The organism is Pseudomonas sp. SH10-3B, from assembly GCF_019891415.1.
GTDB lineage: Bacteria > Pseudomonadota > Gammaproteobacteria > Pseudomonadales > Pseudomonadaceae > Aquipseudomonas.
The window spans coordinates 1-57101 of record NZ_JAFLXD010000034.1; the positions used below are offsets into that span (position 1 = coordinate 1).

General features: G+C 62.1%; 49 protein-coding genes and 1 pseudogene (1 of these 50 running past the window's edge). 19 read left to right on the forward strand and 31 right to left on the reverse strand.

The window, feature by feature from the left end; genetic code table 11:
• Positions 1 to 208 precede the first annotated feature (208 nt).
• The 10 genes from purH to J1G35_RS22135 all read right to left on the reverse strand — a co-directional run bounded on the left by purH (position 209) and on the right by J1G35_RS22135 (position 12050).
• Positions 209 to 1816 carry a bifunctional phosphoribosylaminoimidazolecarboxamide formyltransferase/IMP cyclohydrolase gene (gene purH, locus J1G35_RS22090; protein ID WP_053134609.1) on the reverse strand — a complete coding sequence of 536 codons (1608 nt, stop codon included), beginning with the start codon at positions 1814 to 1816 and terminating at the stop codon, positions 209 to 211.
• Positions 1817 to 1897: 81 nt separating this feature from the next.
• Positions 1898 to 2218: a DNA-binding transcriptional regulator Fis gene (gene fis / locus J1G35_RS22095; RefSeq protein ID WP_002555375.1), complete on the reverse strand. Its 321-nt coding sequence runs from the start codon at positions 2216 to 2218 to the stop codon at positions 1898 to 1900.
• A complete protein-coding gene (dusB, locus tag J1G35_RS22100; protein WP_053134612.1) occupies positions 2215 to 3228 on the reverse strand; it encodes a tRNA dihydrouridine synthase DusB in 1014 nt (337 codons plus the stop codon). Before dusB ends, fis begins: the two co-directional genes overlap by 4 nt.
• Positions 3229 to 3413: 185 nt before the next feature.
• Positions 3414 to 4667, reverse strand: a complete 1254-nt coding sequence (locus tag J1G35_RS22105; RefSeq protein ID WP_223016006.1) for a DUF3426 domain-containing protein — start codon at positions 4665 to 4667, stop codon at positions 3414 to 3416.
• A gap of 30 nt (positions 4668 to 4697) precedes the next feature.
• Positions 4698 to 5576: a 50S ribosomal protein L11 methyltransferase gene (prmA, locus tag J1G35_RS22110; protein WP_053134617.1), complete on the reverse strand. Its 879-nt coding sequence runs from the start codon at positions 5574 to 5576 to the stop codon at positions 4698 to 4700.
• A 278-nt stretch (positions 5577 to 5854) separates the two neighbouring features.
• Positions 5855 to 7216, reverse strand: coding sequence for an acetyl-CoA carboxylase biotin carboxylase subunit (gene accC, locus J1G35_RS22115; RefSeq protein WP_027607998.1), 1362 nt, complete (start codon positions 7214 to 7216; stop codon positions 5855 to 5857).
• A gap of 17 nt (positions 7217 to 7233) precedes the next feature.
• The gene (gene accB, locus J1G35_RS22120; RefSeq protein WP_027607997.1) at positions 7234 to 7695 is read right to left on the reverse strand and encodes an acetyl-CoA carboxylase biotin carboxyl carrier protein; all 462 of its coding nucleotides are present in this window, start codon (positions 7693 to 7695) and stop codon (positions 7234 to 7236) included.
• Positions 7696 to 7719: 24 nt separating this feature from the next.
• Positions 7720 to 8175: a type II 3-dehydroquinate dehydratase gene (gene aroQ, locus J1G35_RS22125; RefSeq protein WP_012721999.1), complete on the reverse strand. Its 456-nt coding sequence runs from the start codon at positions 8173 to 8175 to the stop codon at positions 7720 to 7722.
• 189 nt (positions 8176 to 8364) lie between these two features.
• Positions 8365 to 10326, reverse strand: coding sequence for a methyl-accepting chemotaxis protein (locus J1G35_RS22130; RefSeq protein ID WP_223016007.1), 1962 nt, complete (start codon positions 10324 to 10326; stop codon positions 8365 to 8367).
• Between the two features lie 53 nt (positions 10327 to 10379).
• On the reverse strand, positions 10380 to 12050 hold the full coding sequence (locus J1G35_RS22135; protein WP_223016008.1) for a PleD family two-component system response regulator: 1671 nt from the start codon (positions 12048 to 12050) through the stop codon (positions 10380 to 10382).
• A 299-nt stretch (positions 12051 to 12349) separates the two neighbouring features.
• Here J1G35_RS22135 and J1G35_RS22140 point away from each other — a divergent pair, with 299 nt between their 5' ends.
• Together J1G35_RS22140 and J1G35_RS22145 are read left to right on the forward strand one after the other, a co-directional pair.
• Positions 12350 to 13417 (forward strand): DUF2333 family protein, encoded by a 1068-nt coding sequence (locus J1G35_RS22140; RefSeq protein WP_053134622.1) that lies wholly within the window; start codon positions 12350 to 12352, stop codon positions 13415 to 13417.
• Positions 13418 to 13419: 2 nt separating this feature from the next.
• On the forward strand, positions 13420 to 13956 hold the full coding sequence (locus J1G35_RS22145; protein ID WP_053134624.1) for an NUDIX hydrolase: 537 nt from the start codon (positions 13420 to 13422) through the stop codon (positions 13954 to 13956).
• A gap of 99 nt (positions 13957 to 14055) precedes the next feature.
• Here the strand turns inward: J1G35_RS22145 and J1G35_RS31025 are convergent.
• Positions 14056 to 14145 (reverse strand): annotated as a pseudogene (locus J1G35_RS31025) (outer membrane lipoprotein carrier protein LolA); the annotation flags it as partial.
• A 119-nt stretch (positions 14146 to 14264) separates the two neighbouring features.
• Here J1G35_RS31025 and J1G35_RS22150 point away from each other — a divergent pair.
• Both J1G35_RS22150 and speA read left to right on the forward strand, forming a co-directional pair.
• Positions 14265 to 14636: a translation initiation factor Sui1 gene (locus J1G35_RS22150; protein ID WP_223016009.1), complete on the forward strand. Its 372-nt coding sequence runs from the start codon at positions 14265 to 14267 to the stop codon at positions 14634 to 14636.
• A 143-nt stretch (positions 14637 to 14779) separates the two neighbouring features.
• Complete coding sequence (speA, locus tag J1G35_RS22155; RefSeq protein WP_053134630.1) at positions 14780 to 16693, forward strand: arginine decarboxylase; 1914 nt, start codon at positions 14780 to 14782, stop codon at positions 16691 to 16693.
• A 101-nt stretch (positions 16694 to 16794) separates the two neighbouring features.
• Here the strand turns inward: speA and J1G35_RS22160 are convergent, their stop codons facing one another.
• Both J1G35_RS22160 and J1G35_RS22165 read right to left on the reverse strand, forming a co-directional pair.
• Complete coding sequence (locus J1G35_RS22160) at positions 16795 to 17115, reverse strand: hypothetical protein (RefSeq protein ID WP_223016010.1); 321 nt, start codon at positions 17113 to 17115, stop codon at positions 16795 to 16797.
• Positions 17116 to 17218: 103 nt separating this feature from the next.
• Complete coding sequence (locus tag J1G35_RS22165; protein ID WP_223016011.1) at positions 17219 to 18565, reverse strand: MATE family efflux transporter; 1347 nt, start codon at positions 18563 to 18565, stop codon at positions 17219 to 17221.
• 213 nt (positions 18566 to 18778) lie between these two features.
• Between J1G35_RS22165 and J1G35_RS22170 the strand changes: the two genes are divergently transcribed.
• The gene (locus J1G35_RS22170) at positions 18779 to 23674 is read left to right on the forward strand and encodes an alpha-2-macroglobulin (protein ID WP_223016012.1); all 4896 of its coding nucleotides are present in this window, start codon (positions 18779 to 18781) and stop codon (positions 23672 to 23674) included.
• Between the two features lie 137 nt (positions 23675 to 23811).
• Here the strand turns inward: J1G35_RS22170 and J1G35_RS22175 are convergent, their stop codons facing one another.
• On the reverse strand, positions 23812 to 24102 hold the full coding sequence (locus J1G35_RS22175; RefSeq protein WP_053134642.1) for a hypothetical protein: 291 nt from the start codon (positions 24100 to 24102) through the stop codon (positions 23812 to 23814).
• A gap of 99 nt (positions 24103 to 24201) precedes the next feature.
• Between J1G35_RS22175 and pbpC the strand changes: the two genes are divergently transcribed.
• From pbpC to J1G35_RS22205, 6 genes are all read left to right on the forward strand, one after another.
• Positions 24202 to 26532, forward strand: coding sequence for a peptidoglycan glycosyltransferase PbpC (pbpC, locus tag J1G35_RS22180; protein ID WP_223016013.1), 2331 nt, complete (start codon positions 24202 to 24204; stop codon positions 26530 to 26532).
• Between the two features lie 90 nt (positions 26533 to 26622).
• Positions 26623 to 26931 carry a MazG-like family protein gene (locus J1G35_RS22185; RefSeq protein ID WP_027607985.1) on the forward strand — a complete coding sequence of 103 codons (309 nt, stop codon included), beginning with the start codon at positions 26623 to 26625 and terminating at the stop codon, positions 26929 to 26931.
• Positions 26924 to 27673, forward strand: coding sequence for a methyltransferase domain-containing protein (locus J1G35_RS22190; RefSeq protein ID WP_223016014.1), 750 nt, complete (start codon positions 26924 to 26926; stop codon positions 27671 to 27673). Before J1G35_RS22185 ends, J1G35_RS22190 begins: the two co-directional genes overlap by 8 nt.
• A 24-nt stretch (positions 27674 to 27697) precedes the next feature.
• Positions 27698 to 28300 carry a DUF4136 domain-containing protein gene (locus J1G35_RS22195; RefSeq protein WP_223016015.1) on the forward strand — a complete coding sequence of 201 codons (603 nt, stop codon included), beginning with the start codon at positions 27698 to 27700 and terminating at the stop codon, positions 28298 to 28300.
• 45 nt (positions 28301 to 28345) lie between these two features.
• Positions 28346 to 28903 carry a DUF4136 domain-containing protein gene (locus tag J1G35_RS22200; RefSeq protein WP_053134651.1) on the forward strand — a complete coding sequence of 186 codons (558 nt, stop codon included), beginning with the start codon at positions 28346 to 28348 and terminating at the stop codon, positions 28901 to 28903.
• Positions 28904 to 29041: 138 nt separating this feature from the next.
• The gene (locus tag J1G35_RS22205; RefSeq protein WP_223016016.1) at positions 29042 to 31054 is read left to right on the forward strand and encodes a pilus assembly protein TadG-related protein; all 2013 of its coding nucleotides are present in this window, start codon (positions 29042 to 29044) and stop codon (positions 31052 to 31054) included.
• On the opposite strand, the gene J1G35_RS22210 is transcribed toward J1G35_RS22205, so the two are convergent.
• Positions 31051 to 33792, reverse strand: coding sequence for a PAS domain-containing sensor histidine kinase (locus tag J1G35_RS22210; RefSeq protein ID WP_223016017.1), 2742 nt, complete (start codon positions 33790 to 33792; stop codon positions 31051 to 31053). The genes J1G35_RS22205 and J1G35_RS22210 overlap by 4 nt on opposite strands.
• Positions 33789 to 34226, reverse strand: a complete 438-nt coding sequence (locus J1G35_RS22215) for a TadE/TadG family type IV pilus assembly protein (RefSeq protein ID WP_053134659.1) — start codon at positions 34224 to 34226, stop codon at positions 33789 to 33791. Before J1G35_RS22215 ends, J1G35_RS22210 begins: the two co-directional genes overlap by 4 nt.
• A gap of 72 nt (positions 34227 to 34298) precedes the next feature.
• Between J1G35_RS22215 and J1G35_RS22220 the strand changes: the two genes are divergently transcribed.
• Both J1G35_RS22220 and J1G35_RS22225 read left to right on the forward strand, forming a co-directional pair.
• The gene (locus J1G35_RS22220) at positions 34299 to 34772 is read left to right on the forward strand and encodes a prepilin peptidase (RefSeq protein WP_053134662.1); all 474 of its coding nucleotides are present in this window, start codon (positions 34299 to 34301) and stop codon (positions 34770 to 34772) included.
• A gap of 126 nt (positions 34773 to 34898) precedes the next feature.
• Complete coding sequence (locus tag J1G35_RS22225) at positions 34899 to 35681, forward strand: response regulator transcription factor (RefSeq protein ID WP_053134779.1); 783 nt, start codon at positions 34899 to 34901, stop codon at positions 35679 to 35681.
• Here the strand turns inward: J1G35_RS22225 and J1G35_RS22230 are convergent.
• Genes J1G35_RS22230 through cpaB form a run of 8 tightly spaced genes read right to left on the reverse strand, consistent with a single transcriptional unit; the run spans position 35678 to position 43105 of the window.
• Positions 35678 to 35950 (reverse strand): DUF3613 domain-containing protein, encoded by a 273-nt coding sequence (locus tag J1G35_RS22230; RefSeq protein ID WP_223016018.1) that lies wholly within the window; start codon positions 35948 to 35950, stop codon positions 35678 to 35680. The two genes, J1G35_RS22225 and J1G35_RS22230, sit on opposite strands and share 4 nt — an antisense overlap.
• A gap of 20 nt (positions 35951 to 35970) precedes the next feature.
• The gene (locus tag J1G35_RS22235) at positions 35971 to 36687 is read right to left on the reverse strand and encodes a tetratricopeptide repeat protein (protein ID WP_223016019.1); all 717 of its coding nucleotides are present in this window, start codon (positions 36685 to 36687) and stop codon (positions 35971 to 35973) included.
• An 11-nt stretch (positions 36688 to 36698) separates the two neighbouring features.
• Positions 36699 to 37583 carry a type II secretion system F family protein gene (locus J1G35_RS22240; RefSeq protein WP_053134671.1) on the reverse strand — a complete coding sequence of 295 codons (885 nt, stop codon included), beginning with the start codon at positions 37581 to 37583 and terminating at the stop codon, positions 36699 to 36701.
• A gap of 1 nt (position 37584) precedes the next feature.
• Complete coding sequence (locus tag J1G35_RS22245; RefSeq protein ID WP_223016020.1) at positions 37585 to 38469, reverse strand: type II secretion system F family protein; 885 nt, start codon at positions 38467 to 38469, stop codon at positions 37585 to 37587.
• A 10-nt stretch (positions 38470 to 38479) separates the two neighbouring features.
• A complete protein-coding gene (locus J1G35_RS22250) occupies positions 38480 to 39751 on the reverse strand; it encodes a CpaF family protein (protein ID WP_053134679.1) in 1272 nt (423 codons plus the stop codon).
• Complete coding sequence (locus J1G35_RS22255) at positions 39748 to 40935, reverse strand: pilus assembly protein (RefSeq protein ID WP_053134682.1); 1188 nt, start codon at positions 40933 to 40935, stop codon at positions 39748 to 39750. Before J1G35_RS22255 ends, J1G35_RS22250 begins: the two co-directional genes overlap by 4 nt.
• The gene (locus tag J1G35_RS22260) at positions 40932 to 42146 is read right to left on the reverse strand and encodes a type II and III secretion system protein family protein (RefSeq protein ID WP_053134685.1); all 1215 of its coding nucleotides are present in this window, start codon (positions 42144 to 42146) and stop codon (positions 40932 to 40934) included. Before J1G35_RS22260 ends, J1G35_RS22255 begins: the two co-directional genes overlap by 4 nt.
• A gap of 20 nt (positions 42147 to 42166) precedes the next feature.
• Positions 42167 to 43105 carry a Flp pilus assembly protein CpaB gene (gene cpaB, locus J1G35_RS22265; RefSeq protein ID WP_223016021.1) on the reverse strand — a complete coding sequence of 313 codons (939 nt, stop codon included), beginning with the start codon at positions 43103 to 43105 and terminating at the stop codon, positions 42167 to 42169.
• A 316-nt stretch (positions 43106 to 43421) separates the two neighbouring features.
• Here cpaB and J1G35_RS22270 point away from each other — a divergent pair, with 316 nt between their 5' ends.
• Positions 43422 to 43613, forward strand: coding sequence for a Flp family type IVb pilin (locus tag J1G35_RS22270; protein ID WP_053134691.1), 192 nt, complete (start codon positions 43422 to 43424; stop codon positions 43611 to 43613).
• A gap of 54 nt (positions 43614 to 43667) precedes the next feature.
• Positions 43668 to 44072 (forward strand): response regulator, encoded by a 405-nt coding sequence (locus J1G35_RS22275; protein ID WP_223016022.1) that lies wholly within the window; start codon positions 43668 to 43670, stop codon positions 44070 to 44072.
• Positions 44073 to 44104: 32 nt separating this feature from the next.
• Here the strand turns inward: J1G35_RS22275 and J1G35_RS22280 are convergent, their stop codons facing one another.
• The 4 genes from J1G35_RS22280 to J1G35_RS22295 form a co-directional block, all read right to left on the reverse strand.
• Positions 44105 to 45787, reverse strand: a complete 1683-nt coding sequence (locus J1G35_RS22280) for a POTRA domain-containing protein (RefSeq protein ID WP_053134698.1) — start codon at positions 45785 to 45787, stop codon at positions 44105 to 44107.
• 185 nt (positions 45788 to 45972) lie between these two features.
• Positions 45973 to 47589, reverse strand: coding sequence for a collagen-like triple helix repeat-containing protein (locus J1G35_RS22285; protein ID WP_223016023.1), 1617 nt, complete (start codon positions 47587 to 47589; stop codon positions 45973 to 45975).
• 300 nt (positions 47590 to 47889) lie between these two features.
• A complete protein-coding gene (locus J1G35_RS22290) occupies positions 47890 to 48738 on the reverse strand; it encodes a MaoC family dehydratase (RefSeq protein WP_223016024.1) in 849 nt (282 codons plus the stop codon).
• A gap of 2 nt (positions 48739 to 48740) precedes the next feature.
• Positions 48741 to 50084, reverse strand: a complete 1344-nt coding sequence (locus J1G35_RS22295) for a 3-oxoacyl-ACP reductase (protein ID WP_053134705.1) — start codon at positions 50082 to 50084, stop codon at positions 48741 to 48743.
• A 103-nt stretch (positions 50085 to 50187) separates the two neighbouring features.
• Here J1G35_RS22295 and J1G35_RS22300 point away from each other — a divergent pair, with 103 nt between their 5' ends.
• Together J1G35_RS22300 and J1G35_RS22305 are read left to right on the forward strand one after the other, a co-directional pair.
• Positions 50188 to 51465: an acetyl-CoA C-acetyltransferase gene (locus J1G35_RS22300; RefSeq protein ID WP_053134708.1), complete on the forward strand. Its 1278-nt coding sequence runs from the start codon at positions 50188 to 50190 to the stop codon at positions 51463 to 51465.
• Positions 51466 to 51598: 133 nt separating this feature from the next.
• Complete coding sequence (locus J1G35_RS22305) at positions 51599 to 52498, forward strand: PA4780 family RIO1-like protein kinase (RefSeq protein WP_027607961.1); 900 nt, start codon at positions 51599 to 51601, stop codon at positions 52496 to 52498.
• Positions 52499 to 52654: 156 nt separating this feature from the next.
• Here J1G35_RS22305 and cueR read toward each other — a convergent pair whose 3' ends face one another.
• From cueR to J1G35_RS22320, 3 genes are all read right to left on the reverse strand, one after another.
• Positions 52655 to 53056 carry a Cu(I)-responsive transcriptional regulator gene (cueR, locus tag J1G35_RS22310; RefSeq protein ID WP_053134715.1) on the reverse strand — a complete coding sequence of 134 codons (402 nt, stop codon included), beginning with the start codon at positions 53054 to 53056 and terminating at the stop codon, positions 52655 to 52657.
• Complete coding sequence (locus J1G35_RS22315; protein WP_223016025.1) at positions 53053 to 55269, reverse strand: heavy metal translocating P-type ATPase; 2217 nt, start codon at positions 55267 to 55269, stop codon at positions 53053 to 53055. Before J1G35_RS22315 ends, cueR begins: the two co-directional genes overlap by 4 nt.
• 65 nt (positions 55270 to 55334) lie before the next feature.
• Positions 55335 to 55715: a hypothetical protein gene (locus tag J1G35_RS22320; protein WP_223016026.1), complete on the reverse strand. Its 381-nt coding sequence runs from the start codon at positions 55713 to 55715 to the stop codon at positions 55335 to 55337.
• A gap of 147 nt (positions 55716 to 55862) precedes the next feature.
• Between J1G35_RS22320 and J1G35_RS22325 the strand changes: the two genes are divergently transcribed.
• A complete protein-coding gene (locus J1G35_RS22325; RefSeq protein WP_223016027.1) occupies positions 55863 to 56060 on the forward strand; it encodes a cation transporter in 198 nt (65 codons plus the stop codon).
• A gap of 85 nt (positions 56061 to 56145) precedes the next feature.
• Positions 56146 to 57101, forward strand: partial view of a Bcr/CflA family multidrug efflux MFS transporter gene (locus J1G35_RS22330; RefSeq protein WP_053134727.1) — the 5' portion only. The gene runs 238 nt beyond the window's last position; 956 of the gene's 1194 nt are visible here — the first part of the coding sequence; it begins with the start codon at positions 56146 to 56148; its stop codon lies off the right edge, out of view.

Below are 57101 nucleotides of genomic sequence, written 5' to 3' on the forward strand. Positions count from 1 at the left end.
CGGCCACCGCTGCCAATGATCAAAACATTCATTTCAAAAACCTCTGTGAAACGCTGTGCTTTCTGTAGGAGCGAGGGGGACGCCTAGTTCTCGCTCGCGAAGATCGTCAACGATAGCGGGGGGCATCTGACTCCCCGTGGCGTTCTCGGGCTTTTCGCGAGCAAGAACTAGGCGTCCCCTCGCTCCTACAGTAGGAAAGCAGTGGTGTTTAGTGACGGAAGTGGCGCATGCCGGTGAAGACCATGGCAATGCCGGCTTCATCAGCAGCGGCGATCACCTCGGCATCACGCATCGAGCCACCCGGTTGGATCACGGCCGTCACGCCCGCTTTCGCGGCGTTGTCCAGGCCATCACGGAACGGGAAGAATGCATCGGACGCCATCACCGAACCGGCCACCTGCAGACCGGCGTGCTCAGCCTTGATCGCAGCGATACGCGCCGAGTTCACGCGGCTCATCTGGCCAGCGCCGACACCGATGGTCTGGCGGTTCTTGGCGTAGACGATGGCGTTGGATTTAACGTACTTGGCCACTTTCCAGGCGAAGATCAGGTCGTTGATCTCTTGCTCGGTCGGGGCGCGCTTGGTCACGACTTTCAGGTCTGCGCTGCCGATCATGCCGATGTCGCGGCTCTGTACCAGCAAGCCGCCATTGACGCGCTTGTAGTCCCAGGCAGCGGCACGTTCAGCCGACCACTCGCCGCAGGCCAGCAGGCGCACGTTGGCTTTGGCGGCCACGATGGCGCGGGCTTCTTCGCTCACGGAAGGGGCGATGATCACTTCGACGAACTGACGCTCGACGATGGCCTTGGCGGTTTCGGCGTCGAGCTCACGGTTGAACGCGATGATGCCGCCGAAGGCCGATTCGGTGTCGGTGGCGTAGGCCAGTTCGTACGCCTGGCGGATACCGCCTTCAGCGTCCGGGCTCACGGCCACGCCGCACGGGTTGGCGTGCTTGACGATCACGCAGGCCGGCTTGACGAAGCTCTTCACGCATTCCAGCGCGGCGTCGGTGTCGGCCACGTTGTTGTAGGACAGCTCTTTGCCTTGCAGTTGGGTCGCGGTGGCGATGCCCACTTCGGCAGGCTTGGCTTCCACGTAGAACGCCGCGCTCTGGTGCGGGTTCTCGCCGTAGCGCATTTCCTGGGCCTTGATGAACTGGCTGTTGAAGGTGCGCGGGAACTGGCTGCGGCCTTCTGTGCTCAGGGTTTCGGCGGCCTGGTTCACGGTGCCCATGTAGTTGGCGATCATGCCGTCGTAGGCGGCGGTGTGTTCGAACGCCTTGAGCATCAGGTCAAAACGCTGGGCGTAGGTCAGGCCACCGGCTTTCAGGCTTTCCAGCACCTGGGCGTAGTCGCTGGCGTTGACCACGATGGCCACGTCTTTATGGTTCTTGGCCGCCGAGCGAACCATGGTCGGGCCGCCGATATCGATGTTTTCGATAGCGGTCGGCAGGTCGCAGCCTGGCTTGTTGATGGTGGCTTCGAACGGGTAGAGGTTAACGGCCACCAGGTCGATCGGCTTGATGCCGTGCTCGGTCATGATGGCGTCGTCGATGCCGCGGCGGCCGAGGATGCCGCCGTGGATTTTCGGGTGCAGGGTCTTGACGCGACCGTCCATCATTTCTGCGAAACCGGTGTAGTCCGCCACTTCCACTGCGGCCACGCCGTTGTCCTGCAGCAGTTTGAAGGTCCCGCCGGTGGAGAGGATTTCCACGCCCAGGGCTTCCAGCTCCCGGGCAAATTCGAGGATCCCGGTCTTGTCGGAGACACTGATCAAGGCGCGGCGGATCGGCAGGCGGGTAGTCTGGTCGGTCATTTCAATTTCCATCAAAAGCAAAGGAGTCAGCAAAAAAGGCGACCGGTTTTACGCGGGCGCCTTTCTGGTTTGATTGAATGCTTACAGCAAATCGTATTGCTTGAGCTTTTTGCGCAAGGTGCCACGGTTGAGGCCCAGCAGCTCACTGGCTTTGGTCTGGTTGCCCTTGACGTAGTTCATCACGCTTTCGAGCAGGGGCGCCTCGACTTCGGAGAGCACCAGGTTGTACACGTCCGTGACGGAAGCGCCCTCAAGGTGGGCGAAATAATTATGCAGCGCCTTCTCGACACTCCCGCGAAGGGTCTGGCCTTCTTCGCTCGGCGTATTGAGGTGCTGTTTTAAATTGACGTTGTCGCTCACGGGTGTTGTTCCACTCACTAAAGTCTCGGTCATCATCGTCATGCGGCCACCCATTCTCCGTCCCCTGCTCTCAGGCTCTTGTCTCGTTCGGCAAAAAACTCACGAACGGCGGTGACCTGTGCTTGCGTTTCATCCAAACGATTGAAGCCGGCGCGAAACTCCCTGGCGCCCGGCAGGGTTGCGAGATACCAACCCACATGCTTGCGAGCAATACGCACGCCCATCACGTCCCCATAGAAGGTGTGAAGTGCAGCCAGATGCTCTAGCAGAATACGTTCCACCTCGACCAGCTCCGGCGCCGGCAGGACTTCACCCGTACGCAGAAAATGCTCGATCTCACGAAAAATCCACGGCCGCCCCTGTGCGGCACGGCCAATCAACACACCATCGGCACCGGTGGCGTGCAGCACGCGCCGGGCTTTTTCGGCTGAGTCGATGTCGCCATTGGCAAAGACCGGCATCGACACCGCCTGCTTGATCGCGGCGATGGTGTCGTACTCGGCTTCACCGGTATAAAGGTCGGCGCGGGTGCGGCCATGCACCGCCAGCGCTGTAATGCCTGCCTGTTCGGCGATTTTCGCCACTGTCAGGCCGTTCTTGTTGTCCCGGTCCCAGCCGGTCCGAATCTTCAGGGTCACCGGCACATCCACTGCGGCGACAACGGCCTGCAGGATCTCGGCAACCAATTGCTCATCTTTCAACAATGCGGAACCGGCGGCCTTGTTGCAGACCTTCTTGGCCGGGCAGCCCATGTTGATATCGATGATCTGTGCGCCCAACTCCACGTTGGCTCGGGCCGCATCCGCCAGCATTTGCGCATCGCCACCGGCGATCTGTACCGAGCGGGGCTCGGGATCACCTTCGTGGATCATGCGCATCCGCGATTTGCGGGTGTTCCACAAGCTCATGTCGCTGGTGACCATTTCCGAGACTACAAGACCCGCGCCCAAACGTTTACACAGCTGACGAAAGGGCTGGTCGGTGACGCCCGCCATTGGGGCGAGAATCAAGCCGTTCTGCAATGTATATGGGCCGATGCGTACCGCCGACATAGGACTTCCCTGTTGTGGGGCCGGATCATTAGAGTTCGAAAAAGGGTTGGCATGATACCCGCTCTCGATGACTGGATAAAGGCTGAATTGGATAAAATCTGAACAGTTATTTCTTTATCGCCGCCGGTTTGGATGCCCGGCGCCCAGTCAATAATCCACCGTCAAGCTTCGGTGCGTGAGCCGATTCACTCGGGCGAGTGGAAGCTCAAGCTGTAATTCACGGCTTTATTGCCCGGATCGAGGATGTCCAGGGAGATATGGATCGGGGTCTGTGATGGCATTTCGATCGCCCCGGCCAGCTCGCCTCCTAGATATTCGGCCGGCTTGAAGCGACGACTGGCAATAAGGCCGCCATTGAGGTCGGCAAAACGCAGCTCCAGCAGCGGAAAGGGCTGGGAGAACGTCGCGCGGTTATAGATGATTGCATCCACCACCAGCGCCCCGGCGAACTCCGGATGGCTGCGCACCACCAGGTTGCTGCTCTTGATATGGGCGATATCGACCCGCGACGGCACCGTGCAGCCCAGGGTTGGGCACAGTTGCTGGAACCACGGGCGGTATGCGTCCTGGCGGGCCAGATCGTCGAATTGATAGGCAATGTACTGGATTGCCAGGCCGGCTGCGGCGATCAGTACCAGCAGCATCCAGATCAGGCGGCGACCCAGGCCCTGCGGACGTTTTTGCGCGTAAAGGTGCAGCGGGTCGTCTTCCAGGTCCAGGAGCAGGTCGTCGTGGGCGGTGGCTTCGGGGCGCTGGCGCTTACGACGCAGTGCGGGGCGCTCTTCGGGTTCCGGTGCGTCTGCGGTTACGGCTACGGGGGTGAAGGGCGGGTCGCGATCATCATCGTCCGCAGTGGGGTGCTGCGGCGATTCAGCGTCCAGATCGTCGGTGTGCAGCGACATGGATGGTTCGGTGCGCTGCCGGGTCGCAGGGGGCAAGGTCGGTTGGTCTGCGTCAGGCGTGTATTCAACGGCCGGGACGCGTTCTTCAGGCGGCTCGCTGAACAGGCTGGCGGCCCATTTTTCTTCTTCGGCCTTGAGGGTTTCGCGGCTGGCGCTGAGGGTGTCTTCCTTCTGCCGACGGTCCGTCCCCAGCTGGCGACGTTCGCTGCCCACGGGCTGGGTGTGCTGAATCTCGCGGCGTTCCAGTTTGGCCAGTTCTTCGTCGAGGTCCAGGGCGTCCAGGTCCAACTCTTCGGCGGTCCACTGCTTCTGGCTGATTGCCCTCGGGGCCTGGGGCATCAACTCAGTGGCGTGCTCAGCGACCACGCTTTGCGGCGCAGGCGCCTGGGCGCGCTGCTCCAGCAACTGGCGCGCAGCGTTGAAGACTTGCAGGCACGAGCCGCAGCGAACCACGCCGCGAGCCACGCTCAATTGAGCGTGGTTGACGCGAAAGCGTGTCTGGCAATGCGGGCACTGGGTGACGAAACTGTCGGTCATGCGGCCATCCGATTCAGGCAAGCGCTCATTCTAGCGCCGACGCCCGCTGATGCGTACCCAGCCATCACGGTTAGCGATCGGATCCAGCTCGAAATCCTTGGCGTAGGCGGCGGCGACGTCTTCGCCTTGCTCGGCGAGGATGCCCGACAGCGCCAGGCGCCCACCTGGCTTGACCAGGCTCGACAGTTGCGGCGCCAGGGAAACCAGGGGGCCGGCGAGGATATTGGCGACCAGCACATCAGCCTGCACCTGGGGCAAATCCTGCGGCAGGTAGAGCGGGAATTTGCCTTCAGGAATGTTGTTGCGCCCGGCGTTGTCGCGGGATGCTTCCAGGGCCTGGACGTCGATGTCGGTGCCCACGGCTTCCTTGGCGCCCAGCAACAGGGCGGCAATCGCCAGTATCCCCGAGCCGCAGCCGAAATCCAGCACGTGGCTGTCGGTCAGGTCCTGGCCGTCCAGCCATTCCAGGCACAGTGCGGTGGTGGGGTGGGTACCGGTGCCGAACGCCAGGCCCGGGTCGAGCAGCAGGTTAACGGCGTCCGGCTCTGGGGCGGCATGCCAGCTCGGCACGATCCACAGGCGCTGGCCGAAACGCATCGGCTGGAAGTTGTCCATCCAGCTGCGTTCCCAGTCCTGGTCTTCAATGATTTCGCTGTGATGCTCAGGCAGTGGGCTGCCGGTGAGCAATTCCATATGGGCCAGCACGGCGGCGGCATCGGTGCCGTCTTCGAACAGGGCCAGCAGATGGGTGTGGGACCACAGCGGAGTGGTATTCAGCTCGGGTTCGAAGATCGGCTGGTCTTCGGCGTCCATGAAGGTGACCGAGACGGCGCCCACTTCGAGGAACGCGTCTTCGTAGGTTTCGGCTTGTTCTGGGCTGATGGCGAGACGGACTTGCAGCCAAGGCATGGCGGGCACCTTTGAAAAAATGAGTGTGCAGCGGGGTGGGGCTGCGAAAGCGCGCAAGTTTACGCGAGCGAACAGCAGAAGACGACATTACTGAGTGAATGCGGACCAAATGTGGGAGGGGGCTTGCTCCCGATTGCAGTGTGCCAGCCTCAGTATCTGTAACTGATCCACCGCTATCGGGAGCAAGCCCCCTCCCACATTTGGACTGTGTGCATCCTGGAAAACAGGTGTACAGAAACAACAAAGCCGCCCGAAGGCGGCTTTGTTGGGTGGAGCGCTTACTGGTTAGCCAGCTTGTGTTCCAGGTAGTGAATGTTCACACCACCTTCGCAGAAGCCTTCATCACGAACCAGGTCCCGATGCAGCGGGATGTTGGTCTTGATGCCGTCGACCACGATTTCGTCCAGGGCATTGCGCATACGGGCCATGGCCTCGTCGCGGGTTGCGCCCCAGGTGATCAGCTTACCGATCAGTGAGTCGTAGTTGGACGGAACCTTGTAGCCGCTGTACAGGTGCGAATCCACACGTACGCCATTGCCGCCGGGCGCGTGGAAATGCTTGACCAGGCCAGGGCTTGGGATAAAGGTCTTCGGGTCTTCGGCGTTGATCCGGCACTCCAGGGAGTGGCCGTGGATCTTCACGTCGTCCTGGGTGAAGGACAGCACGTTGCCAGCGGCGATGCTGAGCATCTCCTTGACGATGTCGATACCGGTGACCATCTCCGAAACCGGGTGCTCTACCTGGACACGAGTGTTCATCTCGATGAAGTAGAAGCGGCCGTTCTCGTAGAGGAACTCGAAGGTACCGGCGCCACGGTAGTTGATGTCGATGCACGCCTTGACGCAGCGAGCCAGGACTTCCTGACGCGCTTTTTCATCCAGGCCCGGTGCCGGTGCTTCTTCCAACACTTTCTGGTGACGACGTTGCAGCGAGCAATCGCGGTCGCCCAGGTGGATGGCGTGACCCTGGCCGTCGGACAAAACCTGCACTTCCACGTGACGTGGGTTGGTCAGGTACTTCTCCAGGTAGACCATCGGGTTGCCGAACCAGGCAGCCGCTTCGGAGCGAGTCTGCTTGGCCGCTTCGATCAGCTCTTCTTCCTTGTGCACCACGCGCATGCCGCGACCACCACCGCCACCGGCGGCCTTGATGATCACCGGGTAACCGACTTCGCGACCAATGCGCAGAGCGGTTTCCTCGTCTTCAGGCAGTGGGCCGTCGGAGCCAGGAACGGTTGGCACGCCGGCTGCGATCATGGCGTCCTTGGCCGAGACCTTGTCGCCCATCAGGCGAATGGTTTCGGCTTTCGGGCCGATGAAGGCAAACCCGGATTTTTCCACCTGTTCGGCGAAATCGGCGTTTTCCGCGAGGAAGCCGTAGCCCGGGTGGATGCCATCAGCGCCGGTCACTTCTGCCGCAGCGATGATGTTCGAGACTTTCAGGTACGAGTTCGTGGCCAGTGGCGGGCCGATGCAGATGCTTTCGTCCGCCAGTTTCACGTGCATCAATTCGGTATCGGCCGTCGAGTAAACAGCGACGGTCTTGATGCCCTCTTCCTTACAGGCGCGCAGGATACGCAGCGCGATCTCGCCGCGGTTGGCGATCAGGACTTTTTGCAGTTTCTTCGCAGGTTTCAACATCGAAGGCGCTCCGCGGTTCAAACGATGGTGAACAGCGGCTGGTCGTACTCAACCGGCTGACCGTTTTCTACCAGGATGGATTCGATGACGCCGGCTTTTTCGGCCGTGATGTGGTTCATCATCTTCATCGCTTCAACGATGCAGATGGTGTCGCCCACTTTCACGGTCTTGCCCACTTCAACGAAGGCTGGCGAGGTAGGTGCCGGGGTGCGGTAGAAAGTACCGACCATTGGCGACTTGACCACGAAACCGTTCAGCGCTGGGGCAGCCGGTGCAGCAGGTGCAGCGGCAGCAGCAGGAGCGGCGGCCGGAGCAGCAGCTGGAGCCGGTGCTTGCATCTGTGGTGCGTAGAACTGTTGGGCCGGGGTCTTACTGTGGCGGCTGATCCGTACGGACTCTTCGCCTTCCTTGATTTCCAGCTCGTCGATACCGGATTCTTCCAGCAGTTCGATCAGTTTCTTAACTTTACGGATATCCATGAATCATCAACTCCCAAGGGTCGGTCAGGGGCGCTTGGCCGGTTGTTCAAGCTGTTCCAGGGCGGCCTCCAGGGCCAGTCGGTAACCGCTGGCGCCAAGGCCGCAGATCACTCCTACCGCAACGTCGGAGAAGTAAGAGTGATGGCGGAAAGGTTCACGTTTGTGCACGTTCGATAAATGCACTTCGATGAATGGGATGCTCACCGCCAGCAGCGCGTCACGTAATGCAACGCTTGTGTGCGTAAAAGCGGCGGGATTGATCAGGATAAAGTCCACACCTTCGCCGCGCGCGGCATGGATGCGATCAATCAATTCGTACTCGGCATTGCTTTGCAGGTAGAGCAGATGGTGGCCGGCTTCACGCGCCCGTCGCTCCAGATCCAGGTTGATCTGATCGAGGGTCACTGCCCCGTAGACGCCCGGTTCACGGGTGCCGAGCAGGTTCAGGTTGGGTCCGTGAAGAACCAGTAAGGTCGCCATCGGCTGTTCCTTGTTATTGATGTGGGCAAGGCAGAACCCGGCGACTATGCCGCAAAGCCTTTGTGACTGTCCAGTTCTATGCAGTAGGCAGCACGATTAGCGAGGATTGCGCAAAATTTATGACTGCGGCCTGGGATCCGGTCATTGGTAATACGCCCTTGGATCCCATGAAGATCTTCATGGGGCAGGTCAGACGCGGAACGCCTGCACCGCCGTATTGAGCTGCCCACCCAGCACCAGCAGATGCTCGCCCTGGCTGCGGCCCTGGCCGATGCGCAGCAGGTTGTCTTCACCCAACTGATGAATCCGCTCGCTGTTATCGCGAATCTCACTCACGGCGCCACTTTGCTGCGCCGTCACATCGGCAATACGCACGGCGGTGTCGGAAATGGTCTGGATCGCGCCGACGATTTCATCCAGCGCACCATCTGCCGCCTGGGCTTGCTGGGCGGTGGCCTCGGCGTGTTCGACCTGGGCGCGCATGCCCTGCACCGATTGGTGCGCCGCGGTTTGCAGGCCGGTGATCAAGCCCTGGATTTCGGCGGTGGCGCCAGCAGTGCGTTGGGCCAGGGTGCGGACTTCATCGGCGACCACGGCAAAACCGCGCCCGGCCTCACCGGCGCGGGCGGCCTCGATAGCGGCGTTGAGCGCCAGCAGGTTGGTCTGGTCGGCAATCGAGCGAATCACGGTCAACACGCCGCCAATGGTGGCGGACTCTTCGGCGAGTTTCTCGATCATCTGCGCATTTTGCTGCACTTCACCCACCAGCGCATGCAGGCCGGTCAGGCTCAGGCCGATCACGCGCTGGCCTTGCTCCACTGCCTGGCCCGCGCTGCGGCTGGCACCGGCAGCCTGGCTGGCATCACCGGCCACTTGCTGGATGGTGGCTTCCAGCTCGCCCAGGGAATCACGAATCTGCGCGGTATCCCCGGCCTGGCGTTCGGCGCCGTCGTGCAGGCCACTGCTCAGTTCGGCCAGCGCGCGGCTGCTGCCGGCGACTTCTTGGGCATTGCCGCGAATGGTGCCCACCAGGTCCACCAGGTAGGCGCGCAGACGGTTCAGTGAGGCTTCGATATCGCGCAGTTCACGGTTGGTCTTGCCCAGGGCAATGGGCTGGCTGAAGTCGCCTTCACCCCAGGTCGACAAGGCCGGTGCCAGGTTGGTCAGCACCCGCGCCAAGCGCCGTTGCAGGGTGTCGATCAGCAGGGCGATGAGCAAAATCAGGCCGATCATCACCCCTTGCATCAGCCGCACTTCGCTCTGGATCTTGCCGTGTTGCGCCCGTACCACTGGCTCCAGGCCGGCGATGGCCTGTTGAACGGCGGCGATTTTCAAGTGGGTGGCGGCGGCCAGGTCGGCACGCTGCTGGATTTGCGTGCGGGTGCGCTTGAGTTCGGCGGGGTAGCGGGCCAGCAGGCCGTTGAGTTCGCGCTTGAGGTCGACGCCGGTGTCCTGGGCTTCGGTTTTTGCCGTATTTTCCAGGCCCATCAAGGCTGAAAAGTCATCGGTGTTCGATTCTGCGCTGGCTTTTACCCCGAGCAATGGCAGTTGCTCCAACACATCGGCCTGGCTACGCATGTTGCCGACTTCGCGCTCCACCTCGTCTGCCAGTTCCGCGCGCCCGCTGCTCACCAGTTTGTCGCGGGCCAGGGACAGCTTGCCCAAGTGCTGTGAAGCTGCCAGCAGCGGCGGCAGGTAGCGCGCGGCTTCGGGGGTGTTGACGCCCATGGCGTACTGGCTCAACAGCTCCAGGTTGGCGCCCAGCTCCCGTTCGGCTTGCAGCAACAAGGCTTGCGGGTCGCCGGCCAACTTACCGGCCGCCAACAGGTCGGTCTTGCTGAAGGTATCCAGGTCCGCGAGGCTGGGGCGCAGGTTCTGTGCGAGGTCGGCGGGCAGTTCATCCAGGTGCTGCAACAGGCTTTCCAGGCTCTGGCTGGCGCTGCTCAAGCGCAACGCATCGCCACTGCCCAGGTAGTCGTCAATATTGCGCGCGGCCTGGTTCTGGAAAGTCTGTGATAGACCGAGGTAGCGTTCCATCAGCAAATAAGGCCGTTCCAGCGCCCGTTGCGACCACCACAGCGTCGCCCCAAGCGCCAGGCACACGGCCACCAGCAGGAGGGTATTGAGATTGGTCAGCAGCTTCAGGCGCATGCGTGGTATCAACCGACAGCTAAAGGTAAGTGCCTGAAGTTATTGCGTTTTCGTTACAGGGTTATGACGGAATCACTGGATTCTGGTGAAAAGATGGCACTTTGCTTTGACGTGCGCGCCGCTTGCACGCGGTTACGCCCGGCATGCTTGGCGCGGTACAGCGCCTCGTCGGCTTGGGCGGCCATCATCAGGCTATCGGAGCCGTCACACAGCTCCACTACCACGGCGCTGAAGGTGCACCACAAATCCTGCGGCTGCGCCGGGTAGTGAATCTCGGCAAAGCGCCCACGAATTTCATCCAGCACCTTGCAGGCCGATTCCAGGTCGGTGTCGGGCATCACAATGGCGAACTCTTCACCGCCATAGCGGCCGATGTAGTCGGTCTTGCGCAGGCGCTGCTTGAGAAACAGCGCCAGGCTCTTGATCACGCGGTCGCCCATGGGGTGGCCGTGGCTGTCATTGACCCGCTTGAAATGGTCGATGTCGAGCATGGCAAAGCTCAGCGGCTTGTTCTCGCGGCGCGCGCGGAAGCTGCAGTCTTCGAGCAATTGCAGGATATGGGTGTGGTTGTACAGCCCGGTCAGGCTGTCACGCACCATCCGCGCCTTGAGGTTGCGCGCACGGGCGGCACGGTTGCGCACGGTGGTGATCAGATGGCGCGGCTTGATCGGCTTGGTGAGGAAGTCGTCGCCGCCTTCGCTCATGGCGTCCAGCTGTTTGTCCAGGTCGTCTTCGGCCGACAGGTAGATGATTGGCACGCTGACATAACGGTCGTTGTGGCGAATCACCTTGGCCAGTTCGGTGCCGGTGCAGGCCGGCATATACATGTCGAGGATGATCAGGTCGGGCTGGAAGTCTGCCAGCTCGGCCATGGCCTGGATCGGCTCGATCAAGGTGCGGGTGACGATGCCTGCACTGTTGAGCAACCGCTCGGTGTGCAGCGCCTGGGCCCGTGAGTCATCAATGATCAGCACTTTGTACGGTTCGTACTGGGCGACGCAGGTCAGCACTTCGATCTTTTCCAGCAGGCTGGAGGCTTCCAGCGTGCCGGTGAGGAATTCCTGGCCGCCGGCGCGCACGGCGGCCAGACGGGTAGGGGTGTCGGTTTCGTGCAGGCTGAAAAACAACAGCGGCAGCTTATGCTCCAGGCCTTCCTGGGCTTCGGCGGCGAGCTTGAGGCCCAGGCCGGTGCCACAGAAATCCACGTCCATCACAATGGCTGAGGGCAGGCGCTCGGCCATCGACGCGCGAAACGCCGCCACGCTGTCCAGGGACTGGGCGCTCATGCCGAAGAATTCCAGCTGCTTGGCCAGGCGCTCGGCGCGGTCGTGATCAGCCAGCATCACGTAGATCGGCTTGCGCATTGGCGGCAGGAAGGTTTGTTCCAGTTGGTCGCCCTGGCGCAGGCCGGTGCGCGACAGGCGCTGCATCAAGCGGTTGAGTTCGGTGATCAATTGGCTGCTCAGGCGGCCGCGGTTTTCGTCCACCGCCTTGAGCGACTCGCCGATATGCCGCGCCAACTGGCCGTGCTCGGGCTGTTCGAAGCGCTCGGCAAAGCGCTGCAGGCGCAGGTTGGCTTCGCTGAGTTCGGAGAGGTCGGCGCCTGACCATTCGCTGCGTTGCAGGCGCTGCCAGATCTCAAGAATTTGACGTGCCTGATGAATTACCCGCTGGGCAAAATGCTGCTTGAGACGCTCACGGCTGGGGTCTTCTGGCTCGGTCATATCCTGACTACTAGTTAGGGTGCATGCTGAGGTCGAACTGATGGCTCTATGCTAGCACCTCTTTTCAATGGGATGAGTGTCATATGTCAATTAACTGCGTGTCCCTGATATTCAGTTGGTGACCTGATGGTCGCGCAGCTTAAAAGGCGTGCATCCTTTATAGTCGAAAGCTTCCCGTATGCACGTTTGGTGAAAAGCCCCGCATGGGCGGGCACGATGGGGTAGGGTTGTGGTCGGAGTGTTTGAACGCACGCCCTCAATTCAAGTGCATGAACTCAAGTGATTGAAAGGATATCGCCATGCTGGACTGGAAAAACCGTGCGGGCAGTGCCAAAGGCCCCGCCCCTGAGCCCAAGTCGGCCAACCGCAGCTATTTTCGTACCCTGCTGATGAGCCGGGCCGTGCTCAGCGTGCTTGGCCTGTATCTGTTGGTCACCGGCGCCCTGGGCTGGTACTGGAGCGAAGAGCCGGCGCTGTTCCCGGTCCAGCAGAACGCGCAGCTTGCCGCCGAAAAAGAAGGCAAGCAGATGGTGGTGGGCTACACCACCGTCGAAACCCTCAAGACCGTGGTCGGCACGTTGCTGAACAAGCCCGGTGGCTACATTTCCAACGACCGTTTCCCGCCGGGCCTGTGGATGGACAACATGCCCAGCTGGGAATACGGCGTGCTGGTGCAGGTGCGCGACCTGACCCGTGCCCTGCGTAAAGACTTCGCCCGCTCCCAATCGCAGTCGGCTGAAGATGCTGATTTGGCCAAGGCCGAGCCGCGTTTCAACTTCGACAACAAGAGCTGGGTGCTGCCGTCCAGTGAGTCGGAGTACCAGGAAGGCATCAATTCTCTGAGCCGCTATGAAGCGCGTTTGTCCGACCCGAATCAGCGTGGCGCCTTGTTCTATGCCCGCGCCGACAACCTGAACAACTGGCTGGGCGATGTTGCCACCCGCCTGGGTTCGCTGTCGCAACGCCTGTCGGCCAGCGTGGGCCGGGTCAAATTGAACACCGCACTGAAAACCGAAGCCCTGGCGCCGGGTGAAGTGCCGCAGGTCGACGAAGAAGTGGTGGAAACCCCATGGATGCAGATCGACAACGTGTTCTACGAAGCCCGTGGCCAGGCCTGGGCGCTGTCCCACCTGCTGCGCGCCATCGAAGTCGACTTTGCCGACGTCCTCGCCAAGAAAAACGCCACCGTCAGCGTGCGCCAGATCATTCGTGAGCTGGAGGCTTCGCAAGAGCCGGTATGGAGCCCGATGATCCTCAACGGCAGCGGCTTCGGCGTATTGGCGAACCATTCGCTGGTCATGGCCAACTACATTTCCCGGGCCAACGCGGCGGTGATCGATTTGCGTCAACTGCTCAACCAGGGTTGATGATGGACGCGACTCAAAAGGAGGCGGCGCACCGCGCAGCCTCCGATGCCGAGCTGATCTGCTGGGTCGACGAGCACGACAACCTGCTCGGCCACCTCGTCCGGTCCGACCTGCGCCAGCGCGGCCTGATCGGCCGCTGCACGTTTATCTTCCTGTTCAATTCCCAAGGTGAGCTGTGCGTGCATCGGCGCACCTTGAGCAAAGCCCTGTATCCGGGTTTCTGGGATACGGCGGCGGGCGGGATGGTCGCGGCGGGCGAGTCCTACGCGGTGTCGGCGGCCCGCGAGCTGGAAGAAGAGCTGGGTGTCGGCGGGGTTGAACTGATTGAGCATGACCATTTCTATTTCGAAGATGGCGACAGCCGACTCTGGTGCAAATCCTATTCCGCGACCTGGGACGGGCCCCTGCGCCTGCAGCCTGAAGAAGTCATGGAAGCGCGCTTTTTGCCCGTCGAAGCGGTCCTGCAGGAAGCGCAGCAAAAGCCTTACTGCCCGGACGCCCAAGAGGGCTTGCGACGCTATCTATCCTCGCGTCGCTAAAGTTGCATAAATTGGCGCCATTTGGCCCTTAGCAAGTAAGCTTTTTGCCGTTACACTGCGCGACTTTTCACCCGAACCGCCATTGCTTCACCCTGGGATCACTGTAGGAGCGAGCTTGCTCGCGAAAAACTCAAGAGCGCCGCGTGCATTCAGAATGCCCACGTCATCGTTGACGATTTTCGCGAGCAATCTCGCTCCTACAGGTGGGGATCAGCCTTGGCGGGTCGGTAGCGCTGCCCCTGCCTGAGTGGGGCTTCGCGGTCGGTCATTCTGATCGATCAGTCTTTGTCCTCCCAAGAGGATTGCCGGTGGCCAAAAAAGCCGCATCCTTCGCCGCCCTTGGTGGCCTGGTATTTTCCACCGACGCAGGTCGACACTGCCCGGACTGTCGTCAGCCCGTGGATTTGTGTACCTGCAAACAGACCCTGATCCCTGAAGGCGACGGTATTGCCCGCGTGCGCCGCGAGAGCAAGGGCCGTGGCGGCAAGACGGTGACCACCATCACCGGCGTGCCGTTGGCCGAAGAGCCCCTCAAGGCACTGGCGACCACGCTGAAAAAGCGCTGTGGCACCGGTGGCGCGTTGAAAGACGGGGTCATCGAAATCCAGGGCGATCACGTCGAACTGCTGTTGGCCGAGCTGATCAAGCTCGGTTACAAGGCCAAGAAGTCCGGCGGCTGAAAGCCTCTTCCCAACCTGTGTCTAAACTCTGTCCTGCGAGTGGGGTCTACCTTGCTTACAGGCAAATCGTCATTTTCATTCTTTAGACTGCGCCAGCCTCGAACGCGAGGCGGCGCCTTCGCCTTCATTTATAGGGGACTTCGATGTCCGTACGACGCACACGCAAAGACGATGGCAGCCAATGGACAGTTGCGGACAGCCGCAGTGTTTACGGGATTCGCCATTGGGGGGCCGGGTATTTCGCGATCAATGATGCCGGTCGCGTTGAAGTCCGTCCTAACGGCCCGAACAGCACACCCGTCGACCTCTACGAGCAAGTGGACGAGCTGCGCAAAAGCGGCCTGTCCTTGCCGTTGCTGGTGCGCTTTCCCGACATCCTGCAAGACCGTGTACGCCAGTTGACCGGCGCTTTCGATGCCAACATCGAGCGCCTGGAATACCAGAGCAAGTACACCGCGCTGTACCCGATCAAGGTGAACCAGCAGGAAGCGGTGATCGAGAACATCATCGCCACCCAGAATGTTTCCATCGGCCTCGAAGCCGGCTCCAAGCCTGAGCTGCTGGCTGTGCTGGCCCTGGCGCCGAAGGGCGGCACCATCGTCTGCAACGGTTATAAAGACCGCGAGTTCATCCGCCTGGCGCTGATGGGCCAGAAGCTCGGCCACAACGTATTTATCGTGATCGAGAAAGAATCCGAGGTTGAACTGGTGATCGAAGAGGCCGCCAGCCTCAAGGTCAAGCCACAGGTGGGCCTGCGCGTGCGCCTGTCGTCCCTGGCGTCGAGCAAGTGGGCGGACACCGGTGGCGAGAAGTCCAAGTTCGGCTTGTCGGCAGCGCAATTGTTGTCGGTGGTCGAGCGCTTTCGCGCGGCAGGCCTGGACCAGGGCATTCGCCTGCTGCACTTCCACATGGGCTCGCAGATCGCCAACCTGGCCGACTACCAGCACGGGTTCAAGGAAGCCATTCGTTACTACGGCGAACTGCGCAACCTCGGCCTGCCGGTGGACCACATCGACGTCGGCGGCGGCCTGGGCGTGGACTACGACGGTACTCACTCGCGTAACGCCAGCTCGATCAACTACGACATGGACGACTACGCCGGTGTGGTCGTGGGCATGCTCAAGGAATTCTGCGACGCCCAGAGCCTGCCGCACCCGCATATCTTCTCCGAAAGCGGCCGCTCCCTGACCGCCCACCACGCCATGCTGGTGGTGCAGGTCACTGACGTCGAAAAACACAACGACGAAATCCCGCTGATCGAGAACAAGGAAAGCCTGCCGGAAACCGTGCAATGGCTGGTCGACCTGCTCGGGCCGACCGACATCGAAATGGTCACCGAAACCTACTGGCGCGCCACTCACTACATGAGCGATGTGGCCACCCAGTACGCCGACGGCAAACTGACCCTGGCCGAGAAAGCCCTGGCCGAACAGTGCTACTTCGCCGTGTGCCGCCGCCTGCACAACTCGCTCAAAGCCCGCCAGCGCTCGCATCGCCAGGTCCTGGACGAACTCAACGACAAGCTGGCCGACAAGTACATCTGCAACTTCTCGGTGTTCCAGAGCCTGCCGGACACCTGGGCCATCGGCCAGGTCCTGCCGATTTTGCCGCTGCACCGTCTCGACGAAGAGCCGCTGCGCCGTGCTGTGCTGCAAGACCTGACCTGCGACTCCGACGGCAAGATCAAGCAGTACGTCGACGAGCAGAGCATCGAGACCAGCCTGCCGGTGCACGCCTTGAATGAAGGCGAAGACTACCTGCTGGGCATCTTCCTGGTGGGCGCCTACCAGGAAATCCTTGGCGACATGCACAACCTGTTCGGTGACACCGACTCGGTGAACATCTACCAGCGTGAAGACGGTTCGGTGTACAGCGCCGGCATCGAGACCCACGACACCATCGAAGACATGCTGCGCTACGTGCACTTGTCGCCGGAGGAGTTGATGACTCACTACCGTGACAAGTGTGCCAGCGCGAAGATCAGTGCCAGTGAGCGTACGCAGTTTCTGGATGCGTTGCGGTTGGGGCTGACACGGTCTTCTTACCTGTCTTCCTGAGGGCACTACTTTCAGGATAAATGGCGGTGAGTGAGCTTGCTCGCTCCCTCACACGCTTGGCTCTCAACGCTCATGACTGGCTTAGTGGTGGTCCGGTGTCCTCAACGCGCTTCAACGCATAGGTTGACCGGGCAGTTGCCTGGGTTGAACTTAAGGGTCACGCGGTCAAGCCGTCCTTGACCGGCCGGTACAGTCACCACGATATCCCTGGAACTCTCTATCAGATCGATGTCTTTGCCAGGATCAATACGGTGGACGGCGGTCCCTTGTGTGACCACGAGTGTGTAAGAAGTCTTGTTGTCTATGCGCAGGGTTCTCTCTGCGTTTGGCCCTTGCCCCGCGGTGCACCCGGCGACTGTTGTCAGTGTGCAGACTGTGAGGATCCACAGTGTCGTGATGCTTATGTATTTTGTGATGTTCATATTGGACTCTCCATGCATGCAGAATGTGGGAGGTTGCACCTCCACGGTCATTCAACATCTGGATAATCGGTTTGTAACCTGTCAAAAGTAACAGGTCGAGCCATTAATAACGGGTACTGAACCATTGGCCCCGCTGCTTGAGCCGCCAGGCAATGACCCCCAGGGTCAGGCTGCGCAAGGCCATGAACAGCAGGAACGTCATCCACAGCCCATGGTTGCCCAGGCCTTGCAGTGCCCAGGCAAAGGGCAGCACCATCAGCACCGTCAGCAACATGCCATTGCGCATTTCCTTGGCGCGCGTAGCGCCGATAAACAACCCATCCAACAGATAACTCCACACCGCAATCAACGGCAGTACCGCCAGGTACGGCAGGTAGAGATCGGCGGTTTCGCGCACGCTGTGGATATCGGTCTGCATGGCAATAAACAGGTGGCCGGCGAAGGTGAACAGCAGAGCAAACCCCACACTGGCGATCAGCGACCAACCGCCGGCGACCACCAGCGAACGGCGCAGCGCGGCGCGGTCATGGGCACCGAGGGCATGGCCGCACAGGGCTTCGACCGCGTGGGCCAGGCCGTCCAGCGCGTGAGCGGTCAGCAACAAGCCATTGAGCAATAGAGCATTGGCCGCCACGGTGGCATCGCCCAGGCGTGCGCCTTGCACCGTGATCATGAAAAACACCGACTGCAACGCCAGGCTGCGGATAAAAATGTCGCGGTTCACCGCCAGCAACGGGCGCCAGCTTTGCCACAGTTTCAACGCGGCCCAGGCGATATGCCCGGGGTAGGCGCGCAGGGCTTTTTGCGTGAGGGCAAGGCCAAGCAGGGCGCCGGTCCATTCGGCGATCACCGACGCGCGGGCCGAGCCGGCCACGCCCCAGTCCAGGCCCATTACAAACCACAGGTTCAGGGCGATGTTGACCAGGTTGGTGGTCAACAGGATTGCCAATGGCGCACGGGCGTTTTGCGTGCCGAGGAACCAGCCCACCAGCGCATAGCTGGCCAGCGCAGCGGGCAGGCCGAACAGACGCGCGTGGAAGAACTCACGCGTCAGTTGGTTGAGTTCGGGGGAGGGCTGCATCCACTCCAGGGCCAGATGGCTCAGCGGAATGCCGACGGTGCCCAGCAGCATCGCCAGCCCCAGCGCCAGCAACAGGCCTTGCAGCAGGATTTGCCGCAGTGCCGCCCCATCATTGCGGCCCGCAGCCTGGGCAGCGAACCCCGTGGAGCCCATGCGCAAAAAGCCCATGGCCCAGGCGAGGAAGGTATACAAGCTGGCGCCGACGGCCACGGCGCCCAGTTGGTGGGCGTGGGGCAGGTGGCCGATGACCATGCTGTCGACCAGTGCAACCAACGGCACGGAGATGTTCGAAAGAATCATCGGCGCAGCCAGAGCCCATACACGGCGATGGGTCGGGCGATCGCGCCAGTCGGTCAGTAAGGTGGACATGCAGGCTCCTTGGGGGAGCGGCATTGTAACCGGCCATTGGCAACGCAACAGGGTCAATGTGGAGTGGAGCCCTATGCCTGTGGGATTTGGCTGGGACTTGAGACCGTTGAGAACCAACTCACCCTCCGTCGGTCAATGTGACCAGCGCCACATCGGCTTGGCCGGCGCTGATATATAGTTCACCCCTCGGTTCCCTCTGACTACGAGTGCCCCATGCTTAACAAAGGATTGTTCCTGGCTTGCGCGCTGGCCCTGCTAAGCGCCTGCGATTCCTCCGATAAACCGGCTGCACCGCCTGCGCCCACCGTGGCGGCAGCGCCGAAGCCGGTCAAGGCGGCAGTGGATGTGGCGGCGTTGAAGCAACGTTACGCCGGGCGTGAGTTGAGTGTGGTGGACGTCTCCGAGGTGCAGTTGGACGGGGCCAGCACCTTGTCGGTGAGTTTTTCCATCCCCCTGGATCCGGAGCAGAAATTCGCCGACAAGCTGCACCTGGTAGACAGCAAGTCCGGCAAGGTCGACGGTGCCTGGGAGCTGTCCGATAACCTCATGGAACTGCGCCTGCGCCACCTGGAGCCGCAGCGCAAACTGGTGCTGACGGTGGATGCCGGGGTGAAGGCGGTCAACGACAACACGCTCGCCGCCGAGTACAGCGCCCGCCTGGAAACCCGCGACCTGCAAGCCACTGTCGGCTTCGCCAGCCGTGGCACGCTGTTGCCGACGCGCCTGGCCGAAGGCCTGCCGGTGATCGCGCTGAACGTCGACAAGATCGATGTTGAATTCTTCCGCATCAAGCCCGAATCCCTGCCGTCGTTCCTGGCGCAGTGGGGGCGCAATACCAGCCTGCAAAGTTATGAATCCCGCGAACTGCTGCCGCTGGCTGACCTGGTCTACGGCGGTCGTTTCGACCTCAACCCGGCGCGCAATACCCGCGAAACGCTGTTGCTGCCGATCGCCGGCCTCAAGCAATTGCAGCAGCCGGGCGTGTACCTGGCGGTGATGCGCGCCTCGGGCACCTACAACTATTCGCAACCGGCCACGCTGTTTACCTTGAGCGATATCGGCCTGTCGGTGCACCGCTACGCCAATCGCCTGGATGTGTTTACCCAGGCGTTGGAAGGTGGCAAGGCATTGGATGGCGTCGACCTTGAAGTGCTCGATGCCGACGGCCGTGTGCTGGGCCAGGGCAAGACCGAGAAGGGTGGTCACGCTGAGTTGCCGTTGCCGAAAAAGGCCCAGGTGCTGCTGGCCAAGCAGGGCGAGCAGACCAGTATGCTGCGCCTGGACAGCGCCGCCCTTGACCTGGCGGAGTTCGACATTGGCGGCCAACCTTCGCACCCCCTGCAGTTCTTTGTGTTCGGCCCGCGTGACCTGTATCGCCCCGGCGAAACCGTGCTGCTCAACGCCCTGCTGCGCGACAAGGACGGCAACGCCGTCAAGCCGCAACCGGTGAGCGTCGAAGTGCGTCGCCCGGATGAGCAGGTGAGCCGCAAGTTCGTCTGGGATGCCGACGCCTCCGGCCTCTACCAATATCAACTGCAACTGGCCGGCGAAGCACCGACCGGGCGTTGGCAGTTGGTATTCGACCTGGGCGATGGCAAGCCGCAGCTGTATGAATTCCTCGTCGAAGACTTCCTGCCCGAGCGCCTGGCGCTGGAACTCAAGGGCAGCGACACAGCATTGAGCCCGGCGGATAACCCGGTGATTAAGGTCAATGGTCGCTACCTCTATGGTGCGCCGGCGTCGGGCAACCGCGTCAGTGGGCAAGTTTACGTGCGACCGTTGCGCGAAGCGGTCAAGTCGCTGCCGGGCTATCAATTCGGCTCCGTCACCGAAGAAGAACTGAGCCAGGACTTCGAGCTGGACGAAAGCGTGCTCGACGCCAAGGGCCAGGAAGAACTGACCCTGGAAAGCAAATGGGCCGAGGCCAAATCCCCCCTGCAGCTGATCGTGCAAGCCAGTCTGCAAGAGTCGGGCGGGCGGCCGATAACCCGGCGCCTGGTGCAGCCGATCTGGCCGGCCGAGCAACTGCCGGGCCTGCGCGGGCTGTTTGACGGCAAGGAAACCAATGGCGATGGCCCGGCGGAATTCGAAGTGCTGCTGGCCAACCAGGACGGACAGAAACTCGCGGCGCAAAACCTCAAGGTGCGTCTGGTGCGCGAGCGCCGTGACTACTACTGGAATTACTCGGACAGCGATGGCTGGAGCTATCACTACAACGAGAAATTCCTCAACCTCGACGAACAGACCCTGAACATCAAGGCCGGCGATACCGCCAAGGTCAGCTTCCAGGTGGAGTGGGGCCCGTACCGTGTCGAGGTCGAAGACCCGCAGACCGGTCTGGTCAGCAGCCTGCGTTTCTGGGCCGGCTACCAGGCCCAGGACAACACCGAGGGCGGCGCCGTGCGCCCCGATCAGGTCAAGCTGGCACTGGATAAACCCGCGTATGGCGACGGCGACACCGCCAACGTCACGGTCACGCCGCCGGCTGCCGGCAAAGGCTACCTGCTGGTGGAATCCGCCGAAGGGCCGCTGTGGTGGCAGGAAATCGACGTACCGGCCGAGGGCAAAAGTTTTGCCGTGAAGCTCGACCCGAAATGGTCGCGTCATGACCTGTACGTCAGCGCCCTGGTGATTCGCCCAGGCGAGCGCAAAGCCAATATCACCCCGAAACGCGCGGTGGGCCTGCTGCATTTGCCGCTGGATCGCACCCAGCGCAAGCTTGGCGTGACCCTCACCGCGCCGGAAAAAATGCGCCCCAAACAACCGCTGACGGTGAAGATTGCCGCCAAAAACGCCGATGGCAGCGTGCCGAAACAGGTGCACGTGCTGGTGGCGGCGGTGGACGTGGGCATCCTCAATATCACCGAGTATCCGACACCGGATCCGTATTCCAGCCTGTTCGGCCGCAAGGCCTATGGCGTGGACCAGTTCGATATCTACGGCCAATTGATCGAAGCCGGGCAGGGCCGCCTTGCCAGCCTGGCCTTTGGGGGTGACGCCGCGCTGGCCAAGGGCGGCAAGCGCCCGGACACCAGCGTGACCATCGTCGCCCTGCAAAGCGCACCGGTGACCTTGAATGAGCAGGGCGAGGGTGAGGTCAGCGTCAACATCCCCGACTTCAACGGCGAACTGCGCCTGATGGCCCAGGCCTGGAGCGATGACCGCTACGGCATGGCCGAAGGCAAGACGGTGATCGCCGCACCGCTGATCGCCGAGCTGTCGGCGCCGCGCTTCCTTGCCGGCGGTGACCAGACCACTCTGGCGCTCGACCTGTCCAACCTGTCGGGCAAGGCGCAGAAACTCGATGTGCAACTGAGTGCCGAAGGGCAGTTGGAGCTGGTCAACAGCGGCGCGCAAACCGTCGAACTCAAGCAAGGCCAGCGCACCACCCTGCGTATCCCGGTGAAAGCCTGGGGTGGTTTGGGGCAGGGCAAAGTGAAGGTCACGGTCAATGGCCTGGACCTGCCCGGTGAGAATCTGCCGCCGTTCAGCCGCGAATGGACCCTGGGCGTGCGCCCGGCGTACCCGGCGTTGCTCAAGCATTACCGCGCGGTACTCAAAGGCGAGCCGTGGAGCCTGCCAGTCGGCGCCCTGGATCAATTCGATGCCTCTGGGCGTGAGGCGTTGCTGAGCCTGTCGAGCCGGCCGCCGCTGAACCTGGGCGCGCAGATCTCGGCGCTCAAGGCCTACCCTTATGGGTGCCTGGAGCAGACCGCCAGTGGTTTGTACCCGTCGCTGTATGCCGACAATGCCTTGCTCAAGCGCTTGAGCATCAAGGGCGAGCCGGATGCCGAGCGCAAACGCAAGATCGAGCTGGGTATCGAGCGCCTGCTGGGCATGCAGCGCTACAACGGCAGCTTCGGTTTGTGGGGCGCCGATGGCGAAGAGGAATATTGGCTGACGGCCTACGTCACCGACTTCCTGCTGCGCGCCCGTGACCAGGGCTTCGCGGTACCGCCCGAAGCGCTGAAAAAAGCCAGCGAGCGCCTGCTGCGCTATGTGCAGGAACGCAACCTGATCGAAGTCGACTACAGCGACAACGCCGACCACACCCGCTTTGCCGTGCAGGCCTACGCCGGCATGGTGCTGGCGCGCAGCCAACAGGCGCCGTTGGGCGCATTGCGCAGTATCTTCGAGCGACGTAGCGACGCGCGCTCCGGGTTGCCGTTAGTGCAACTGGCCATCGCCCTGCAGAAAATGGGCGACCAGCCGCGCGCGGATCAGGCCTTGCTGGCCGGCCTGGCGGCGCAACGCAACGCCAAGGAATGGCTGGCCGACTACGGCAGCCCGCTGCGCGACCAGGCGATGATCCTGGCGTTGCTGGAAGAAAACGACTTGGCCAAGGGCAAGCGTGAGGAGCGTTTGTTTACCCTGTCCGATCAATTGGCGGCCAGCCCGTACCTGTCGACCCAGGAGCGCAATTCGCTGTTCCTGGCCGGGCGCCTGGGGTTCGCCCAGCCCGAGTCAGCCTGGAAGGTCCTGCTCAATGGCAGCGGTGGAGAGCATGAGCTGAACAATCAACAGTCGACGCTGGACCTGGAAGGCAAGCTGCTTTCTGGCGATCTGAACCTGACCAATCAGGGCGATGTGCCGGTCTACCAGCAACTGACAATCTCGGGTTATCCACAGGTGCCACCGGCACCGGGCGGCGACAACCTGAGCATCCGCCGTGAATACCTGGGCATGAATGGCCAGCCGCTGAACCTGCGCAACCTCAATAGTGGCGACCTGGTGCTGGTGCACCTGGCGGTGAGCGCCAAGCAGCGCGTGCCGGATGCCTTGGTGGTCGACCTGTTGCCTGCGGGCCTGGAGCTGGAAAACCAGAACCTGGCACAAAGCGCGGCCAGCCTGGAAAACGCCAGCAGCCAGGTGAAGGAATGGCGTGAGTCGATGCAGAACGCGGCGCTCAAGCATCAGGAGTTTCGCGATGATCGTTATGTGGCGGCCATCAACCTCGACGGCGACGGCACCACGCACTTGCTGTACCTGGCACGGGCAGTGACGCCGGGCACTTATCGCGTGCCGCCGCCGCAGGTGGAGTCGATGTACCGGCCGAACTGGCAGGCGGTGGGGGAGACGCCGGCAGACCTGGTGATCAAAGGACGCTGAAATTTCACGGTTGATCACTGTAGGAGCGGGCTTGCCGGCGAAGAACGCAAGAACACCGCGTTTATTCAGGATGTCAGCGTTATCGTTGACGTCCTTCGCGAGCAAGCTCGCTCCTACAGTGGCTGGGTGTTTTGGGTTTAGTGGACGACCCAACTGAGCAGCCACAGCCCAAGCATCAGCCAGATCACCCCGATGATGATCGAGGCGCGCATGAACGCGCGGACGGCCGAATACAGGAACAGCAGTCCGATGATCAGGGTGATGATGCTGATGATCGAGGTGTCCATGCCCAATGCTCGGGACATGCCACCGACAAAGTCGCCGCCAGCGTTGGAGAGCATGTTGAACAGCCCGCTGAAGAACTCGACGATGTAGTGGATGATCAGACCGAGTGTGTGACCCAACCATCCGAAAAAGTCTACTTGCATAGGTGTGTCTCGATGAAAGAGTGGACGAAAGTGCCAGCATTGAGCCTTTGGTCGTTTATCAACCCGGCGAGTTCCCGTGAAGCATAGAGGTTTCGTCGCTTGAATTTGCGTTTAGTTATCCGCTGGACCCTGGCGAGCCTGGTCTTGATGGTTGCCTTGCTGTGGCTGGCCGATCGTATCTGGCCGTTGCCGTTACCCAAGGACGATCTGGCGCGGGTGGTGCTGGCCGAGGATGGCACGCCGTTGTGGCGGTTTGCCGATGCCAACGGCGTGTGGCGTTATCCGGTGCAGACCCGCGAAGTGTCGCCCTATTACCTGGATGCACTGCTCACTTACGAAGACCGCTGGTTCTACCAGCACCCCGGCGTGAACCCGTTGGCGCTGGCACGGGCGACGTGGCAGAACCTGACGGGCGCGCGGGTGGTATCGGGTGGTAGCACCCTGTCCATGCAGGTGGCGCGTCTGCTCGACCCGCACTCGCGGACCTTCCACGGCAAGTTGCGCCAACTGTGGCGTACGGCGCAGTTGGAGTGGCACCTGTCCAAGGAACAGATTCTCAACCTGTACCTCAACCGCGCGCCATTTGGCGGCACGTTGCAGGGCGTGGCGGCCGCCAGTTGGGCGTACCTGGGCAAGTCCCCGGCGCAGCTGACCCACGCCGAAGCCGCCTTGCTCGCGGTATTGCCCCAGGCGCCGAGCCGCCTGCGCCCGGACCGCCACCCCCAGCGCGCCCAGCAAGCCCGCGACAAAGTGCTGCGGCGCCTCGCCGAGTTCCAGGTGTGGCCACAATCGGCCGTCGATGAGGCGTTGGAAGAACCCTTGCTACTTGCCCCGCGCCTGGAGCCCAGCCTGGCGCCATTGCTTGCGCGCCGCCTGAACCGCCCCGACAGCCCGCCGCTGATCCGCACGACCGTGGATGCCACCCTGCAACGCCGTCTCGAAGACCTGTTGCTGGGCTGGCGTGCGCGGTTACCGGAACACACCTCTGCTGCGATCCTGGTGGTGGAAGAAGAAAGCATGGCCGTGCGCGCTTATCTGGGGTCAGTGGACATCAACGACGCCAAGCGCTTTGGCCATGTGGACATGATCAGCGCGTTGCGTTCGCCGGGCTCCACCTTGAAACCCTTCCTGTATGGCATGGCCCTGGACGAGGGCCTGATTCACTCCGAATCGCTGCTGCAGGACGTGCCCCGGCGTTATGGCGATTACCGGCCGGGCAACTTTTCCATGGGGTTTACCGGCGCAGTGCCGGCGAGCACGGCGCTCTCCAGTTCGCTGAACCTGCCGGCGGTGCAGCTGTTGGAAGCCTACGGGCCCAAGCGCTTTGCCGCGCAGATGCGCATCGGCGGCGTGCCTTTGGCCCTGCCGGCGTTGGCCGAACCCAACCTGGCGCTGATCCTCGGTGGCGCGGGCAGCCGCCTGGAAGATCTGGTCAGCGGCTACAGTGCCTTCGCCCGTGACGGCAGGAGCGCAACGATTCGATTACAACCAGACGACACGCTGAGAGAGCGGCCATTGCTGTCGCCAGGGGCCGCCTGGATTGTGCGGCGCATCCTCAGTGGTCAGGCCCGCCCTGACCGCGACCCGCGTGCCGAACTGGTGCAGCGTCCGGTGCTGGCCTGGAAAACCGGGACCAGCTACGGCTTTCGCGATGCCTGGGCGATTGGCGTGGGGCCGCGCTACTTGATCGGTGTGTGGATCGGCCGCCCGGACGGCACGCCGGTGCCGGGGCAGTTCGGTTTGGCCTCGGCGGCGCCGCTGATGTTGCAGGTACACGATGTGCTGGCCAACCGCGACAGCCAGCGCGGCATCAGCGCGCCCGTCAAACCGGTGCCGGCCAATGTCGGCGTGGCCGCCATCTGCTGGCCGCTGGGCCAGCCCATGAACCGCAGCGATCCGAATTGCCGCCGCCAGCGCTTTGCCTGGACCCTCGACAACACCACGCCGCCGACCTTGCAGGCGTTGGATCAACCGTTGAGCGTCGGCTTGATCGAAAGTGTCTGGGTCAATGCCAAGGGCTTGAGGGTGGATGCTCATTGCCCGGGCGCCGTGCCCAGGAACATCGCCCTGTGGCCCGCACCGCTGGAGCCATGGCTACCGAGGGTCGAGCGCCGTGAAGCGCGGATTCCCGTCGCCGACCTCGATTGCCCACCACCGGCGCTGGCGGCGTCATCGCCGTTGTCGATTGTCGGCGTGCGCGAAGGCGACCAACTGCGCCTGCCCGCCGCCAGCCAGCAAACCCTGCGCCTGAAACTCTCCGCCCTGGGCGGCAGCGGCCGGCGCTGGTGGTTCCTCAACGGCGCCCCGTTGGGTGATAGCGCCAACCAGGACTTTATCAACGCCAGCTTCGAGCGGTTGGGCCGCTATCAGCTCAGTGTGTTGGATGAGGCCGGTCAAACCGCCAGGCTTGAATTCAGCGTGGTGGATTAGGGCCCCCGATGGCGTCGCTGAGCACACCACCGCTATTCACTTGCCTTCACTCTCCATCCCCCTGAAGCTATACCCATTCAGGAGCCCCCTATGAACCTCGAACACCTCACCGAACGCCTGCACCGCATCCGCGATACCAACGACTGGAAGCCATTCCACAGCCCGAAGAACCTGGCCATGGCCGCCAGCGTGGAAATGGCCGAACTGGTGGAAATCTTTCAATGGCTCAGCGAAGACCAGTCCCGCCAGTTGCCCGCCGACAAACTCGCCCATGCCGGCCAGGAAGTGGGCGATATCGTCCTGTACCTGCTGTTGCTGTGCAGCGAGCTGGGCCTGGACATGAACGAGGTGGTGCGCGCCAAGCTGGCCGACAGCGAACGGCGGTTTGCCCATGAGTGACCGGCATTTCGACCAGTTGGCCACGCGCTTTGCCGAGAAAATCTATGGCGGTGCAAAAGGTGCCATTCGCCTGGCGGTGCTCCAGGCCGACCTGGCTGAAGTCCTGCCCGACCGTCCGTTGCGCGTGCTGGATATCGGCGCGGGCCTGGGGCATATGTCGCTGTGGCTGGCCGAGCGCGGCCATCAGGTGACCCTGGCCGAACCCGCCGAGCCGATGCTCGAAGGCGCGCGCCAGCGCTTCTCCGAGGCCGGGCAGAGCGCCACCTTTATCCATGCGCCGTGGCAAGACCTGCTCGGCCAGCTCACCGAGCCCTACGACCTGGTGCTGTGCCATGCGGTGCTGGAATGGCTGGCCGAACCCCATGCGATCCTGCCGGTGCTGCACCAACTGACGCTGCCCGGTGGCTGGTTGTCGCTGGCGTTCTACAACCGCGATGCACTGATTTATCGCAACCTGCTCAAAGGCCACTTCCGCAAAATGCGCAAGAATGACATGGCTGGCGAAAAGCAGAGCCTGACCCCGCAACAGCCTCTCGACCCGCGCGAGTTGGCGGCGCAACTCGAAGGGCTTTGGCAGGTCGAAAGCCAAAGTGGCGTGCGGGTATTCCACGACTATATGCCGGTGGAATTCCAGGCCCGCGCGAACTTACCGGACCTTATTGAGATGGAACTCGCTCACCGTCGTCACCCAAGCTTTGCCGGACTTGGGCGTTATTTGCACTGGATCTGCCGTCCGGTATAAGCGGCCCAGTCTGCGGAGGTCGAAATGCGTCGTCTCTGTTTGATCCTGTTATCCCTCGGGCTGGGCGCCTGCTCCAGCCCTAATCCTTATGTGGCGGCGTCTGCGCCCATGCCGCCAGCGCCCGCGCAGGCAGCCAAGACCTTTGATGCCAGCGCCTACCCGGCGCCGGTGCGCGACTATGGCGCCTACCGCAATTGGGCCTGGCGCAACGGCCAGTTGCCGGCGGGCACGGCCTGGGCGGATTCGGCGCAAGTCGCCGAAGCGGTCAGCGGCGCCCTCGATCAGCGCGGCCTGCGCCCCTTGCATGACAACCGCCCGGCGGACCTGCTGGTGAGCGCCGATGTGCGCCTGGAGAAGCGTCTCAAGCAAGTCCGGGACGACTACGGCTACGGATACGGCGGCTATAACCGCTACGGTCCGGGCTACGGCATGTACAACTCGGTGCCGATCGTGCGCACCTATGAAGTGCAAGTGGTGGTGGTGCGCGTCAACCTGTTCGACGCCCGCAGCGGCCAGCCGGTGTGGAGTGCCAGCGCCGAAACCGGCAGCCAGGGCAGCCTCAGCGAGCGCGCCGATGCCTTGCGCCAGGCCGTGCAAAAGGCGATGACGGCGTATCCTCCGAGTTAACAGCTATTCTCATCTAAAGCCCGGGTCGCTCTTTGGAGATCAACCATGTTCCGTCGTATCGCTACGCTAGCTTTTGTTGTGCTGCTGGGCGGTTGCCAGACCAGCCAGGTCAACCACGATTTTGATGCCAGCCGAGACTTCGGCGCCTACCGTAACTGGGCCTGGAAAGACCCGGCCCTGCAATACCGCCCCGACGATCCGCGGATCAAGAGCGACCTCACCGAACAACGCATCCGCCAGGCCGTTGGCGAACAACTCGACCAACGTGGCCTGCGCCCGGCGGCTGCGGGCACCAAGGCAGACCTGAATGTGCAGGCCTACTTGATCGTCGAAGACCGCCAGCAACAAGTCACCACCAACTATGGCGGCGCCTGGGGCGGCCCGTGGAACGGCTACTGGGGCGCGCCGATGTACAACGAAACACGCAACATCACCTACAAAGTGGCGACCATCCAGATCGACCTGCTCGACGGCAAGGACGGCAAGCTGGTGTGGCGCGGCAGTGATGAACAGATGATGAGCAGCACACCGAACCCGCAGGATCGCAATAACGCCATCCGCACGACGGTGACCCGCATCCTCTCCAGCTATCCCCCGCACTGACCTTCTCCAGGGGCGGGCTGCCGATGGCGAGGGAGCGTGCTCGCCATCAGCTTGATTTGTGGCGACTTGCCAGCGCCCCCGTAAAGCCTTGTCTACACTCCACAGCATCTACGGAGAGTAAGCGCTAAGGAGTGCTCGATGTCTCCCCGACTTCGTTGCAGGCAGCGTGGTGCGATTGGCTTGATGGCGGCCTTGACGCTTGGTCTGGCGTTGGTTTTCCTGTTGCTGGTGGTCGACAGCGGGCGGCTCTATCTTGAAAAGCGCAAGCTGCAAGGCATCGCCGACATGGCCGCGCTGGAAGCCGTTCAGCGCAATGGTGATTGCCTGGCGGCGAGCAACAACACCGCCACCGCCTATGCTGGCGCCAGTGCTGTGCGCAATGGCTACATTATCCCGCCTGCCAATGCACTGGACGTTCGCTGTGGTTCGTTGACCACGGCGGCTACGAATCTACGGGTGTTTTCCGCAGATGCCACCCAGCGCGATGCGATTCAGGTGATCGCCTCGCGCCCGGTGTTGACCAGTGTCGCCGGTGGCGTGTGGTCGCTGTTCAATGGCGGCGCCTACAGCCTGAACACGCTGTTGACGGCCAAGGCCGTTGCCGCGCCAAAGATTTTGCCGCCCCAGGCGCAATTGACCATCAAGTCCACGCTGGTGACGGTCAACTCCAACGATTCAGCGGCGCTGAATCTGCTGTTCGGCAAACTGTTGGGCGGTAGCCTGTCGCTGGATGTTGCCGGCTGGCAGGGCCTGGTCGACAACAATCTCAACCTGCTCAGCTATTTGAACCAGTTGGCCGTGAACGTGGGTGTCCAGGCGGGCAATTACGACGAGTTGCTGGCCAAGAACCTCAAGCTCACTCAACTGATCGATGCGGCTGTCACGGTGCTGCAAGCCGGCTCCGGCACCGCCACGGTGGCTGCCTCGGGGCTTGCGCAGATCAGGGCGTTGGTGGGCGACCTGGACGTGACGTTGGGCAACGTGCTGCAGTTGCAGACGGGGGCGGTGGCCGCCGGGCTCAACACCACACTGAATGTGTTCCAACTGGCGCAAGCCTTTGTGCAACTGGCCAACAAGAAGAATGGGGTGGTCGCTGAAGTGCCGGTGACTATCCCGGGGGTGATCAACGCCAGCGTCAAGCTCAAGGTGATCGAACCGCCACAACTGTCGGCGATAGGCGACCCCACGTACGCCAAGAACAAGACCGATGCGAGCACGCGGATTTATGTGCGCACGGCTCAGCTCAGCCTGGGGCTGACGGTGGCGCTTCCGCTGCTTAATACGCCTGCGGTGAATCTGGTATTGAACGGCTTGGTCAGCCCGCTTACGGACGTGTTGAACAATCTGCTCAGCCTGAATTTGGCCGGAACTGTCAGTTCGCTCCTTTGTGCGGTCGGAGGGACGCCTTGCCGGACCACCGACTTGAGGCTGCTGTCCTCCGCGACCGACCCTTCTGTGCCCAGTGTCGATGTGATTCTGGAACTGGGTATTGCTGAAAGCTATGTCACAGGGTTTACCTGTGCGAGCGATGCGACCAAAACGCTGACCACCCAAACCAACGCCTCGGTGGTGACCATCAAAATCGGCCAGAGCCCCACCCTGATCAATTCGTTGGGTACCAGTCCGCCGCTGGCGACGGTGCCACCGCTGCCGGTGATCGACATCGGTGCGGTGACCTGCCTCAAGCCGTTGTTGGGGCTTGGCCCGACCACCTGCGATTACCCTAACCGCAAGGCATTTTATGGCGGTGGGATTGGGATGCTTATCGACCCGGACTTGGGACCGATCACCGCCGCTGGTAGCGCCTACACCTACAACCAGCCACCGGAGATCAAGCAGCCACCGCTCTACCATGGGCTCTCGACCGCTAGTTTGGTGGCGTCCCTCGGGCAGGCGTTGCAAGGACGGTTGAAGTTCCAGGTTTACAAACCCACAGGCTTCAACCTGCTCGGCGGGTTATTGACAACCAGTGCCACGCTGCTCAACGACGTGAATACCACCCTGGGCAACGTCATCGGTACGGTGCTCAGCCCGATTGTCGATCCGCTGGTCAATGGCGTGCTGTCCACGCTGGGCATCAACCTGAACCAGGTTGAAGTCGGTGCCAACCTCAGTTGCAAGCCCCACGGGCAGGCGGCGCTGGTGATTTAAGCGTCCACGATGGGCAGCTCCACACAAAACCTGGCCCCCTCTTCGCCATTGACGACACTCAAGCGTCCGCCCATGTTTTCCACAATCCCGTAGCTCACCGATAACCCCAGCCCTGTGCCCACGCCAATCGGCTTGGTGGTGAAAAACGGTTCGAAAATGCGCTCCAGCAGACGCGGGTCAATACCGCCGCCGTTGTCCTCCACCCAGATGCGCACGTGGCGGCTGTCCTGCTCGCAATGCAGCGCGATCCAAGGGCGCAGTGCCGGATTTTTTTCGCGCTGGCTCAACAGCGCGTCGCGGGCGTTGACCATCAGGTTGATCAGCACTTGTTCCAGTTGATCGACATAGCCTTTGACCTGCACCTCGACGTCTGCCGCGGTGATACGCAAGTCCAGCCCTTTGCCGCGCAGGCCTTCGCTGAGCAGCGCCAGCGTGCCCTCCACGGCCTGTGCCGGGTCGAACGGCTGTTGCTCCAGTTCCGAACGCCGGCCGAACACCCGCATATGGTCCACCACCCGCGCCGCGCGTTGCACCTGGGCGTCGATGCGCTGGAGTTTTTCGGTGAGGTAGTCGACGTCGGCGTTGCCGTTGCTCAGGCGCTTGAGCACATTGACGATGGCCATGCGCATCACGTTCAGCGGTTGGTTGATCTCATGGGCCAGGCCCGTGGCCATTTCGCCGAGGGTGGCCATCTTGGCGCTTTGGGTCAGTTGTTGCTGGGAACGGCGCACTTCGGTGTTGTCGCGGCCCACCGCTTGCACCTCGACCAGCGCGCCGTGCTCATCAAACACGCCGCGGTCCGACCACACCCACCACGCGTGCTCACGCCCAGGCAGCTCCAGGCTGATTTCGGCAGTGCTGACCGGGAACTCCGGGGTCAACTGGTGGATGCGTTGCACAAAGGCCTGGCGCTGTTCTTCCGACAACCAATGCCCCAGGTTCATCCCTGGCAGTTGCGTAGGCAGGCACTCCAGATAGTTGGCCAGCGGCGTGTTGCCGAAGGTCAGTGTGAGGTCCGGGCGATACCGGCAGATCATTGCCGGCGAGTCTTCCACCAGGATGCGGTAGCGCTCTTCGCTTTGCTTGATGTGCTCGGCGGCCAGGGTCGCTTCGGTGACGTCCAGCCACAGCCCGACGGCCTCGACCGGTAAACCGAGGTCATCGCGTAGCAGCTTGGCCTCGTCGAGCAACCAATGGTAATGCCCCTGTTTGTCGCACACTCGATAGCGGCTGCGCACATTGCCTTCGCGCAGCAGTTGGCGCGTGCGTTCGAAGTAGCGGTCGCGGTCTTCGGGGTGGATCCATTCGACAAGGGCGGCCGGCGTGCACTCGGCGAGGGTGCGGCCGAGCAGAGGCAGCAGGCTGTCACTGAAAAACAGCGGCTGCAGCGTGCCTTCGACATACCGCTGCACGTAGATGATGGCCGGGGAGCTGGCGATCAGGTTATCCAATCTTGCGTGGGCGGCGGCAGCCTGTTGCTCCTGGTTCTTGATGTCGCTGATGTCGAGCATGAAGCCAATCAGCCGGCGACTGCTTCCGGCGCCCAATGCCTGGCCCTGCACGCGATACCAGGTGGGGCTGTGTGCCGGATCCACAGGATGCAGGCGCACGCTGGTAGACACCGGCTTGTCCAGCGTTTGCAAGTCTTGCAGGCGGCTGGCGAGCTCCTGCCGGTCAGCGGGGTGGATCAGCATCAGCCAGTCCGTCAGGGCCATGCGCGGGTTGCTGTGGCTGGGGCTCAGGTGCTGCAACAACTGCGGTGCAAGCTGTATCTCTTCACTGTCTGCGAGTAGCTCCCACCAGCCGGTACCCAATAAGCCTTGCAGCGCTTCCAGCCGGTCCAACTGCTGCTGATGACGCTGCTCGCGAAGGCGACTGAGTAACGGCGCGGCGAGGGCGGCGGTCAGTTGCAGCCAGGCACGCTCACTGGCCTGTTGTTCTGCACGATAAAAACCGCAGAGCAGCCAGGCGGCAACGCCATGACCGTCACGGTAGGGCACCAGGAAACCGTCGGCATTGCCGAAAATTCCGTGCAAGCGTGGATGTTCGCTGTGGCCTTGATTCAAGGTCACGCTCAAGGGCGTCTTGCCGTCCAGGCTATCCAGTGTGGTTCCCAGGGCTTGTCCGTCGTGCCACAGCGCCGCAGCATCGTGGGCGCGGTAGTGGCTATGGATCAGCCAGCCCTGGTCCTGGTCGTCGAGCAGGGCAATGGCGACACAGGGGATCTGCCAGCGCTGCGCGATACTTTGCAGGTTGTCCTCAAGTACCTCGGGCAAGCGTGCCAGGCTGCACACCCGTAAGCGCTCGCTGACCTGTTCGTTCAGGTACTGATTCTGTTCACTGGTTTGCGCTTGGTGACGGTGGGTAATCAAGTCGCCGATGTCCAACAGCTGCAGCAGCCACCCATCACCTTGAGGCTGAATCCAGCCTCGGGTTTGCAAGGGCTGCCCGGCGTAACCTTTGAAATCCAGGTCGAGGTTCTGCCCCTGCCAGTCGCCGGGGTGGCCCTCGATCACGACGGCGCTGCGCTCCTCCAGATAGTCCGACAGCGGCACCGGATGTTGCGGCGCGGGCGTCTTTGCCAGGCGATGACATAGCGCGCCGTGGGTGTCCACCACGCGGCCGAGGTTATCCAGGTAGATATGCAGGCCGACGTGCACGGGAGGCTGGGCCGACAAGGCCGGGAGACCAGGAGGGCGGCCCAGGAGTCGATCGAAAAACTTTTCCCCAGAGTTCAAAACTGCAGGCTCGCTTGGGCTGAGAGTGTCGCAGGCAAGTTGGGCACCGCGCCGAAGCCGGGCAGGACCAGAAACGGCAAGACGTTCTTAAGGTTGTCGGACGGGTAGTTGATTTGCACGGTCAGCATTCCGTTCGAATAAGTCGCCGTGACATAAGCCGGCACGAACTTGAAGGCGGGAGGCAGCCATTGCAGTTGTGCCTGGGCGGCGGCGGCGGCGCGGTTTTTCAGGGCATCGGAGTAGCCTGGGGTGGTGGGGTCGAGCGCCACGCCGCGCCTCACACCTTCTGCCGTTGCCTGGTTGAAGGACTGCAGCAGCAACAGCGGCAGGCTGTAGCTGACCAAACCGTAAAACACCGCAAAAAACAGCATGAATACCAGCGCGAACTCAAGCGCGGCGGCACCTTTCTGCTTTCTAGGGAGGCCTTTTTTCATGACTGCGTCTACCCTGACAACCACTACCTGATATCAGCATAGAATCATTCAGCGGAAAGGGATTTTTTTTACGTGATTCAGAGCCTGTTGCTGTTTGTTTGGCTGGCGTTGTGTGCCGTGCAAGATATCCGTCAACGCCAGATCGCCAACCACCTGACCCTGGGTGGGTTGCTGCTGGCATGGGTTTACGTGCTCTGGAACGGCACCACCTGGCTGGGTGCCCCGGCCGCCGACGGCGGTTGGGCGTTGGGCCTGGCGCTGCTGTTTACCTTGCCCGGTTATGCCTTGGGCCGACTGGGCGGCGCGGATGTGAAGCTGTTGGCGGCATTGGCGTTGGCAACCGACAGCCATTACTTGATGGGTACGTTTGTCGGTGCGGGAGTGGCCACTGGCGCATGGCTGTTACTGGCGCCAAAGTTGTGGCCGCTCATGAATCAAGGGGTTAGAAACGCTCTGCATTACCTTCAGCCGCAGGTGTCAAATAAGCAGCCATTTGCGCCTTTTCTGTTTGTGGGATTCAGCCTGACCTGGGTTTGGATCCATTAGTCGTGACGTAGCCTAGTGCTATGTACATAGTCAGAAAGTGCGTCTACGTTTGTAGTTACGTTGTGCGCAAACGCAGCGGAGTAATGGAACGGTTGGTCTTTGGCTTGCCCAGGCATGGAGTTGCGCGTGAACAAGCTTACCTCTGAAGTGAAAGTGCTCGTTGTCGATGATCAGCCGCTGATTGTGGAAGAACTCTGCGAGTTTCTCGAAAGTAGCGGCTATCTCTGTATCCCTTGTCACTCAAGCCTTGATGCGATCGCGCGTTTTCGCGAAGACCCTAAAATCGGTCTGGTGCTCTGCGATCTGCACATGCCGGAAATGGACGGTATCGAGTTGGTGCAGGCGCTGCAGCGCCTGGCCGGCAAGCAGCGCGTGTTCGAGGCGATCATGCTGACGGGGCGCTCCGACAAGCAGGATGTCATCAAGGCGTTGCGCGCTGGAATCGCGGACTACTACCAGAAACCCATCGACCTCAATGAACTGCTGGAAGGTTTGCAGCGTCAGGAGGCCGCGCTGCAAGAGCGGCATAAAAGCCTTGAACTGGGGCAGTTGAACCAGAAACTGCAGTTCCTCTCGGCGTCTATCGATGACCTTTATCACGATCTCGATAAAGTCCGCAGCAGCCCTCAGCCGCCCGCTGTCCCTGACGCTGTGGAGGGCGAAGGCGCGGTCATCGAGATGCCGGTAATCTTCAAACAACTGTCACCGCGCCAACTGGATGTGGCCAGGCTGGTGGGCAAGGGGCAGACCAACTATCAGATTGCCTGTGAGTTGGGCATCACGGAAAACACCGTGAAGCTCTACGTGTCCCAGGTGCTGCGCCTGACGCATATGCATAACCGCACGCAACTGGCGCTGGCGCTGTCCCCCAACACGGCCTCGATACACCAGCGGGTGACCGCTCACTAGTGGCCGCCGCCCGCTGAATTGCCGCCCTGTTTCTGCTCGAAATACTCAGGAATCGCGTGTTTGTAACTGTCTATCAGGCGCTGCATGGCGTTCTCGCGCTCAGCGGGGGTGGCCTTCTGCGGCGTGGAGGACGCCAGTTGGCCGCTGACTTGCAGTTGCAGCCAGCCTTCGGTCTGTTGCTGTTGCGGCGAGGACGGGCCGGGCTCGATGGCCAGGGCGGTCAGGGGCAGCGTTGCCAGCAGCAGGGCGGCGAGCCGTGTGAGTTTCATATCAGTACTCCCTCAATGACTTACTGGATAGGCGCCTGCAAGGCTTCGCTGACCGCCGCCATTTGCGCCTTGGATGGCGACGCTGGCGCCCCCTTGAGTTGCTGCGCCCGAGCCTGGGCCTGGGTAACTTGATCAGGACTCAACCCCATGCGCCCGACCACTTGCGAGGCCTGCCCCCAGTTGCCCTGGTAAATCAGCAGGGTCACCAGGTTGATAGCGGCCAATGGGTTGCTTTGATTGAGTTCCATGGCGGTAAGGAACTCGAAACGTGCCTCGTCCATGCGCAGTTGGTTGAGGTAAACCACCCCCAAGTCATTGCGGATCTTTTCATCGGTGGGCGACAGCGTGGCGGCCCGTTGCAAATGAGCCGTGGCTTTAGCGTTGTCCCCCCTGGCGACGGCCAATTGCCCGAGGCCGTGTTCGCCCTCTGCCGACAAGCACGTGCCCAGCAGGGTTTTGTACAACGGCTCGGCTTCGTTACGCCCCAGCAGGCGATAGACCTTCGCCTTGCGCAGGCGCACCTGAGGCAAGCTGTCCGGCATGTTTTGCAGATTGGCCAGGCTGGCGTGCAGCTTGCCGTCGTTGGCCATTTCGTCTGCAAGGTTCAGCGAAAGCTCCTGGTCGGCGCTGGGCTTGGAGCAACTGCTGTTAGCGGTGAACCCCGCCCAGGGCATCTGGCCCAGGTTCGCGCAACCGCTCAACAGCAATAGGCTGCAGGCTGTAATCAGTGCTTTCATCATTCGTCCTTTCAAGGCCCCATGGCCTTTGATATGGCGATAAAACCAGGGCCGGCCAACACAATCAGCAACGCCGGAAACAGAAAAACCATCATGACCACGGACATCTTTGCCGACATCTTGGAGATGTATTCCTGCATGCGGGTCAGGCGCCGGTCGTCCAGCAGTTGCTTGAGCGCCTGCAACGACTTCATCGCACCACCGCCCTGATGCAGAAGCTGTTGCAGAATCGAGCAGGTGTCGCTGAATTCATCGACGCTGAGCATCAGGCTGGCCTTGCTCAACTCTTCGCCAAGCTCCAGGCCCGAGTCGACCCGGGCCAGCACAATGCGCAATTCCGAGGTGAGCACCGGCAGCAGTTTTTGCGCTTCGTGGGCCATCACCCGCAGGGTTTGCTCAACCGCCATGCCGGATTCAAACAGGATCCTCAGCAGCGGAATAAAGGTCGCGACTTCCTCGGCAATCTGTTCCTGGCGCTGTTTGGCCAGCGCTGCGAGCACGCGCTTGGGCAGCAGGTAACCGGTGGCCAACCCCAGGAATGGCGCGAGCCAGACGGGGTCCGCCTGTGGGAAAAACACACCTTGCACCAGCAGTGTCAGGCCCAGCAGCAACACCGGCGCCGCCACTTGGCAGGCGGCGAACATCGAGCGTTGGCCGGTCCTGCGCCAGCCGAGTCGGTTGAGCAGGACCTGGGTTTCGTTATCGAGGCTGATGGTGCGCTGGCCAATCCGGGTGCTGCCCAACCGGCGCAGCCACTGGCCTACCTTGTCTTCGCGTGTGGTTTCGCCCTGCAGCCGCGAGGTGACCAGACGCTGCTGACGGCGTTGAGCGAGGACGTTGCCGACCACCAGCAACAGCGCCGCGAAAAACAATAACGCGCTGATCAGCAGGGCCATGTCAGACGCTCCTCAGCATGCGCCACAGCGCGAGGCAACCGAAGACCTGCATGGCGAACGCGCCAATCAACATCCACCGGCCGCTGTCGTCCGCCCACATGCCCACCAGATACGTGGGGTTGGTCATCAGGAAGTAACCGGCCACGCTGACCGGCAGCAATCCGAGTACCAGCGCGGTCACGCGGGTTTCCCCCGTCATCGCCCGCAATTGGCGGGCGCCCTGGTCGCGTTCGCGGATCATTTTGATCAGGTTTTCCAGCAGTTCGCTGGCGTTGCCGCCGTAGCGATGATTGACCTTCAAGCCCAACGCAAACAGGCGCAACTCGTCCTGTTCGTAGAACTCGGCAAAGTCGTGCACGGCTTCCGGCAGGCTGACCCCGAGGATGACGTTGCGCTGGATGCGGCCCATGGATTTTTTCAGCGGATCGTCACTGGCCTCTATGCCCCCCAACACCGCATCCGCCAGGGTGCGTCCGGATTTGAGGCTGCGCACGGCATGGTCCAGCAACTGCGGCAATTGCTCGATCATCCGGTGCAGGCGGCGTTGATAGCGCAGGGCGAGGTAGAACCGCAGGATCAGCGGCGGCAGCACGACCATCGCCAGCAGGCCCAGCCATTCGGCGACCAGCACCCCCAGCACTGCGCCCAACCCCCACAGCGTGAGCCATAGTCCCAGGCGTTCGGTGGGCTTGCCCAGGCCGGCACGGATGAACATCCGCTCAACGCGGGTCACCACGGTCTTGTCATTCAGCGCCTGGGGTTGGCCCTGGCCCAGACGCTCCATCACACGATCGGTCTGGGCCTGGCGCAGGCCGCTGCGCATCAGGCGCGTGGCCAGCAACAGCATGCCCAGGGAGATTGATGCGAGCAGGAGCGGACCGATCATCAGGCGTCTCCTACAAGGGCAGCGGGATTTCGCGGCGCAGTTTGTCGCCGGCGGGGTTGATGGCTTCGCGCAGGAAGCCGAAGCCGGTGCGCTTGTCATGCCGGAACAGCGTGTTGGTGACATACACGTCATCACGCACGCCCACGACTTCCACGACTTCACTGACGCAACGGCGGCCGTCGGGCAGGCGCGTCAGTTGAATCACCACGTCCAGTGCCGCGCAGATCATCTGTCGCAGGGTTTTTTCCGCGACGGTGCGGCCGGTGAGACCGACCAGCGTCTCCAGGCGCAACAACGCATCCTGTGCGTTGTTGGCGTGCACCGTACTCATCGAACCGTCGTGGCCGGTGTTCATTGCCGTGAGGACGTCGAGCACTTCCACGCCACGGATTTCACCCAGAATGATGCGGTCCGGGCGCATCCGCAGGGCGTTGCGAATCAGGTCGCTGGCCTTCACTTCACCGTGTCCCTCGGCATTCGGCGGGCGGGTTTCCAGGCGTACGACGTGGGGGTGGCCGAGTTGCAGCTCGGCCACGTCTTCGATGGTGACGAGCCGTTCGTGGGGGTTGATCAATTGGCTGAGAATGTTCAGCAGTGTGGTTTTTCCGGTCCCGGTCCCGCCGCTGATCAGAATGTTGCAGCGTTTGCCCACGGCCTCCTGGAAGAACTCGAAAATCGGCTGGTCGATGGTCTGCATCGCCACCAGGTCGCTGCTTTTGAGCATGTCCTTGCGAAATTTGCGGATCGACAGGCAGGGGCCGTCCAGGGCAATCGGTGGAATGATCGCATTGACCCGGCTGCCGTCCGGCAACCGCGCATCGACCATCGGCGACGACTCGTCCAGGCGCCGCCCCAGCGGTGCGAGGATGCGCTGCATGACGCGCTCCACGTGGTGGTCGTCGATAAAGCGCAGGTCGCTTTGGTGTAACAGGCCATCGCGTTCGACGAACACGCGGTGGGGGCCATTGACCAGGATTTCAGTGACGGATACGTCGCGCAGCAGCACCTCAAGCGGCCCGAAACCGGTGAGCTCGTCGACGATCTCTTCTGCCAGGCGCTCCATTTCATAGCGGGAGACGGCCAGGTGCATGCGGGTGATGTACTCGGCGACCTTATCCATCACAAATTGCGCCAGGGAGTGGCGCGTGCCTTCCAGCAGGTTTTTCCCTGACTCTTCAATGGCATCGATGATGTAGCGGTGCAGGACCAGTTTGAGGCCATCGTGATCGGTATTGCCTGCCGCGCCGCGTGCCGGCACGCCGAACAGTTTCTCGCTGCTCATTTCGTGCTCCAGAGTCGGGTGAGCCAGTTGGCCGGTGGTTTTTCAAGGCCTTCGGAGCGTTTCGCCAGGCGCTCGCCGAGGGTGCGCAGGGCTTGGGTCAACGGCTCGCGTGGCGATAAGGCAAATAAGGTCTGGCCCTGGTTCTTGGCGTTCAGGCGGATTTCTGCGCTCAGGGGCAGTACCGCAATCACCTCCAGGCCGAAGGTTTTGCCCAGCGCTTCAGCCTCCGGTGCGGCACCTTTGATGTAGCGGTCGACCAACAGGCGTCCGTGCTCCAGTTTCATGCCTTTTTCGCGCCACCGATTGATCACCGCGAGGTTGCGTCGGCAGTCGAGCACGCTTTGATCGGTGCACCACAGCAGCTTGTCGCAATGGCTGACAAAGGTGCGCAGCGCTTCGCTGTCCGATTGCCCGGTCAGGTTCACCACGATGTGCTGAAAGTGTTGGCGCAGTGCGCTGAGCAGCATGTACAGCTCGGCGGCGCTGGTTTGCTCCAGCGATTCGTCACCGTCGGTGTAGGCCAGGATGCGCAGGCCTGCCTCGGTTGAGGTGAACGCGCTGTTGATCAGGGTCGCGTCCAGGCGCCGCAGGTGACGCAGGGCATCGCCGAAGTGGAACGAGCTTTCCAGGCCCAGCAACGCCAGGCTGTCACCCCGAGGCAGGCCCAAGTCCAGCACCAGGGTTTGTTGCCCGCTTTTTTGCACCACCTGAGCGAGGTGGATGGCGAGTAATGCGCCGTCGGTACCGCATTGGGTGCCATACAACACCGTGAGACCGCCCAGGTGGGTGGTATGGGTGACTGCCGGCATGCGCTTGCTCAATCGCCGAACCAGGCCGGCCACTTCGCTGGAGCGTGAACCATAGGCGACGAAGTCGCGGGCGCCGGCACGCATGGCATTGAGCACTAGTTGATTGTCCATGCCGTCGCCCAACGCAACGATGGCCAGCATGGGTTTGGCCTCCAGCGCCCCTTCGATCAGGGCGCACTGTGTGGTGACGTTTTCACGGTCCAGGCCGATGAAGACCAGGTTGGCGAACGTCACGTCGACCAGTGCCAGCAACTCGTCCAGGCTGCCGCCGGCGCTGACCACTTGGCCCAACGGTGCAAGGGCGCCCTGCAGCCATTCCAGGTCGGTGCTGTTGCGCGTTATTGCCAGGAACGTCTGGCTCAGGCTCTCGCTCATTGGGAAAGCCCCGTGCGCCGGTCGAAGTTGCCATTTTCGAGGAAGAACAGGCGGTACCAATTCGGGTCGTAGCTGCGCAGTTTCTCGCCGGGCAGCGACGGCAACTGCGCGTCGGCGGCCAGGGGTTGCACCAGGTGCGGGGTGACGATCATCAGCAGCTCTTTTTCCTCGCGGCTGATGTTGGAGTCGCGGAAGAACGCACCCAGGATCGGGATATCACCCAGTCCCGGAAATTTGTTGATGGTGGAGCGGTTGTTGGTGCTGATCAGGCCACTGATGACGAAGCTTTCGCCATCGGCCAGGGACACGCTGGTGTCGGTACGCCGCACGGTAAGGGCGGGGACCTGGATGCCCTGGATCTGCACGGAGTTGCTGTAGTCCAGCTCGCTGACTTCGGGGGCGACCTTGAGGGTGATGCGGTTGCGGTCGATCACGGTGGGGGTCAGGGTCAAACGAATGCCGAACTCTTTGTACTCGATGGAGATGGTGTCGCTGCCAGCGCTGGGCACCGGAATTGGCACTTCGCCACCGGCCAGGAAGGTTGCGCTTTGCCCACTCAGGGCGACCAGGCTGGGACGCGCCAGGGTGTAGGCAAAGCCGCTGCTTTCCAGGGCATTGATCATGGCCGATACACGTCCGCCGCCGAAACCGATATTGAAGTTGGACGCGCTCACCGGCAGGGCCAGCGTGTTTGCGCTGGGCACGGACAGGTTGGGGCTGCCGATCAGGAAATTCTTGCCAATCCCCAGGATCGAAGTGCTCGCTTCCTTGAGCTTGGTGCGGCTGACCTCGACAAAGCGGATGTCGGTCTGCACCTGGCTGGGCAACGAGGGGTCTTGCGAGGGTGACAGCGACAGGCTGGTCAATGCCGACGTGGCTTTGCCTTTGACGAACACCATGCTCTGGCGTGGGCTGCTCGAACACGCGGTCCAGATCATCAGGCTCGTGGCGCCTTGAGAGATACCGGTAAGCAGGAAGGACTGGTTGCTGTTGACTTGAACGTCGGCGATTTTTGGATCGCCAACGGCCAACCGCGTAATGGCCACCGGGGATTGCATGGCTTGTTGCATGCCCTCACCGACCTCAAGCGCAGCAGGCAACTGGCCCAGGCTGGCGCAGTTGCCGGTGGCCGCCTGTGCGCTGCCGACCGGCAGCAGTATGACGAGGGCCCAGAACACGCGTGAAAAAAACGGCACGGAACGACTGCTCATTCAAGGCATCCTTAGCGCTATCAGGGCGTTTGTTGAGTAACCTGGTTGCCGCGTATTACCTCGATCCCCGAGCGACGTGGCGTGCTGTTGGCCGCCGGCGGACTGAAGGTGTTGATGGGGGCAGAAGTAAAGGCCAACTGATTGAACTGGTAGAGATCGCGCTTGGCATTGTCGAGGTTTACCAGCGAGTCATTTTCGCCCGCCCAGTAGAGGCTCAAGCGTTGTTCGTCGGCGCTGCGCACGGCCAGGCGCAATACGCCCGCTTGAATAGCCAGCACCAGCCGAGTCATTAATTGCTCTGGAACCGCGAGCAGCACCGTGCGTGCAGCGGCGCGGCTCTGTTGTTGCTTGGCCAGGTCTTGCGCCGAGGTGGCCACGGGGGAGCCGGGTTTACCGTCGTTGGTCAGTCCCAACTGGTCGCCCACGCCGAGCAGGCGAAGTGCAGGGATGACGGTTTGCGCCGAAGGCTGCGGGTTACCGTTTTCCTGGCGCAGGTACAGCATTACGTCGACATAGTCGCCGGGGTTCAATTGCCCGCCGGCACCGCTCACCTCATCCACTGCGACGGCCAGTGCACGTTCGCCAGGGCGGATCATGCGGGCGAGGTTTCCGCCAGCGTCGAAACTTTGTTCGGTCAGCCAAGTGCCCGCTTCAAGGCTGCGCCAGGGCACGCGGCCGATTGCTTGTTCCAGGGTGGTGAGGCTGCCTGCCGGGGCGGTGCGCAGTTTTTCCAGGGTCAGGTCGGCGGCGGTGAGGGCGACGAAGGGCGGCACGTCGTGGGCCAGCACCACTACGGATTGACGCGTAGGGTCTTCGGCTGGGGGCACTGCAATCGTGCTGGCAAGCGGTTGAACGGCGGGCGCCGGTTCCGGGCGGCTCAGCACCAGGCCCCAATAGCCTGCAATCAGTGCACCCACCAACAGTAATCCGGCCAGAATCATACTGATGCGACTGCTCATTAAGGCTCTCCCTTTCCCACTGCAGAACCTGCCGGCTGGTCCATCCAGTCACTGCGCAATCAGTTCACGCGGAACATCTAACTATTTCGCTATTTGAAGGTAGTTCAGCTAGGACGAAATGCCATTACCCTTCGGAAAAATTCTGCATTGCAATGGAAAACCAGGTTGTTTTGGCGCCACGGAGTTGGCTACTACTTTGTGATTAGTCGCTTATTACAGTTGTTGGGAGTGCATTTGCCGACAATGCTCTAATGGCAAAGCGAAATCATGCAGTAGGCCCGCTACATCAGCGCTCTGAGCGCATAGGAGAAGTCATATGTTCCTTGATGCGATTCGCAAGGTGTTTATAAAAATCCAGATTTTTTCTTATGCCAGAGAGGGGGCCTCCGGTATCGAATATGCAATTGTCGCGGCGATGTGTGCGGCGGTGATCGGACTGTTCATGTCGCCGATCAGTACCAAAGTTAAAGCCATCTTTACTTCGATTCAGACAGGCATCGGTACTTGATCAATACCGTGGTGTAACTACCTTGAGTGCACTCCCAGTCCCAGGACTTTTCCCATGAGTTCCTCTTTGCCGACCCGGCAACAAATCCTGTTAGTGGACGACGAAGAGGACGCCTTGATCGAACTCGCCGAATCCCTTGGTGATGCAGGGTTCGTCTGCTTCACGGCCAACTCCGTCACCGAAGCTTTGCAGGAACTCACCCTCAACCCTGATATCGCCCTGGTCATCACCGACCTGCGCATGCCCGAGGAAAGCGGTATCTCCTTGATCAAGCGCCTGCGCGAACACACCTCACGCTCGCACCTGCCGGTGATTGTGATGTCGGGTCATGCCGAGATGGATGACGTCAGCGACATGCTGCGCCTGCAGGTGCTGGACTTGTTTCGCAAGCCGATCTACCTGGTGCGGCTGCTCGATACGTTGAACAGTCTCTTCCCCGTGACCAAGCGCTATCCGTAGGCGCGAGCACGCTCGCGCCTACGGGGCTGCAGTCATAGCTGATAACTGAAACTCAACGTGTACCGCGGCGTGCGGTTGAAGGTGTCGAGGGCCTTGTCCGACATCGGTTTGGCCGCTTCTAGGGCGATGTTGTAGTACTGGGTGTCGCCAAAGCGCAGGCCCACGGCGGCCGATGACATATCGTTGTGCTTGATCGGCAGGTCGTTGAACCAGGTCTTGGCCCGGTCGAACACCACGTAGGGTTGCAGGATGCGCACCCAGTCGCCGGCACGGTTGTAGCTGTAGTTGATCTCGTACGCCATGCCCCAGCCCTTGTCGCCGGAGCCTTGGTCGTCGGGGTAGCCGCGGCCGAAGTTCTGCCCGCCGAAGGTGGCGCGTTCGCTGTCGGGCAAGGTGTCGTCGCTCCAGTAGAGTGCGCCGGAGAGTACGCCTTGCCAGTTATCAAACAGCTTGTTGCTTTGCACGCCGGACAGGCGCAGGCGGAAGAAGTCGAGGTCAGGCTTGAGGCCGCCGAAGTCGCTGCGGGTCTTGGCGCCCATACCGTTGGTGCCTTGGTACACCCCGGCGCTGAGGATGCGCAGTTGGGTGGTATCGGCCTTGCGCCAGTCACCCTCGAAGGCCAGGGCGCGCAGGTCGGTTTGCAGCTCCAGGCGCTGCGGGAAGCCCACCAGTTGGTAGCGAGTGGTCTGGTCGACGGCGTAGTAGCGCGCGCCGAGGCTCAGTGACTCGTTGGGCGAGGCGATCAGCGGGTGGCTGAGGCCAATGGAGTAACGGTCGATTTCCTGGTGTGGCTTGAGTTCGAAGCCGCCGCCCAGTTGCAGGTTGGTCCGTGGGTCGGCGCGATAGCGTTCACCCGATAGCACCACCTGGGTGCCTTCGGCATTGATGAATTGGCTGTAGGCGGCGCGGTAGTAATGCTCTTTATCGTCGCCCGGTGGGAACAGGCCGCTGACGCTCAGTTGTTCACCCATGGATGTCCACGCGTTGCTGGTGGCCGTCAGCAGCGCTTGAGTGCCGCCGCGGCTGTTCTCGTTCAGGCTCATGCTGGTGGTGAAGGGTTTGCGGCTGGCGCTGATTTGCATGTGGGTGCCGCCATCGGTGGTGCCGGGCGGGGGCACTTGGGCTTGCAACGTCACACCGGGGATGGCACTCATCAGGGTGGTGTAGCGTTCGAAGGTCTTGCGGGTAAGTGGGCGTTCGGCCTTGAGTTTTTCTGCCAGCTTGTCGACGTAGGACGACACCGAACCGATGTCGCCCTGCAGGCTGTAATCGCGGATATAACCCTCCACCAGCACCACGCGCACCAGGCCGTTTTCGAAGCGTTGCTCCGGCAGGAAAGCGTAGGACAACAGGTAGCCGTCTTCCTGGTAGCGCCGAGTGATGCGGCGCGTGGCCTCGATCAGTTGCGCGAGGTTGGTTTCGCGGCCAATCAAGGGCTCGAAGACCTGGGCCACGTCCTTGAGCGGATAGACCGTACCGCCGTCGATCTGCAGTTTGCGAATGGTCACTTTGGTGTCCATCAGCAAGGGTTGCGCGGTCGGGGCGGCGGGCACCGGCAACTGGGTTTGCGGGGTGGCCGGGCGGTAGGCGTCGGCGGGCAGGTTGGGCACGGGCAGAGTGCGTACGGTGTCGTTGCTGTTGAGGAAGCTGGGGAGGGTATCGGCCTGGGCATAAGCACTGAGGGTGAGCAATAACAACGGCGTCAAAGCGCGCATAGGACACTCCATGGTCAAAACTGCGGCGGCGTCTTGCAGAGGCCCGCCGGGCTCTCGGGGCGCGGTTCGGGGGCTTTCACAGGCCGTTCATTGGCCCATAAAAAAGACGAGAGATGGATTGGATCTCTCGTCTCAACCAAGCGTAGGCGCTGTAGGTGAGGCCGTCTAATCGGCCAGGTGCGATTCTATTTTTTGCCGGTCAGGCCACCGAGAATCCCGCCCAGTGCACCACCATTTGCGGTGGCGCCTGCGCTGGTGGAGGTCGTTGCGCTGCCGCCCACGCTGAGGCCGCCGCCGAGCAGGCCACCACCGTTGCTTGTGCCTCCGGTCACCAGGCCGCCGACCGACGTTACGGTGCCACCCACTGCGCTCACGGTGCCGCCCAGGGCGTTGGTGATCGGGTTGGCGTTGGTGGTGCTGATTTGTCCGCCCAGGCTGCTGACCGCGCCGCCCACGTTGGTGACCAGGCCGTTGACCGGCGCACCCAGGCCAGTGGCGCCGCCGATGGTTTGGGTGAGGTTCTGTACCCCGCTGGTGACAGGGTTGAGTGCGACGCCAAGGGTGTTGGTGATTGGGGCGACCGCTGCACCGGCCGTCGCGTTCGGTACGCCATTGCCGCCGAGCAGGGTGCCCACGGATGCCACGGTGCCGCCGACGTTGACCCCGGTGACGCCGGTCGCGCTGACCACACCGTTGGTGCTGCCCGCATTCAGGCCGCTACTGGCACCGGCGATCACACCGCCGATCAGTTCGGGCAGGCCGGATGGATTGGCGCCGCCGCCTGTGCCACCGCCGACGTTGCCGGGATTCGGATCGACATAACCGCTGGCCTTGCCGACGGTGATGCCCACGCCATTGAGCACGTTGCCCACCGCGTCGGTCACAGGGTTGCCGCCGGTACCGGCGACTTTATCGCCCAAGCCGTCAACGGTACCGCCGACTTTGCGCAGCAGGCCGCCTACCGGGCTGTCCAGGCCGGTTGTGCTGCCGACTTTGCCGGTGGCCTTTTCCACCAGGGACACCACAGGCACCAGTACTCGCGCGCCGACGGTGTCAGTGACCGAACCCAGCGGGCCGGTGGTGCTGGCAGTACTCAACGTATCGCCAAGCATGGTCACGGCATCGCCGACCTTATCGACCACGCCGCCCACCGCTGGCGAGACGGTCCTGACCACCGGCACGCGTCCGAGCAAAGTGGCAACGTTAGCGCCTGTGACGCTCACCCCATCACCCAGGTCGGAAACCCCATTGCCCACGCCGGCAAGGGTTGTGCCCAGGGCATTGCTGTCGGTCCCTATCGAGCCCAGTCCGTCCGACACGCCATCACCGATACTGCCCACGGCGGTGCCGGTAGCGGTCACCAGGCCGCCAGCGGTTGCGCCGACGATTGGCAGGCTGCCGAGGGTGGTGCCCAGGCTGCCGACGGTGCCGCCGAGACCGGTCACGGTGGTGCCGAGGGTGTCGACCACCGCTGCGGTGACCAGTGTACTGGTGGTGCCGCCACCGGTACCGCCTGTGCCACCGCCTGTACCACCGGTGCCGCCACCTGTGCCGCCAGTACCACCGCCCGTACCACCGGTGCCACCACCGGTGCCGCCAGTACCGCCGCCCGTACCACCGGTGCCACCGCCGGTGCCGCCCGTGCCACCACCGTCGGTGCCGCCACCGCTTGCGGCAGGGTCCGAGGAAGCCGAGCCGCTACTGTGATGCCCGCCACCACCGCTGCTGCAACCGCCCAACGTCATTGCTATCGCCAGGGCCAGCGCGGTACTTGCTTTCCAAAACACGATTTGAGTTTTCATGATTGAGTTCCTTGCACCTGTACAACCTTAGTTGTCATCAAACGCTCGTTACTTCTTGGATAGCGATGCGTTTGTCCGTGTGCGTATCACAGACCCAGGTTCACGTTCTCTCAATTCTCAAGTTGGTATTAACGATTTATATAGCAGGGCCGGAACGCCTGCTTAGTGACTAATTCGAAGGGTGTAAGGGGAGGTTGTATCAAGATGTATATATGATTTAAATCAATAAGTTAAAATAATAGCGGGCGTGATTAAGTCCGCTATTACTTAGGGCGTATATATACAATTAACCAGGTTTTTTCATGCGATTGGTCGCCACTTTCCAGTCATGTGCTCAATATCGCCCACCCCTTTCAAGCGTAATTCACCACTGGAACCGGCGGCACTGGTGTGCAATGTCACTTCGCTGGGCAGGCGCACGGGTTTCTTGAACACCACGTCTATTTCAATATTCGCAGTGGGCAGGTGATCGCCGAGGGCCGCCAGTGTGCGTGCCTTGTTCCACAGCCCATGGGCGATGGCTTGGGGAAAGCCAAATGCTTTGGCGGTCAGCGCACTCAGGTGGATGGGATTGTAGTCGCCGGATACCCGCGCGTAGCGACGGCCGATATCGGCGGGGGCTTTCCAGCGCGTCAACTCGCTGACCTGCTCAGGTGTGGGCTGCCCATCATCTGGCGCTTCGCCTTCGAGTTTCACGCCCCGGCAGAGCATGCGGCTTTCGGCCTCCCACAACACACCGAGGGAATCTTCGACGGTGGTCACCACGTCAAACGTCGCGCCCTTGGCGTGGGGCTGGAGGTTTTGCGCGTGCACGCTGATGCGCAGTTGGCTGACGCCACCCAGCGGGCGATGGATGCGAATGCGATTGCTCAGGTGGATCAGCCCGAGCAGCGGGAAGGGAAAGGCGTTGGCGGTGAGCAACTGCATCTGTAGCCCAAACGCCAGAATGTGTGGATAAGTCGGCGGCAGAATCGGGCTGTCGGCAAAACCGCAGACCTTGCGATAGGCCGCCACCTTCTCGGGGTTGACGCTGATCTGGCAACGCAGACCCTGTGCGGGCAACGCACTGCCGGTGATCTTGCGTTTGAGCGCCGCCCGCCAATACAGCGGTGGCAGAAACGGTGTACTGCCTAAGGTTTGCCAATCCATGCTCACGCTCCCAACAAACTTTGGCCACACACCCGCAGCGCTTGCCCGCTGACCGCACCGGAACCCGGCTGGCCCAGCCAGGCCACGGCTTCGGCGACGTCTTGCGGCAAACCGCCCTGGCCCAGTGAACTCATGCGCCGCCCGGCTTCACGCAGGGCAAAGGGAATATGCGCGGTCATCTGGGTTTCGATAAAGCCTGGGGCTACGGCGTTGATGCTGATCCCGCGCTCCTCCAGCAACGGCGCCCATGCCTGTACCAGGCCGATCAAACCGGCCTTGCTCGCGGCGTAGTTGGTTTGCCCACGGTTGCCGGCGATGCCGCTGATGGAGGCCAGCACCACCACGCGGGCATTATCGTGCAGGGTGCCGCTGTCGAGCAGGGCCTGGGTCAGTACTTGCGGGGCATTGAGGTTGACCGCCAGCACCGCGTCCCAGTATTCCGGGGTCATGTTGGCCAGGGTTTTGTCACGGGTGATCCCGGCGTTGTGCACCAGGATGTCGAGGCCGTCGGGCAGGTGTTCGATCAACTGGCCGGCGGCGTCTTCGGCGCAGATGTCCAGCACGATTGTGCGCGCCCCCAGGCGTGCGGCCAGGGCTTCGAGGTCGGCCTTGGCCTGGGGCACGTCGAGCAGGATCACTTCGGCGCCGTCACGGGCCAGGGTTTCGGCGATGGACGCGCCAATGCCGCGGGCTGCGCCGGTGACCAACGCCTTGCGCCCTGCGAGGGGGCGGGTCCAGTCTTCGACCGGCGTGGCACAGGCTTTCAGGCGAATCACCTGGCCGGAGATATACGCGCTTTTCGGTGATAGGAAGAAGCGCAGCGCGCCTTCCAATTGGTCTTCGGCACCGTCGCCGACGTAGAGCAATTGCAACACGCCGCCGTTGCGCAGCTCCTTGGCCAAGGACCGGCTGAAACCTTCAAGGGCGCGTTGGGCGCTGGCGGCGAAAGGGTCGCTGAGGCTTTCCGGGGCGCGGCCGAGGATCACCAGGTGGGCGCTGTTATCGAGGTTTTTCAGCAACGGCTGGAAGAACTCGCGCAGTTGCTTGAGTTGATCGCTGTGTTGCAAGTGGCTGGCATCGAATACCACGGCCTTGAGCTTGGGGCCGTGGCCGGGAATCCACGTCGATGTCTCGGTGCCGTACGTGTAGGTCGCGTCGGTGAGCTTGTTGGCAAACGCCTGTACATGGGTTGCCAGCACACCACCCCCCAGTAGCAATGCGCCGTCCACCGGACGCAGGCGTCCGGCTTGCCAGCGTTCCAGGCGTACCGGTGACGGCAGGCCAAGGGCGGCGACCAGGCGATGGCCGAGGCTTGAGTTGGCGAAGTCGATATAACGGTCAGACATGGAACGCTCTCCGAAGGCTGGGGTTCAAAAGGTTGACCATCCCAGGGTAGCAGTCGTTCGACTAGGCTCAGTTATCCACCCCACAACCCACAGGGAGCTTTCCATGACTCAATTGCGCCGTGTAGCGATCATTGGCGGTAACCGCATTCCTTTCGCCCGTTCCAATGGCCCCTACGCCACGGCGAGCAACCAGGCGATGCTGACTGCGGCCCTGGAGGGCTTGATCGAACGCTACAACCTGCACGGCCTGCGCATCGGCGAGGTGGCCGCCGGCGCGGTGCTCAAGCATTCCCGCGACTTCAACCTCACCCGTGAATGCGTGCTGGGTTCACGCCTGTCGCCGCAAACCCCGGCTTATGACATTCAGCAGGCGTGCGGCACGGGGCTTGAGGCGGCGTTGCTGGTGGCCAACAAAATCGCCCTGGGCCAGATTGAATGCGGTATTGCCGGCGGGGTGGACACCACCTCCGACGCCCCTATCGGCGTGAACGAAGGGCTGCGCAAGATTCTGCTGCAAGCCAATCGCAGCAAGTCCATGGCGGATAAATTAAAGGTCCTGTTACAACTTCGTCCCCAGCACCTCAAGCCTGAGCTGCCGCGTAATGGCGAGCCGCGCACCGGTTTGTCCATGGGCCAGCATTGCGAATTGATGGCGCAGACCTGGCAGATTCCCCGTGCCGAGCAGGACCAACTCGCCCTCGAAAGTCATCAGAAAATGGCCGCTGCCTATGCCGAAGGCTGGCATAACGATCTGCTCACGCCGTTTTTGGGCCTGACCCGCGACAACAATCTGCGCCCCGACCTGACTCTGGAAAAACTCGCCGCGCTCAAGCCCGCGTTTGAGCGCAGCGAAAAGGGCACGCTCACGGCCGGCAATTCCACGCCGCTCACCGATGGCGCATCCCTGGTGTTGCTGGGCAGTGAAGCCTGGGCCCAGGAGCGTGGTCTGCCGATCCTGGCCTACCTGCGCGATGGCGAAGCGGCGGCGGTGGATTTCGTCAACGGCGCCGAAGGCCTGCTGATGGCGCCGGTGTATGCGGTGCCACGTTTGCTGGCGAGGAATGGCCTGACGCTGCAGGACTTTGATTACTACGAGATCCACGAAGCCTTCGCGGCCCAGGTGTTGTGCACGCTCAAGGCGTGGGAGGATGCGGATTACTGCCAGACGCGCCTCGGGCTGGACGCGCCATTGGGGGCCATTGATCGCAGCCGGCTCAATGTGAAGGGCAGCTCGCTGGCGGCCGGTCACCCGTTTGCCGCCACCGGTGGGCGCATCGTCGCCAACCTGGCCAAGTTGCTCGACGCGGCGGGCAAGGGGCGCGGGCTGATTTCGATCTGCGCCGCCGGCGGGCAAGGTGTGACGGCGATCATCGAACGTTGAATTCGCCAAAATTGGCATATTGGATGCATTCTTGAGTGGTCAGAGGTCGGTAGCCCCTCCCACCGGCGAGCCGATTGCCGTATAACGAGTGCCATACGCGTATTTGGTAATAAAGGACCCACAATAAAAGCTGATGAAGACTCCTAAACGCATTGAACCCCTGATCGAAGACGGTCTGGTCGACGAAGTGCTGCGCCCACTCATGAGTGGTAAAGAAGCAGCTGTTTATGTGGTGCGCTGCGGCAACGAATTGCGTTGCGCCAAGGTTTACAAGGAGGCGAATAAACGAAGTTTTCGTCAAGCGTCTGAATACCAGGAAGGCCGTAAGGTCCGTAACAGCCGGCAGGCCCGGGCCATGGCCAAGGGCTCGAAATTCGGCAAGAAAGAAACCGAAGATGCCTGGCAGAACGCCGAAGTAGCGGCGTTGTTCCGTCTGGCCGGTGCGGGCGTTCGCGTGCCCAAGCCATACGACTTCCTTGAAGGCGTGCTGTTGATGGAGCTGGTGGCCGACGAGTACGGCGACGCAGCGCCACGTCTGAATGACGTGACGTTGGAGCCGGACCAGGCGCGTGAATACCACGCCTTCCTGATTTCCCAGATCGTGCTGATGCTGTGTACCGGCCTGGTGCATGGTGACCTGTCCGAGTTCAACGTACTGCTCACGCCGACCGGTCCGGTCATCATCGATCTGCCCCAGGCAGTGGATGCGGCGGGCAACAACCACGCGTTCAACATGCTGGAGCGGGATGTGGGCAACATGGCTTCCTACTTCGGGCGTTTTGCCCCGGAGTTGAAGAAGACCAAGTACGCCAAGGAAATGTGGGCGCTCTACGAAGCCGGCACCTTGCACCCGGCCAGCGTATTGACCGGCGAGTTCGACGAGCCGGAAGAGCTGGCGGATGTCGGTGGTGTGATCCGCGAGATTGAAGCGGCGCGGCTGGATGAAGAACGGCGCCAGGCCATTCGGGCGGCGGATGATGCGCCACCGAGCAAAGCGTCGGAAGAACCACCGCCGCCGCCTTGGATGCAGTGATCCCTGGCTGGATGAGGATCAAAATGTGGGAGGGGCGGTGCGACGATTCGACTTGCTCCCGATAGCGGTGCGTCAGTTACAGATATTGAGACTGATACACTGCCATCGGGAGCAAGCCCCCTCCCACATTGGTTTTGTAGTGAGTCAGTTAGAGCCTCACGCGCAGCAGCTTCCCGAAGCCAACTCCTTGAGAATCGGACAATCCGGCCGGTCATCCCCGTGACAGTGTTCCACCAGGTCCTGCAACGTATCGCGCAACTGCCCCAACTCCAGGATCTTCTGATTCAGCGCCTCGATATGCTGGCGCGCCAGGGCTTTCACATCGGCGCTGGCCCGTTGCCGGTCCTGCCACAGGGTCAGCAGCTTGCCGACCTCTTCCAATGAAAACCCCAGGTCCCGCGAGCGTTTGATAAACGCCAGGGTGTGCAGGTCGTCGGTGCCGTAGATGCGGTAGCCGCTGTCGGTGCGATGGGCGGTTTTCAACAGGCCGATGGATTCGTAGTAGCGAATCATCTTCGCGCTCAGCCCGCTTTGCCGGGCGGCTTGGCCGATGTTCATGGGCGTTGATCCTCCACGTTCGACTGTTTCCAAGTGCTTGGTTTCCAGGTTTTCAACAGCAAGGCGTTGCTCACTACGCTGACGCTGGACAAGGCCATCGCCGCGCCCGCGAGCACCGGGTTGAGCAGGCCGAATGCGGCCAGGGGAATGCCGATCAAGTTATACACAAAGGCCCAGAACAGGTTCTGGCGGATTTTGGCGTAGGTCTTGCGGCTGATCTCCAAGGCGGCCGGGACCAGGCGTGGGTCGCCGCGCATCAGGGTGATACCGGCGGCATGCATGGCCACGTCGGTGCCGCCGCCCATGGCGATGCCGATATCGGCGGCGGCCAGGGCCGGGGCGTCGTTGATGCCGTCGCCGACCATGGCCACCACGCCGGTTTTTTTCAGTTCGGCGACGATGGCGGCTTTATCGGCGGGCAGGACTTCGGCGTGTACGTCATCGATGCCCAACGCTTGGGCGACGACGCGGGCGCTGCCGCGATTGTCGCCGGTGAGCAAGTGGCTGCTGATGTGCCGGGCCTTGAGTTGTGCCACTGCTTCCAGCGCGCCAGGCTTGAGCGTGTCACCAAAGGCAAACAGCCCGAGCACACGCGGCTGCGCGCCTTGCTCGATCAGCCAGGACAAGGTGCGGCCCTCGGCCTCCCAGGCCGTGGCGGAGTCGGCCAGCCCACCCGCGTCCAGGCCGCTTTCTTCCAGCAGGCGCCGATTTCCCAGGGCCAGTTGGCGCCCGTCGAGGGTGCCGGCAATGCCACGCCCGGTCAGGGATTGGCTGGCGCTTACATCCGCCACCGTCAGCCCTTGCTCGCTGCACGCATCCAGCACGGCTTTGGCCAACGGGTGTTCGCTGCCGCGTTGCAGCGCACCGGCCTGTTGCCGCACGGTGGCTTCGTCGCCATCCACCGCCGCCAAATGGGCAATTTTCGGAGTGCCGGAAGTGAGGGTGCCGGTTTTGTCGAAGACCACGGTGCTCACTTCATGGGCGCGCTCCAGCGCTTCGGCGTCCTTGATCAGGATGCCATAGCGTGCAGCGACGCCGGTGCCGGCCATGATGGCGGTCGGTGTGGCCAGCCCGAGGGCGCAGGGGCAGGCGATCACCAGCACCGCCACGGCGTTGATGATCGCGGTCTCCAGTGGCGCACCGTACAGCCACCAGCCCACCAGCGTGATCAACGCCAGCACCAGCACGGTCGGCACGAATACCTGGCTGACTTTATCCACCAGTTTCTGGATCGGTGCCTTGGCGGCCTGGGCGTCTTCCACCAGGCGGATGATGCGTGCCAGTACGCTTTCGGCACCCAGTGCGGTGGTGCGCACCAGCAGGCGGCCTTCGCCATTGATGGCGCCGCCGGTGACCGCGTCGCCAGGTTGTTTCGGCACCGGCAGGCTTTCGCCGCTGATCAGCGCTTCATCGGCATGGCTTTGGCCTTCTACCACTTCGCCGTCCACCGGGAAGCGCTCGCCGGGTTTGACCAGCACTCGGTCATTGAGCTTCAGGGCGTTGATGGCGACGTCTTCCTCGCGCCCCTCCTGCACACGAATCGCGCGTTCAGGGCGCAGGGCTTCGAGGGCGCGGATAGCGCTGGCGGTCTGGCGTTTAGCGCGGCTCTCCAGGTATTTACCAAGCAACACCAGAGCGATCACCACGGCCGACGCTTCGAAGTACAGATGGGGCATGCTGCCCGCGGGCGCGGTCAGCCATTCATAGAGGCTCAGGCCGTAACCGGCGCTGGTGCCGATGGCCACCAGCAGGTCCATATTGCCGGCACCGGCACGCACGGCTTTCCACGCCGCGCTATAAAAGCGCGCACCGAAGATGAATTGCACGGGGGTGGCCAGGGCGAATTGCACCCAGGCCGGCAGCATCCAGTGCAGGCCGAAGGGTTGCACCAGCATCGGCAGTACCAAGGGCAACGCCAGTACGATTGCCAGCAGCAGCGCCCAGCGCTCGCGGTGCAGGCGCTGGGCTTGGTCGGCCTCGGTCTTGGTTTCGCTTTGCGGCAGACTGGCGGTGTAGCCGGCTTTGTCGACGGCGGCGATCAGCACGGCCGGGTCGATCTGGCCCAGCACTTCGACGTGGGCGCGCTCGTTGGCCAGGTTGACGCTGACGCTTTGCACCCCCGGCACTTTGCCCAGCGCGCGCTCGACACGTCCGGCGCAGCTGGCGCAGGTCATGCCGCCGATGGGCAGGTCAAAGGTGGTGGGTCCATTCATGGGGCAGTCCTCCAGAGAAGTTGCCCCTAGGATCAACCTTGACCTGTGGGGAAGGTCAAGCGTCTTCAGTATTCCAATGCGGCGGGTTTGAGGTACATGCCTTCCGGGCCCTGGGCAATGCGCAGCTTGCGTACGTCACCGGCTTTGAGCGTGATGTTCTGCGCCGGCGGCGCGAGCAGGCCAGGCAAGCAACCTGGTGACTGGCCCGGCAGCAGTTTCAGGCGCAGCGACACATTGCCGGCGGGCAGGTTGAACGAGGTGGACTGTTCCTGGAACAAGCGCCCGGCCAACTGGTCCTGGATGTACAGGCCGATCTCGCAATTGGTCGGTACTTCCAGGCGCTCGCGGGAAATGATCAGCACGGCATAGTCTTGATCGGCACTGGCCATGGGCGCAGCGGCAGACAAACTCATCAAGCCGGCAAGGGCAAAAAACGACCAGCGCATGGCGAATGCTCCGTGGTTTGAATCAAAGATGGGTGAAGCTTGGCCGACGTCGCCGTGTAATACCAGCCCGGCCGAAAGTTTCAGAACTTGACCTTGCCATCGTGGCAAGGTCGAGACTGGCTTCAACCTCATCAAAGGAGTCATGTCATGCAAATATTCAGCGTTGAAGGAATGACCTGCGGCCACTGCGTCCGGGCGGTCACCCGGGCGGTGCAGAGCCAGGATCCGGCGGCCAGCGTGAAGGTCGACCTGGCGGCGAAAGAGGTGGGCGTCGAAAGCCGTCTGTCTGCCGATGAAGTGATCAGCCTGATCACCGAAGAGGGCTACACCGCCAAGCTGGCCTGACCCATTCAAATAGTTAGCGAGCTATCGTATTCAATGCACCCAAGCGCGGCTAAACTGTCGGGCTGCCGACACACTTGGGTGCCTGATGAACCTTCGCATAATCCTGATTCTGGGGGCCTTGAGCGCCTTCGCGCCGCTGGCGATCGACTTCTATCTGCCGGGCTTTCCGGCGATGGCGACAGCCTTCGGTACCGACGAAAAACATATCCAGCTGACCCTGGCGGTGTATTTCGCTGGCTTGGCCATCGGCCAGTTGATCTACGGTCCGCTGGCGGACCGCTTTGGCCGGCGCGGCCCGCTGCTCAGCGGCGTCATCCTGTTTACCCTGGCATCCTTTGCCTGCGCGTACGCCCCGTCCCTGGAATGGCTGATTGGCGCACGCTTCGTGCAGGCCCTCGGCGGTTGCGCGGGCATGGTGATTTCCCGCGCAGTGGTCAGTGACAAATGTGATGCGGTGGGCTCGGCCAAGGTCTATTCGCAACTGATGCTGGTGACCGGCCTGGCGCCGATCCTGGCGCCGTTGGCGGGTGGGGTGATGGTCGGGCTGTGGGGTTGGCAGTCGATTTTCCTCGCGCTGTCGATCTTCAGCGTGATGGCGGCGATCGCCGTGGCGGTCGGTTTGCCGGAGACCTTTCCGGCCCATCAGCCGCGCCAGCCCTTGTCCGGGTCGCTGCGCCGCTACGGCGCGCTGCTGTCAGACCGGGTCTACCTCGGTTACGCCCTGACCGGGGGCATTTCGATTGCCGGGATGTTTGCCTACATCGCCGGCTCCCCGTTCGTATTTATCAAACTCTATGGCGTGCCCGCCGAGCATTACGGCTGGCTGTTCGGCTCCAACGCCGCTGGCTTCATCCTGGTTGCGCAGGTTAACGCGCGGCTGCTGGCCAAGCGTGGCCCGGCGTTCCTGCTGTCGCGCACGGTGTGGGTCTATCTGCTGGCGGCGCTGTCACTGCTGGGCATCGCGGCCTTGCGCACCGAGGCGCTGTGGCCGTTGCTGGTACCGCTGTTCATCTGCATCGCCAGCCTGGGCTGCATTCTGCC

Bases quoted from the DNA above. Each gene is read 5' to 3' on its own strand.
- J1G35_RS22215 (WP_053134659.1), bottom strand. From the start codon at position 34,226: ATGAAAAAAGGCCTCCCTAGAAAGCAGAAAGGTGCCGCCGCGCTTGAG.
- J1G35_RS22285 (WP_223016023.1), bottom strand. From the start codon at position 47,589: ATGAAAACTCAAATCGTGTTTTGGAAAGCAAGTACCGCGCTGGCCCTG.
- J1G35_RS22280 (WP_053134698.1), bottom strand. From the start codon at position 45,787: ATGCGCGCTTTGACGCCGTTGTTATTGCTCACCCTCAGTGCTTATGCC.
- J1G35_RS22235 (WP_223016019.1), bottom strand. From the start codon at position 36,687: ATGAAAGCACTGATTACAGCCTGCAGCCTATTGCTGTTGAGCGGTTGC.
- J1G35_RS22250 (WP_053134679.1), bottom strand. From the start codon at position 39,751: ATGAGCAGCGAGAAACTGTTCGGCGTGCCGGCACGCGGCGCGGCAGGC.
- J1G35_RS22230 (WP_223016018.1), bottom strand. From the start codon at position 35,950: ATGAAACTCACACGGCTCGCCGCCCTGCTGCTGGCAACGCTGCCCCTG.
- fis (WP_002555375.1), bottom strand. From the start codon at position 2,218: ATGACGATGATGACCGAGACTTTAGTGAGTGGAACAACACCCGTGAGC.
- J1G35_RS22195 (WP_223016015.1), top strand. From the start codon at position 27,698: ATGCGTCGTCTCTGTTTGATCCTGTTATCCCTCGGGCTGGGCGCCTGC.
- J1G35_RS22240 (WP_053134671.1), bottom strand. From the start codon at position 37,583: ATGGCCCTGCTGATCAGCGCGTTATTGTTTTTCGCGGCGCTGTTGCTG.
- J1G35_RS22320 (WP_223016026.1), bottom strand. From the start codon at position 55,715: ATGCGCTGGTCGTTTTTTGCCCTTGCCGGCTTGATGAGTTTGTCTGCC.
- J1G35_RS22205 (WP_223016016.1), top strand. From the start codon at position 29,042: ATGTCTCCCCGACTTCGTTGCAGGCAGCGTGGTGCGATTGGCTTGATG.
- accB (WP_027607997.1), bottom strand. From the start codon at position 7,695: ATGGATATCCGTAAAGTTAAGAAACTGATCGAACTGCTGGAAGAATCC.
- J1G35_RS22130 (WP_223016007.1), bottom strand. From the start codon at position 10,326: ATGCGCCTGAAGCTGCTGACCAATCTCAATACCCTCCTGCTGGTGGCC.
- J1G35_RS22145 (WP_053134624.1), top strand. From the start codon at position 13,420: ATGGACGCGACTCAAAAGGAGGCGGCGCACCGCGCAGCCTCCGATGCC.
- J1G35_RS22185 (WP_027607985.1), top strand. From the start codon at position 26,623: ATGAACCTCGAACACCTCACCGAACGCCTGCACCGCATCCGCGATACC.
- J1G35_RS22315 (WP_223016025.1), bottom strand. From the start codon at position 55,269: ATGAATGGACCCACCACCTTTGACCTGCCCATCGGCGGCATGACCTGC.
- J1G35_RS22270 (WP_053134691.1), top strand. From the start codon at position 43,422: ATGTTCCTTGATGCGATTCGCAAGGTGTTTATAAAAATCCAGATTTTT.
- prmA (WP_053134617.1), bottom strand. From the start codon at position 5,576: ATGCCTTGGCTGCAAGTCCGTCTCGCCATCAGCCCAGAACAAGCCGAA.
- J1G35_RS22200 (WP_053134651.1), top strand. From the start codon at position 28,346: ATGTTCCGTCGTATCGCTACGCTAGCTTTTGTTGTGCTGCTGGGCGGT.
- J1G35_RS22260 (WP_053134685.1), bottom strand. From the start codon at position 42,146: ATGAGCAGTCGTTCCGTGCCGTTTTTTTCACGCGTGTTCTGGGCCCTC.
- J1G35_RS22295 (WP_053134705.1), bottom strand. From the start codon at position 50,084: ATGTCTGACCGTTATATCGACTTCGCCAACTCAAGCCTCGGCCATCGC.
- J1G35_RS22165 (WP_223016011.1), bottom strand. From the start codon at position 18,565: ATGTCCACCTTACTGACCGACTGGCGCGATCGCCCGACCCATCGCCGT.
- J1G35_RS22135 (WP_223016008.1), bottom strand. From the start codon at position 12,050: ATGACCGAGCCAGAAGACCCCAGCCGTGAGCGTCTCAAGCAGCATTTT.
- J1G35_RS22255 (WP_053134682.1), bottom strand. From the start codon at position 40,935: ATGAGCGAGAGCCTGAGCCAGACGTTCCTGGCAATAACGCGCAACAGC.
- aroQ (WP_012721999.1), bottom strand. From the start codon at position 8,175: ATGGCGACCTTACTGGTTCTTCACGGACCCAACCTGAACCTGCTCGGC.
- J1G35_RS22325 (WP_223016027.1), top strand. From the start codon at position 55,863: ATGCAAATATTCAGCGTTGAAGGAATGACCTGCGGCCACTGCGTCCGG.
- J1G35_RS22300 (WP_053134708.1), top strand. From the start codon at position 50,188: ATGACTCAATTGCGCCGTGTAGCGATCATTGGCGGTAACCGCATTCCT.
- speA (WP_053134630.1), top strand. From the start codon at position 14,780: ATGTCCGTACGACGCACACGCAAAGACGATGGCAGCCAATGGACAGTT.
- cpaB (WP_223016021.1), bottom strand. From the start codon at position 43,105: ATGAGCAGTCGCATCAGTATGATTCTGGCCGGATTACTGTTGGTGGGT.
- accC (WP_027607998.1), bottom strand. From the start codon at position 7,216: ATGTTGAAACCTGCGAAGAAACTGCAAAAAGTCCTGATCGCCAACCGC.
- J1G35_RS22190 (WP_223016014.1), top strand. From the start codon at position 26,924: ATGAGTGACCGGCATTTCGACCAGTTGGCCACGCGCTTTGCCGAGAAA.
- J1G35_RS22160 (WP_223016010.1), bottom strand. From the start codon at position 17,115: ATGAACATCACAAAATACATAAGCATCACGACACTGTGGATCCTCACA.
- J1G35_RS22245 (WP_223016020.1), bottom strand. From the start codon at position 38,469: ATGATCGGTCCGCTCCTGCTCGCATCAATCTCCCTGGGCATGCTGTTG.
- J1G35_RS22305 (WP_027607961.1), top strand. From the start codon at position 51,599: ATGAAGACTCCTAAACGCATTGAACCCCTGATCGAAGACGGTCTGGTC.
- J1G35_RS22175 (WP_053134642.1), bottom strand. From the start codon at position 24,102: ATGCAAGTAGACTTTTTCGGATGGTTGGGTCACACACTCGGTCTGATC.
- J1G35_RS22275 (WP_223016022.1), top strand. From the start codon at position 43,668: ATGAGTTCCTCTTTGCCGACCCGGCAACAAATCCTGTTAGTGGACGAC.
- cueR (WP_053134715.1), bottom strand. From the start codon at position 53,056: ATGAACATCGGCCAAGCCGCCCGGCAAAGCGGGCTGAGCGCGAAGATG.
- J1G35_RS22170 (WP_223016012.1), top strand. From the start codon at position 18,779: ATGCTTAACAAAGGATTGTTCCTGGCTTGCGCGCTGGCCCTGCTAAGC.
- J1G35_RS22290 (WP_223016024.1), bottom strand. From the start codon at position 48,738: ATGGATTGGCAAACCTTAGGCAGTACACCGTTTCTGCCACCGCTGTAT.
- purH (WP_053134609.1), bottom strand. From the start codon at position 1,816: ATGACCGACCAGACTACCCGCCTGCCGATCCGCCGCGCCTTGATCAGT.
- J1G35_RS22105 (WP_223016006.1), bottom strand. From the start codon at position 4,667: ATGACCGACAGTTTCGTCACCCAGTGCCCGCATTGCCAGACACGCTTT.
- J1G35_RS22140 (WP_053134622.1), top strand. From the start codon at position 12,350: ATGCTGGACTGGAAAAACCGTGCGGGCAGTGCCAAAGGCCCCGCCCCT.
- dusB (WP_053134612.1), bottom strand. From the start codon at position 3,228: ATGTCGGCGGTACGCATCGGCCCATATACATTGCAGAACGGCTTGATT.